Origin of the sequence: Paludibacterium sp. (genome assembly GCF_019232825.1) — a bacterium.
In the GTDB taxonomy this organism is placed as follows: domain Bacteria; phylum Pseudomonadota; class Gammaproteobacteria; order Burkholderiales; family Chromobacteriaceae; genus Paludibacterium.
Map to the genome: position 1 here is coordinate 55,892 of NZ_JAFAND010000133.1, position 43,351 is coordinate 99,242.

The 43,351-nt window shown below is 60.6% G+C and carries 40 protein-coding genes (1 of these 40 only partly in view); 28 read left to right on the plus strand and 12 right to left on the minus strand.

Annotated elements, in window-relative coordinates; genetic code table 11:
• Positions 1 to 145 carry the beginning of a THUMP domain-containing protein gene (locus JOZ06_RS17345; protein WP_366515143.1) on the minus strand. The gene continues 1,508 nt to the left of window position 1, outside the view, so only the first 145 of its 1,653 coding nucleotides appear in the window; the start codon lies at positions 143 to 145; the stop codon falls past the left edge of the window.
• Positions 146 to 260: 115 nt separating this feature from the next.
• Between JOZ06_RS17345 and mutY the strand changes: the two genes are divergently transcribed.
• From mutY to JOZ06_RS17405, 12 genes are all read left to right on the plus strand, one after another.
• On the plus strand, positions 261 to 1,313 hold the full coding sequence (mutY, locus tag JOZ06_RS17350) for an A/G-specific adenine glycosylase (protein WP_293234709.1): 1,053 nt from the start codon (positions 261 to 263) through the stop codon (positions 1,311 to 1,313).
• A gap of 6 nt (positions 1,314 to 1,319) precedes the next feature.
• Positions 1,320 to 3,524 carry a bifunctional (p)ppGpp synthetase/guanosine-3',5'-bis(diphosphate) 3'-pyrophosphohydrolase gene (locus JOZ06_RS17355; protein WP_293234711.1) on the plus strand — a complete coding sequence of 735 codons (2,205 nt, stop codon included), beginning with the start codon at positions 1,320 to 1,322 and terminating at the stop codon, positions 3,522 to 3,524.
• A gap of 132 nt (positions 3,525 to 3,656) precedes the next feature.
• Complete coding sequence (gene deoC / locus JOZ06_RS17360; protein ID WP_293234713.1) at positions 3,657 to 4,430, plus strand: deoxyribose-phosphate aldolase; 774 nt, start codon at positions 3,657 to 3,659, stop codon at positions 4,428 to 4,430.
• A 45-nt stretch (positions 4,431 to 4,475) separates the two neighbouring features.
• Positions 4,476 to 5,816, plus strand: a complete 1,341-nt coding sequence (deoA, locus tag JOZ06_RS17365) for a thymidine phosphorylase (RefSeq protein WP_293234715.1) — start codon at positions 4,476 to 4,478, stop codon at positions 5,814 to 5,816.
• A gap of 10 nt (positions 5,817 to 5,826) precedes the next feature.
• On the plus strand, positions 5,827 to 7,044 hold the full coding sequence (locus tag JOZ06_RS17370; RefSeq protein WP_293234717.1) for a phosphopentomutase: 1,218 nt from the start codon (positions 5,827 to 5,829) through the stop codon (positions 7,042 to 7,044).
• Between the two features lie 21 nt (positions 7,045 to 7,065).
• Positions 7,066 to 7,776 carry a purine-nucleoside phosphorylase gene (gene deoD / locus JOZ06_RS17375; protein ID WP_293234719.1) on the plus strand — a complete coding sequence of 237 codons (711 nt, stop codon included), beginning with the start codon at positions 7,066 to 7,068 and terminating at the stop codon, positions 7,774 to 7,776.
• A 338-nt stretch (positions 7,777 to 8,114) separates the two neighbouring features.
• Positions 8,115 to 8,549 (plus strand): 50S ribosomal protein L13, encoded by a 435-nt coding sequence (gene rplM / locus JOZ06_RS17380; RefSeq protein WP_293234721.1) that lies wholly within the window; start codon positions 8,115 to 8,117, stop codon positions 8,547 to 8,549.
• 9 nt (positions 8,550 to 8,558) lie between these two features.
• Complete coding sequence (gene rpsI, locus JOZ06_RS17385; protein ID WP_293234723.1) at positions 8,559 to 8,951, plus strand: 30S ribosomal protein S9; 393 nt, start codon at positions 8,559 to 8,561, stop codon at positions 8,949 to 8,951.
• A gap of 143 nt (positions 8,952 to 9,094) precedes the next feature.
• A complete protein-coding gene (gene argC, locus JOZ06_RS17390; RefSeq protein WP_293234725.1) occupies positions 9,095 to 10,123 on the plus strand; it encodes an N-acetyl-gamma-glutamyl-phosphate reductase in 1,029 nt (342 codons plus the stop codon).
• A 295-nt stretch (positions 10,124 to 10,418) separates the two neighbouring features.
• The gene (gene erpA / locus JOZ06_RS17395; RefSeq protein WP_293234727.1) at positions 10,419 to 10,769 is read left to right on the plus strand and encodes an iron-sulfur cluster insertion protein ErpA; all 351 of its coding nucleotides are present in this window, start codon (positions 10,419 to 10,421) and stop codon (positions 10,767 to 10,769) included.
• Positions 10,770 to 10,827: 58 nt separating this feature from the next.
• Positions 10,828 to 11,730: a CheR family methyltransferase gene (locus tag JOZ06_RS17400; RefSeq protein WP_293234729.1), complete on the plus strand. Its 903-nt coding sequence runs from the start codon at positions 10,828 to 10,830 to the stop codon at positions 11,728 to 11,730.
• Positions 11,727 to 12,983 (plus strand): D-amino acid dehydrogenase, encoded by a 1,257-nt coding sequence (locus JOZ06_RS17405; protein WP_293234730.1) that lies wholly within the window; start codon positions 11,727 to 11,729, stop codon positions 12,981 to 12,983. The genes JOZ06_RS17400 and JOZ06_RS17405 overlap by 4 nt, the downstream gene beginning before the upstream one ends.
• 33 nt (positions 12,984 to 13,016) lie before the next feature.
• Here JOZ06_RS17405 and JOZ06_RS17410 read toward each other — a convergent pair whose 3' ends face one another.
• Complete coding sequence (locus tag JOZ06_RS17410; protein WP_293234732.1) at positions 13,017 to 13,376, minus strand: dihydroneopterin aldolase; 360 nt, start codon at positions 13,374 to 13,376, stop codon at positions 13,017 to 13,019.
• 71 nt (positions 13,377 to 13,447) lie between these two features.
• On the opposite strand from JOZ06_RS17410, the gene plsY reads away from it, so the two are divergent.
• Positions 13,448 to 14,107: a glycerol-3-phosphate 1-O-acyltransferase PlsY gene (gene plsY / locus JOZ06_RS17415; protein WP_293234734.1), complete on the plus strand. Its 660-nt coding sequence runs from the start codon at positions 13,448 to 13,450 to the stop codon at positions 14,105 to 14,107.
• Between the two features lie 60 nt (positions 14,108 to 14,167).
• On the opposite strand, the gene JOZ06_RS17420 is transcribed toward plsY, so the two are convergent.
• Complete coding sequence (locus tag JOZ06_RS17420; RefSeq protein WP_293234736.1) at positions 14,168 to 15,127, minus strand: histone deacetylase family protein; 960 nt, start codon at positions 15,125 to 15,127, stop codon at positions 14,168 to 14,170.
• 279 nt (positions 15,128 to 15,406) lie between these two features.
• Here JOZ06_RS17420 and JOZ06_RS17425 point away from each other — a divergent pair, with 279 nt between their 5' ends.
• Genes JOZ06_RS17425 through JOZ06_RS17435 form a run of 3 tightly spaced genes read left to right on the plus strand, consistent with a single transcriptional unit; the run spans position 15,407 to position 19,802 of the window.
• Positions 15,407 to 16,519 (plus strand): efflux RND transporter periplasmic adaptor subunit, encoded by a 1,113-nt coding sequence (locus JOZ06_RS17425; protein WP_293234738.1) that lies wholly within the window; start codon positions 15,407 to 15,409, stop codon positions 16,517 to 16,519.
• Between the two features lie 2 nt (positions 16,520 to 16,521).
• Positions 16,522 to 18,477: a MacB family efflux pump subunit gene (locus JOZ06_RS17430; RefSeq protein ID WP_293234740.1), complete on the plus strand. Its 1,956-nt coding sequence runs from the start codon at positions 16,522 to 16,524 to the stop codon at positions 18,475 to 18,477.
• A gap of 2 nt (positions 18,478 to 18,479) precedes the next feature.
• Positions 18,480 to 19,802 (plus strand): TolC family protein, encoded by a 1,323-nt coding sequence (locus JOZ06_RS17435; protein WP_293234742.1) that lies wholly within the window; start codon positions 18,480 to 18,482, stop codon positions 19,800 to 19,802.
• 42 nt (positions 19,803 to 19,844) lie between these two features.
• Here JOZ06_RS17435 and rpoS read toward each other — a convergent pair whose 3' ends face one another.
• The 5 genes from rpoS to nadA form a co-directional block, all read right to left on the minus strand.
• On the minus strand, positions 19,845 to 20,795 hold the full coding sequence (gene rpoS, locus JOZ06_RS17440) for an RNA polymerase sigma factor RpoS (RefSeq protein ID WP_293234744.1): 951 nt from the start codon (positions 20,793 to 20,795) through the stop codon (positions 19,845 to 19,847).
• Between the two features lie 43 nt (positions 20,796 to 20,838).
• The gene (locus JOZ06_RS17445) at positions 20,839 to 21,891 is read right to left on the minus strand and encodes a peptidoglycan DD-metalloendopeptidase family protein (protein ID WP_293234746.1); all 1,053 of its coding nucleotides are present in this window, start codon (positions 21,889 to 21,891) and stop codon (positions 20,839 to 20,841) included.
• Between the two features lie 84 nt (positions 21,892 to 21,975).
• Positions 21,976 to 22,644 (minus strand): protein-L-isoaspartate(D-aspartate) O-methyltransferase, encoded by a 669-nt coding sequence (locus JOZ06_RS17450; protein ID WP_293234748.1) that lies wholly within the window; start codon positions 22,642 to 22,644, stop codon positions 21,976 to 21,978.
• Positions 22,629 to 23,372: a 5'/3'-nucleotidase SurE gene (gene surE, locus JOZ06_RS17455; protein WP_293234750.1), complete on the minus strand. Its 744-nt coding sequence runs from the start codon at positions 23,370 to 23,372 to the stop codon at positions 22,629 to 22,631. The genes JOZ06_RS17450 and surE overlap by 16 nt, the downstream gene beginning before the upstream one ends.
• Before the next feature lie 108 nt (positions 23,373 to 23,480).
• Complete coding sequence (gene nadA, locus JOZ06_RS17460; RefSeq protein WP_293234752.1) at positions 23,481 to 24,395, minus strand: quinolinate synthase NadA; 915 nt, start codon at positions 24,393 to 24,395, stop codon at positions 23,481 to 23,483.
• 207 nt (positions 24,396 to 24,602) lie between these two features.
• Here nadA and JOZ06_RS17465 point away from each other — a divergent pair, with 207 nt between their 5' ends.
• The 7 genes from JOZ06_RS17465 to xerD all read left to right on the plus strand — a co-directional run bounded on the left by JOZ06_RS17465 (position 24,603) and on the right by xerD (position 30,756).
• Positions 24,603 to 27,281: a bifunctional acetate--CoA ligase family protein/GNAT family N-acetyltransferase gene (locus JOZ06_RS17465; protein ID WP_293234754.1), complete on the plus strand. Its 2,679-nt coding sequence runs from the start codon at positions 24,603 to 24,605 to the stop codon at positions 27,279 to 27,281.
• 137 nt (positions 27,282 to 27,418) lie between these two features.
• Positions 27,419 to 27,664, plus strand: a complete 246-nt coding sequence (gene rpsP / locus JOZ06_RS17470; protein ID WP_293234756.1) for a 30S ribosomal protein S16 — start codon at positions 27,419 to 27,421, stop codon at positions 27,662 to 27,664.
• A 35-nt stretch (positions 27,665 to 27,699) separates the two neighbouring features.
• On the plus strand, positions 27,700 to 28,206 hold the full coding sequence (rimM, locus tag JOZ06_RS17475; RefSeq protein ID WP_293234758.1) for a ribosome maturation factor RimM: 507 nt from the start codon (positions 27,700 to 27,702) through the stop codon (positions 28,204 to 28,206).
• Entirely contained in the window at positions 28,206 to 28,973 is a 768-nt protein-coding gene (gene trmD / locus JOZ06_RS17480) for a tRNA (guanosine(37)-N1)-methyltransferase TrmD (protein WP_293234760.1), read from the plus strand. The genes rimM and trmD overlap by 1 nt, the downstream gene beginning before the upstream one ends.
• Position 28,974: 1 nt before the next feature.
• Positions 28,975 to 29,343: a 50S ribosomal protein L19 gene (gene rplS, locus JOZ06_RS17485; RefSeq protein WP_293234762.1), complete on the plus strand. Its 369-nt coding sequence runs from the start codon at positions 28,975 to 28,977 to the stop codon at positions 29,341 to 29,343.
• Between the two features lie 74 nt (positions 29,344 to 29,417).
• Entirely contained in the window at positions 29,418 to 29,885 is a 468-nt protein-coding gene (locus JOZ06_RS17490; protein ID WP_293234764.1) for a methylated-DNA--[protein]-cysteine S-methyltransferase, read from the plus strand.
• Positions 29,869 to 30,756 carry a site-specific tyrosine recombinase XerD gene (gene xerD, locus JOZ06_RS17495; RefSeq protein ID WP_293234766.1) on the plus strand — a complete coding sequence of 296 codons (888 nt, stop codon included), beginning with the start codon at positions 29,869 to 29,871 and terminating at the stop codon, positions 30,754 to 30,756. Before JOZ06_RS17490 ends, xerD begins: the two co-directional genes overlap by 17 nt.
• Before the next feature lie 52 nt (positions 30,757 to 30,808).
• On the opposite strand, the gene clpA is transcribed toward xerD, so the two are convergent.
• Entirely contained in the window at positions 30,809 to 33,085 is a 2,277-nt protein-coding gene (gene clpA / locus JOZ06_RS17500; RefSeq protein WP_293234768.1) for an ATP-dependent Clp protease ATP-binding subunit ClpA, read from the minus strand.
• Positions 33,085 to 33,393 (minus strand): ATP-dependent Clp protease adapter ClpS, encoded by a 309-nt coding sequence (gene clpS, locus JOZ06_RS17505; protein ID WP_293234770.1) that lies wholly within the window; start codon positions 33,391 to 33,393, stop codon positions 33,085 to 33,087. The genes clpA and clpS overlap by 1 nt, the downstream gene beginning before the upstream one ends.
• 207 nt (positions 33,394 to 33,600) lie before the next feature.
• Between clpS and JOZ06_RS17510 the strand changes: the two genes are divergently transcribed.
• From JOZ06_RS17510 to JOZ06_RS17520, 3 genes are all read left to right on the plus strand, one after another.
• Positions 33,601 to 33,804, plus strand: a complete 204-nt coding sequence (locus JOZ06_RS17510; RefSeq protein WP_293234772.1) for a cold-shock protein — start codon at positions 33,601 to 33,603, stop codon at positions 33,802 to 33,804.
• A 612-nt stretch (positions 33,805 to 34,416) separates the two neighbouring features.
• Entirely contained in the window at positions 34,417 to 35,736 is a 1,320-nt protein-coding gene (gene cadB, locus JOZ06_RS17515; protein WP_293234774.1) for a cadaverine/lysine antiporter, read from the plus strand.
• A gap of 73 nt (positions 35,737 to 35,809) precedes the next feature.
• A complete protein-coding gene (locus tag JOZ06_RS17520; protein ID WP_293234776.1) occupies positions 35,810 to 37,951 on the plus strand; it encodes a lysine decarboxylase LdcC in 2,142 nt (713 codons plus the stop codon).
• Positions 37,952 to 38,010: 59 nt separating this feature from the next.
• On the opposite strand, the gene JOZ06_RS17525 is transcribed toward JOZ06_RS17520, so the two are convergent.
• Both JOZ06_RS17525 and icd read right to left on the minus strand, forming a co-directional pair.
• Entirely contained in the window at positions 38,011 to 38,910 is a 900-nt protein-coding gene (locus JOZ06_RS17525; protein ID WP_293234778.1) for a LysR substrate-binding domain-containing protein, read from the minus strand.
• A 276-nt stretch (positions 38,911 to 39,186) separates the two neighbouring features.
• Entirely contained in the window at positions 39,187 to 40,434 is a 1,248-nt protein-coding gene (gene icd, locus JOZ06_RS17530; RefSeq protein ID WP_293234780.1) for an NADP-dependent isocitrate dehydrogenase, read from the minus strand.
• A gap of 227 nt (positions 40,435 to 40,661) precedes the next feature.
• Between icd and JOZ06_RS17535 the strand changes: the two genes are divergently transcribed.
• On the plus strand, positions 40,662 to 41,309 hold the full coding sequence (locus tag JOZ06_RS17535; protein WP_293234782.1) for a pseudouridine synthase: 648 nt from the start codon (positions 40,662 to 40,664) through the stop codon (positions 41,307 to 41,309).
• Positions 41,310 to 41,348: 39 nt separating this feature from the next.
• Positions 41,349 to 43,112 carry a bifunctional isocitrate dehydrogenase kinase/phosphatase gene (aceK, locus tag JOZ06_RS17540; protein ID WP_293234784.1) on the plus strand — a complete coding sequence of 588 codons (1,764 nt, stop codon included), beginning with the start codon at positions 41,349 to 41,351 and terminating at the stop codon, positions 43,110 to 43,112.
• The last annotated feature ends 239 nt before the right edge of the window (positions 43,113 to 43,351 follow it).

Consider the following 43,351-nt stretch of genomic DNA (forward strand, 5'->3'; position numbering starts at 1 on the left):
CCGGTTTGATCAGCCTGCTGCGCGACGTGGCGGGTGGCGTGTCGGCCGGCACGGGCGAGTCGTTGGTGTCGGTCGGCGCGCGTGCGTCGTCGCGCTTGCCGTCGCGGCGCTGGTTGGCGCGCTGGCGCGAACGGAAGGTGGCCATGGAGCGATCTCGGGGTGATTTAAAGCGGTATTTTAGCGGATTTTCGGTTGGCCTTCTTGGTCCTCCTTTTTGTTTCCGCTAATATAACCGGTTAAATTTATATTTTTGGGCATTCATGAAGCAGGGTGAATTCGCCGTTCGCCTGATCGACTGGCAGCAGCGGCATGGCCGTCATGACCTGCCTTGGCAGGTATCCGATCCGTACCGGGTATGGCTGTCGGAGATCATGTTGCAGCAGACGCAGGTGGCGTCGGTGTTGTCGTACTACGACCGGTTTCTTCAGGCGTTTCCTACGCTGGCCGCATTAGCCGCGGCGAGCCAAGCGGAGGTGCTGGCGCTATGGAGCGGCTTGGGTTATTACAGCCGCGCGCGCAATCTGCATCGGGCGGCGCAAAGGGTCATGGAGGCGCTCGGGGGCAGGTTTCCCTCGACCCGCGCCGAGATCGAGCTGTTGCCGGGCGTCGGCCGTTCGACGGCGGCGGCGATCGCGGCCTTTGCCTTCGACCGGCGCGAAGCCATTTTGGACGGCAATGTCAAACGGGTGCTGACGCGCGTGTTCGGCATCGAGGGCTTCCCTGGCGACAAACCGGTGGAGAACCGGCTGTGGTCGCTGGCGGAAAGTCTGCTGCCTGCGCGCGATATGGCGGCGTACACTCAGGGATTGATGGATTTGGGCGCCACCGTGTGTTTGCGCGCCAATCCGAAATGTGACGAATGCCCGATGGCTGCCTGCTGCGTGGCGCGTGCCGAGGGGCGTCAGGCGGAACTGCCGACGCGCAAGGCCAAGAAAGCGGTGCCGGTACGGCAGGTGATGATGTTGCTGGCGGTTTGGCAGGGCAAGGTGAGACTGGAACGCCGTCCCGATCGCGGAATCTGGGGTGGTCTGCTGTCCCTGCCGGAATGCGCTGGAACGCAGGAAGCCGAGACGTGGCTCGCGCAGCAGGGCGAGGGGGATTTACTGCCCTCCTGGCCCGAGCTCGTCCATGTTTTTACCCATTTCCGTCTGGTGATCACGCCGCAGCCGATCATGCTGTCGCGGCGGTCCGATGACGCATCGCAGGAAGCCGGTGCCTGCTGGTTGCCGATCGACGAGGCAATCCACGCGGGCGTGCCGGCGCCGGTCGGCAAGCTGCTCGCAGCGTGGCCGGCCGGGGGGAACGGAAAGTAAAGCACTATGGTATCTGTCGTCCGATCTGTTGCCGATACGCTGGCCGATGCCGCCAATCCTGAGCGGTGGCTGGCGCAGCTGTCTTCTTCCTTGACCGACGCCGACCGCGATCTCTTGGCGCGCGCCTTTGCCGAGGCGCGCCGGCTGTACGTCGATCGACGCCTGCCCTCGACGGGCGAGGACATGTTCGGTCATGCGGTGTCCGCCGCCGCGATCGTGGCCGATCTGAATCTTCTGCCGGACGCAATCGCCGCCACGTTGTTGTTCTGCGTGCCCGACATCCTGCCCGAGTGGCAAACCTGGATGGATGAGTGCTTCAATCCGACCGTGACGGTGCTGGTCGATGGCGCCAGCCGTGTGCGCCGTCTGACGGAGCTTGCGCATATCGACCATCTCGATACGCCGGAAGAACGCGCCCGTCAGGCGGAAACCATGCGCAAGATGTTGCTGGCGATGGTGGCGGATATCCGCGTGGTGTTGATCAAGCTCGCCTGGCGCACGCAAACCATGCACTACCTGGTGCATTGCGAGGAGCCGGTGCGCCGGCGCATCGCGCAGGAAACCATGGACGTGTTCGCGCCGCTGGCCAACCGTCTTGGCGTGTGGCAGATCAAGTGGGAGCTGGAAGACCTGGGCTTTCGCCATCAGGATCCGGACAACTACAAGAAGATCGCCAAGCTGCTCGACGAACGCCGGCTGGAGCGCATCGACTATATCGAACGGGTGCTGGAGACGTTGCGCCTGGAGCTTCGGCGCGCGGGCATCCATGGCGACGTGGCCGGGCGGCCGAAACATATCTACAGCATCTGGCGCAAGATGCGCAAAAAGAGCCTGGATTTCAACGAGCTCTACGATATCCGTGCCGTGCGCGTGCTGGTGGACACGGTGCAAGACTGCTATACCGTGCTGGGACTGATTCATAGCATGTGGCAGCCGATTCCCGGCGAGTTCGACGATTACATCTCCCATCCCAAGGCCAATGATTACCGTAGCCTGCATACGGCGGTCATCGGCCCCGAGGACCGCGGCATCGAGGTGCAGATCCGCACGTTCGAAATGCATGAGCATGCGGAGTTCGGCGTGGCGGCGCACTGGCGCTACAAGGAGGGCGGCAAGGGCGACGCGCAGTACGAGGAAAAGATTTCCTGGCTGCGCCAGCTGCTCGATTGGCGCGAGGAGATTTCCGATCGCTCGGGCCTGGCCGATGCGTTCAAAACGGAGTTGTTCGCCGATACGATCTATGTGTTGACGCCGGCTGGGCGCGTGTTGGCGTTGCCGACCGGCGCCACGCCGATCGACTTCGCCTACGCGGTGCACAGCAATGTCGGCGACCGCTGCCGCGGCGCGAAGGTCGACGGGCAGATCGTGCCGCTGTCCACGCCGCTCGCCAACGGCCAGCGCGTCGAAATCTTGACGGCGAAGGAGGGCGGTCCCAGCGTCAACTGGCTGCATGAAGGCTGGGTCAAGAGTCATCGCGCCATCGCCAAGATCCGTCAATATATCCGGTTGCAGAACGCCGATGTGGTGCGGGAGAGCGGCCGCCAGCTGTTCGAAAAAGAGCTGGCGCGCCATGCGCACGCCAAACCGAATTTGCTCGCGCTGGCGGAGAAGCTCGGCTTCGACAAGCTCGATGAGCTGTACGCGGCGCTCGGCCATGGGGAACTGACGCTGCGGGTCGTGGCGCAAGCGTTGGCGAGTTTTGCACCGCCGGCGCCGACGCGCGAGGTGGCTCCCGAGGATTTGGTCAAGGCGAGCAAGGGCGGGCACGACGCCGGTGGCATCCTGATCGAAGGCGTCGACAATCTGATGACGGTGCTGGCCGGCTGCTGCAAACCGGCACCGCCCGACCCGGTGATGGGTTTCGTCACCAAGGGCCGCGGCATCTCGATCCACCGCGCGGGCTGCCAAACGCTCAAGCGCCTGTCGGCGGCGGCACCGGAGCGCCTGATCGCCGCCGATTGGGGGGAACAGAAAAACAGTATTTTCCCCATCGACATCGAAGTGCTGGCGCAAGACCGCCATGGCCTGTTGCGCGATATCTCGGATGTCTTGTCGCGCGAGAAACTCAACGTGATCGGCGTGCACACTCAGACGCGCGATCTACGCGCGCGCATGCTGTTTACCGTGGAGGTGCGCCAGGTGAGCGAGATCAGTCGCGTGCTGTCGCACGTGATGGATGTGGCGGGGGTGCTTGAGGCGCGCCGGCGCTGATCTTCCGGCGGGGGCGCGCGGCGCCTCCGCCATTCAAATAGCAATTGATTTTACGTAAAGATAAAGTCCATAATTTCTTCTTCCTGCTTTACTCAAAGCAAGTACCTATTTTTCCGAAAAGAGAGGGACGAAATGTCCGATTTGGTTTTGGCCGCGCGGCGTGCCTTGTCGCTAATGGATTTGACGACCCTGAACGATGACGACACCGACGCCAAGGTCGTCGACTTGTGTCGCAAGGCGTCTGGCCCGGCCGGCCGAGTAGCGGCAGTGTGCGTGTTCCCGCGGTTTGTGCCCATCGCCAAGAAGACCTTGCGCGATCAGGGTTCGCCGGAAGTGCTGGTCGCGACGGTGACCAATTTCCCGCATGGCAACCCGGATGTCGCCACGGCGGTGGAAGAAACCCGTGAGGCGGTGTCGTTCGGCGCCGACGAAGTGGATGTGGTGTTTCCCTACCGCGCGTTGATGGACGGTAACGCCGACCTGGGCGCGCGCCTCGTGGCGGCGTGCAAGCAGGCGTGCGGCGATAAAGCGCAATTGAAGGTGATCATCGAGAGCGGCGAATTGAAAGATCCGGCGCTGATCCGGCAGGCAAGCCTCGTTGCGATCGAGGCCGGCGCCGACTTCATCAAGACCTCGACCGGCAAGGTGCCGGTCAACGCCACGCTGGAGGCGGCAGCCATCATGCTGCAGGCGATCAAGGACGGTGGCCGTCCTTGCGGTTTCAAAGCGGCCGGCGGCGTTAAAACCGCTGCCGAGGCCGCCGAGTACCTGGCGCTCGCCGAGCGCGTCATGGGCGCCGGCTGGGTGACGCCGGCGCATTTCCGTTTCGGCGCATCGAGCCTGCTGGCTAATTTGGAAGCCACGCTCGGTTTCGGCAGCGCGCCGCAAAGCAATACCGCCTATTGATGACCGGCGCCCTCGACGGGCGCTTTAAGGGTTGAGGAGCAGGGAATGTTTCTGCCGCAGGAATTCATTGTCAAAAAGCGCGATAAGAAAGCGCTGACCGTTAGCGAAATTCAGCAATTTGTTCAGGGGATCACCGACGGGTCGGTGGCCGATAGCCAAATTTCGGCTTTTGCCATGTCGGTGTTTTTCAACGATTTGGCTTTGGACGAGAACGTGGCGCTGACGATGGCGATGCGCGACTCCGGCCGCCGCATGCGTTGGGATGACCTTCATCTGCCCGGTCCGGTGCTGGACAAGCATTCGACCGGCGGCGTGGGGGACGTGGTGTCGCTGATGCTCGGGCCGATGATCGCCGCCTGTGGCGGTTTCGTGCCGATGATTTCCGGCCGTGGCCTGGGCCACACCGGCGGCACGCTCGACAAGCTCTCCGCGATTCCCGGCTACGATCCGTTCCCCGATGCCGACCGTTTCCGCCGCATCGTCAAGGAAGTGGGTGTCTCGATCATCGGACAGACCAACGACTTGGCGCCGGCCGATCGCCGTTTCTATGCCACGCGCGACGTGACCGGCACGGTTGAATCGATCGCGCTGATCACCGCCTCGATTCTGTCGAAAAAACTGGCTGCCGGCCTCGATGTGCTGGTGATGGACGTCAAGACGGGCTCGGGCGCTTTCATGCCGACCTTTGAATTGTCGAAGGCGCTGGCCGAACGCATCGTCCGCGTCGGCAATGGCGCCGGCGTCAAGACGAGCGCGCTCGTGACCGATATGAACCAGTCTCTGGCCACCTGTGCCGGCAACGCCATCGAAACCGCCGAGGCCGTGCGTTATTTGACGGGGCAGACCCGTTCGGATCGTCTGCATGAAATCACCATCGCGTTGTGCGCCGAAATGCTGCTGGCCGGCGGCTTGGCCAGCGACACGGCGGATGCCGAAGCCCGCCTGCTGCAGGCGCTCGATAGCGGCCGCGCCGCCGAGATCTTCGGCCGCATGGTGGCAACCATGGGCGGGCCGGCCGACTTCGTCGAACGCTATGCCCATTATTTCGAGCCGGCGCCGATCGTGCGCCCGGTCTTCGCCGACGCGGAGGGCTTCGTGACCGCCACCGATACGCGCGGTTTGGGCATGGCGGTATGCGCGTTGGGCGGCGGCCGTCGCTTGGCGACCGACGTGCTCGATTATCGCGTCGGCCTGACGGATCTGGTCGAGTTGGGGCAAAAAATCGATTCGAAGACGCCACTGGCGGTGGTGCATGCCGCGACCGAAGACAGTTTCGACGAGGCGCGGCGCCGCGTGATCGAGGCGGTGAGCCTCGGCGCGAGTCCTGCGGCACGGCCGCAGCAGGTATATTGCATCCTGCGCGAAGGCGATCTGGCCAGGCAGTGAGGAGGACGACATGAAACGAGCCATCATCTTGATTTTGGATTCGCTGGGCATCGGTGCCGCCGCCGACGCCGAGCGTTTTGGCGACGTCGGCAGCAACACGCTGGGGCACATCGCGCGCGACGCGGCGGCCGGCTTGCTCGACCGCGGCGGACGCAGCGGACCGCTGCGGCTGCCGAATCTGGCGCGGCTCGGTTTGGCGCATGCCTGCGAAATGTCCTGCGGCGAATATCCGGCCGGCGTCGAGCGCGTGACGCCGGTAGGGGCGTACGGTTACGCCAAGGAGCTGTCCTCGGGCAAGGACACCCCGTCCGGGCACTGGGAGATCGCCGGCGTGCCGGTGTTGTTCGAGTGGGGCTATTTCACCGACAGGGACAACTCGTTTCCGCCGGCTTTGCTCGACGCCATTGTCGCGCGCGCGCAATTGCCGGGATATCTGGGCAATTGCCATGCCTCCGGCACCGAGATTCTCGACCGCTTGGGCGAAGAGCACATGAAGACCGGCAAGCCGATTTTCTATACCTCGGCCGACTCGGTGTTTCAGATCGCCTGCCATGAAGAAACCTTCGGCCTGGAGCGGCTGTATCAGTTGTGCAAGATCACCCGCGAATTGCTTGAGCCTTACAACATCGGCCGCGTGATTGCGCGGCCGTTCGTCGGCTCGGAACGCGGCGCGTTTTCCCGCACCGGCAACCGCAAGGACCTGGCGGTGGAGCCGCCGGCGCCCACTGTGCTGAAAAAGCTGGCCGATGCCGGCGGCGCCGTGGTGTCGGTCGGCAAGATCTCCGATATCTACGCCCATGTCGGCATTACCCGCGCGGTGAAAGCCACCGGGCTCGACGCGCTGTGGGACGCCACGCTGGCGGAAGTGCGTCAAGCACAGGACCGCAGCATCGTCATGACTAATTTCGTTGATTTCGATTCCAGCTACGGCCACCGTCGCGATACCGCCGGTTATGCCGCCGCCCTGGAAGCGTTCGACCGGCGCTTGCCCGAGGTGATGGCGCTGCTCTCCGACGGCGATATCCTGATTCTGTCCGCCGATCATGGCTGCGATCCGACCTGGACCGGCACCGACCACACGCGCGAGCACATCCCCGTGCTGTGCTACGGCCCAAAGGTGCCGGCGGGTTCGCTCGGCGGTCGTGAGACGTTTGCCGACATCGGTCAATCGGTGGCGTGCCATTTCGGTCTGCCGCCGATGGACTACGGTACTTCTTTTCTTGCTTAACCCGTTCGCTTAAGGACTGTCATGCCAACTCCGCATATCAGCGCCCAGCCAGGGGATTTTGCCGACATCGTGCTGATGCCGGGCGATCCGCTGCGCGCGCAAATGATCGCTGAAACCTATCTCGAGGGTGCCCGCCAGGTGACGGCGGTGCGCAACATGTACGGCTATACCGGCAGCTATAAAGGCCGCCGGCTGTCGGTGATGGCGCACGGCATGGGTATTCCGTCGTGCAGCATCTACACGACCGAGCTGATCAAGGATTATGGCGTCAAGACCATCATCCGCGTCGGCTCCTGCGGCGCGACGACCGAAAAGCTGAAACTGCGCGACGTGGTCATCGCCATGGGCGCGTCGACCGACAGCAAGGTCAACCGTATGCGCCTGATGGATCACGATTTCGCCGCCATCGCCGATTACGACGTGTTGCGCGCCGCGGTGGACGCCGCCGAGCGGCTCAACAAATCTGTCCATGTCGGTAACGTGTTCTCGGCGGATTTATTCTATTCGGTGCAGCCGGAAATGTTGGGCCGGCTGGCGGCGATGAACGTGCAGGCGATCGAAATGGAACTGGCCGGCATTTATGGTGTTGCGGCGCAATATGGCGCGCGTGCCCTGGGCATTCTGACGGTGTCGGACGTGATCCCGACCGGTGAGGTGACGTCGTCCGAAGAGCGTCAGACGAGCTTCCACGATATGATGGAAATCGCGCTGGAAACGGCTCTGGCGCTGTAGTCTCCTCGATTGGCGCGACGCCCGGCATGCCCGGGCGTTGTTGTTTGTGGCTTTTATGCTTTGCGCATAGTGCAGTGCACAAAAAGTGCTTGCAAATTGATTTTCGCCTGCCAATAATGGATTCACATCAGGCGCTTTCCGTGCGTTTTGGTGTTGTCTCCTCCATCCTCCTTTCAAAGGTGGAACTTGGCGCGATCGCAACCTGGTTGCGCTTTTTTTTGTCCTTAAAAACGGACTTTGCCGCGTTCAGATTTCTTCTTGTCTCACAATGGTTTGACAGGGTTAACGGGCTTGTAATACAATCCGTAACTTTCAAGAATTACGATGAGAAGAGTTCCATGAAGACCTTTTCTGCCAAGCCGCATGAGGTAAAGCGCGAGTGGTTCGTGGTCGACGCCTCCGACAAGGTACTGGGTCGTCTGGCTGCCGAAATCGCGCACCTGTTGCGCGGTAAGCACAAGCCGGAATACACCCCGCACGTTGATACCGGCGATTATATCGTCGTCGTCAACGCCGACAAGCTGCGCGTTACCGGTGCCAAGGCACAGGATAAGATTTACTACCGTCATACCACCTACCCGGGCGGGATCCGTGAGCGTACCTTCACCGAACTGCAAAACCAGTTCCCGGAGCGCGTTCTGGAAAAAGCCGTCAAGGGCATGCTGCCGAAGGGGCCGCTGGGCTACGCGATGATCAAGAAGCTCAAGGTATACGCTGGTAGCGAGCACCCGCACGCGGCTCAACAGCCGAAAGTGCTGGAAATCAGTTTTTGAGGCTAAAAGATGAACGGTAAATACTACTACGGTACCGGCCGTCGCAAGAGCTCGGTTGCACGCGTGTTCATGCAAAAGGGCAACGGTCAGATCCTGGTCAACGGCAAGCCTGTTGACGAATACTTCGCCCGCGAAACCGGTCGCATGGTGATTCGTCAGCCGCTGGCGCTGACCGAGAACCTCGAATCCTTCGACATTAAGGTCAATGTCGTCGGCGGCGGCGAAACCGGCCAAGCCGGCGCCATCCGTCACGGCATCACCCGCGCGTTGATCGATTACGATGCTGCCCTGAAGGCTGCGCTGTCCAATGCCGGCTTCGTGACGCGCGATGCCCGCGAAGTAGAACGTAAGAAGGTCGGTCTGCGTAAAGCTCGCCGCGCCAAGCAGTTCTCCAAGCGTTAATCGCTTCGGCAGTCTGTCTTACCAAAAGCCGCCCTCGGGCGGCTTTTTATTTTATTTGGAATTGCGGATTTCATGTTGCACTGCGTGATGGTTGAATCGGATAATGTCGTTTTTGCGACGTTATTTTCTGTTTGGGTGACGGCATGATCAAAGTGGGCGTGGTTGGCGGGACGGGATATACCGGAGTGGAATTGCTGCGTTTGCTGGCTGGGCATCCGGCCGCGCGCGTCGTCGGCGTGACTTCGCGCAAGGAAGCCGGCATGCGCGTCGACCAACTGTTCCACAACCTGCGCGGCTACGTCGATCTGTCTTTTTCGTCACCGGACGAGGCGGGCTTGACCGAGTGTGATGTGGTATTTTTCGCCACGCCCAATGGCGTGGCGATGCACGAGGCGCGCGGGTTGCTGGATGCCGGCGTACGGGTCATCGATCTGGCCGCCGACTTTCGCTTGCGCGACGTGGCCGAGTGGGAAAAGTGGTACGGCATGACGCATGCCAGCCCCGATTTAGTGGCCGAGGCCGTGTATGGTCTGCCGGAGATGAACCGTGCGGCGATTGCCGGCGCGCGCCTGGTGGCGAACCCGGGATGTTATCCGACCGCGGTGCAACTGGGTTTCCTGCCGCTGATCGAGGCCGGACTTGTCGATGCCGGCGCGTTGATCGCCGATTGCAAGTCCGGGGTGTCGGGTGCGGGGCGCAAAGGGGAGATTGGCGGGCTGCTGGCCGAGGTTGGCGATTCGTTCAAGGCGTATGGCGTTGGCGGTCACCGCCATTTGCCGGAAATCCGCCAAGGGTTGTCGCGGATGCGGAACGCGGCGACCGGGTTGACCTTCGTGCCGCATTTGACGCCCATGATCCGTGGCATTCATGCCACGTTGTACGCGCGTCTGACGGCGGAGGTGGATTTGCAGACGCTGTTTGAGGCGCGTTACCACGACGAAGCCTTCGTCGACGTCATGCCGGCGGGCAGTACGCCGGAAACCCGGTCGGTGCGGGGCGCGAATCTGTGCCGCGTGGCGGTGCACCGCCCGCAAGGCGGGGATACGGTGGTGGTGCTGTCGGTGATCGATAATCTGGTCAAGGGGGCGGCCGGCCAGGCGGTGCAGAACATGAATCTGATGTTCGGCCTGGCGGAGTCGACAGGGCTCACCGGCGTGCCGTTGTTGCCCTAGTACTACAGCAGCAGAGCGCTCGAAAGAGCAGGGCCTGGCGCCATAAGTGTCTGTGGCGCACTGCCTGCGGCGAGTGCGCCCTACGCGAGCGCGCATCCGGGGGCGTAGGGCGCAATCGCCGCGCAATGCGCGGCATTGCGCCAACGCCTGCACGAGGCGAGACCAGGAGCTACCGCTGTAGTATTAGAGGTTGGTGACGGATGAACCCGAGGCTTGATTTTCTCGCCATGCGTTACCATATCCTACTAAACTAGTAGGAAAGCCGTTTTTCGGCTCCACGCTTTAGAGGCCTATCATGACTGAAACGACTGAAATGCTGTCCCCGATCCTGTTTACCGACAGTGCCTGCAGCAAGGTGCGCGAGCTGATCGCCGAAGAAGGCAATCCGGAACTCAAGTTGCGCGTGTTCGTCACCGGCGGCGGCTGCTCCGGTTTCCAATACGGGTTCACCTTCGATGAGCTGGTGAACGAGGACGACACCCAGATCGCGCGTGAGGGCGTGACCTTCTTGGTCGACCCGATGAGCTATCAATATTTGGTCGGCGCGGAAATCGACTACCAGGAAAGCCTGGAAGGCTCGCAATTCGTCATCAAGAATCCGAACGCCACCACGACCTGCGGCTGCGGATCTTCGTTCTCGGTGTAAGTTTTTTTGCGATAAGATAAAAGCCTGGGGTTTTCCCAGGCTTTTTATTTGGATGGACATGGACAAGCTGCCGCCACTGACTTTGCCCAAGGTTGAATTCAACCGCGAATTTCAGTTTACCGATGCCGATTTCGAGCGGATCCGCAAATTGATCTACAAAGAAGCCGGTATTTCTTTGAATGCCACCAAGAAGGACATGGTGTACGGGCGGCTAGTGCGACGTATCCGCGAGTTGAAGCTGCCGGGGTTCGCCCAGTATGTCGATTTGCTGGAGTCCGTGCAGGGCCGGCGGGAGTTCGAGCAATTCGTTAATGCGCTGACGACCAATCTGACTTTTTTCTTTCGCGAGGAGCATCATTTCCCGCTGTTGGCCGAACATTTGAAGAAGCGCGCCGCTGCCGGCGCGACGGAAATCAATATTTGGTGCGCGGCGTCTTCCACCGGCGAGGAGCCTTACTCGCTCGCCATGACGGCGATGGAGACGCTACACGGCACGGGGCCGAAAGTGGCCATCGTGGCGACCGACCTGGATACCCTGGTGCTGGAGACCGGCCGCAAGGGGATTTATCCGGCCGACAAGGTGGCGCGGCTGCCCGCCGGACACGCCAGCAAATACTTCGACAAGCTGGCTGATGGCTCCTATCAGGCCAAGGCGCAGTTGCGCAATATGATCACGTTTTCCCGCTTGAATTTGATCGAAGCGCAATGGTCGGTGCATAAGCAATTTGACGCGATCTTTTGCCGCAATGTGATGATCTATTTCGATCGCGACACGCAATTCACCATTCTCAAGCGCTTCGCTCCGCTGCTGCGGCCAGATGGTTTGTTGTTCGTCGGCCATTCCGAGAATTTTTATTTCGCGGCGGAGTATTTCCGCCTGCGCGGCAAGACGGTGTACGAACATGCGCCCAAGGGCGGCAATCAGCCCAAGGCCGGTGAATTGGCGAAAGGGCGCGGATGAAGGTCGCCGTGCTTGGGGCGGGGGTGGTTGGTGTCAGTACGGCCTGGTTTTTGGCCTGTGACGGCCATGAAGTCGAGGTGATCGACCGCGCCAGCGGGCCGGCGCGCGAGACCAGTTTCGCCAATGGCGGACAAATTTCCGTCAGCCAGTCCGAGCCGTGGGCGCATCCGGGCGCGCCGCTGCAAATTTTGCGCTGGCTTGGCAAGGAAGACTCGCCGCTCTTGTTCCGCTTGCGCTTGGACCCGGCGCAATGGCGCTGGATCGCGGGATTCCTGCGAGAGTGCCTGCCTGGGCGTTTCGAGCGCAATATGCGTCAGATGCTCGCGATCGGCAAATATAGCCGCGATACCTTCGCCGAACTGCGCCAGACGCTCGGCTTGCGCTACGACAACCTGGAGCGGGGCATTGTGACGCTGATCGCGACGCAAAAGGGGCTCGACGAAGCCGCGGACACCTGCCGCGTGATGGCGGGCTATGGCGTGGCCAAGCGCGTGGTTTCGCGCGAAGAGTTGTTGGCCATCGAACCGGCGCTGGCGCCGATCGCGCCACGTCTCGCCGGCGCGACCTTTTGTCCCGATGACGAGTCGGGCGACGTGCATCAGTTCACCGCGCGGCTGGCCGAGCATGCCGCGGCGCGCGGCGTGCGTTTCCGGTTCAATACGCGCGTCAATGCGCTGGAGGCGGTCGGGGGGAGCATCAGCGGCGTGTCGGTTACCGACGCCGACGGACACTACCAAACCGTCCGCGCCGATGCCTATGTGCTGGCATTGGGCAGCTTTTCGCCGCTCGTGGCGGCCACCGCGGGTTTGGCGTTGCCGGTGTACCCCACCAAGGGCTATTCCGCCACGGTGCCGGTGCGCGATACGCGGCTCGCGCCGCAAGTCAGCGTGACCGATGAGGATTACAAAATTGTGCTGACCCGTCTGGGCGACACGCTGCGCATTGCCGGCACCGCCGAATTGGCCGGTTATTCATCGCATTTGAACGCGGCGCGCTGTCAGGCGCTGATTCGGCGCGCACGGACGCTGTTGGCCGACGCGAGCGCCGACTGGGACGCTGCGCGCTTCTGGAGCGGCCTGCGCCCGAGCACGCCGGGCAACGTGCCGCTCATCGGCCGCACGCGCTTCCCCAACCTGTATCTGAACACCGGGCATGGCACGTTGGGTTTCACCGAAGGACCCGGCTCCGGCCGCGCGCTGGCGGCATTGATCGCCGGGCACGCGCTGCCGTTCGATTTCGGGTTCTGCGCGTAGCGCCCCCTTTGGACCCTTGGGGCCCTCGGGGCCTCAGCGCGGACGGTGGCCGCGTTCGATCATGACGCCGACCCGCTTGACCCCGGGCAGTATGCCCAGTTTGCTGACCGATACCTTGACCCATGGCGAGCCGAAATCATCGCGGATGACTTTGGCGATATATTCGGCCAACGCTTCGATCAGGAGAAAGTGGCGTTCGGCCAGTGCGGCACGCAGACGCTCGACCACCACGCCATAATGGATGGTGTCGCGAATGTCGTCGCTATGGCAGGGTGCCTCGCTGGGAATGCCGATCTCCATGTCGATTTCGATGGTTTGCGGCGTGGTTTTTTCCCACTCATAGATGCCGATAATGGTTTCGGCGCGCATTTCGCGCAAAAAAATGATGTCCATCCGATTGCGGCTGTTGGGGAATGCCGCCTGATACCGTAGAATCTGAGACTTTGCATTTTAGTGGATATAACATGTCTACGACAGTCCATGCTCTGATGTCCCGGCAGGATCTCGCCTTCACCGTCGCCGCCTACCTGTTGGGCTCGCTGTCTTTCGCCGTCATCGTCAGCAAACTGATGAGCATCGAGGACCCGCGCAGCTACGGATCGAAGAACCCTGGCGCCACCAATGTGCTGCGTAGCGGCAACAAGGCCGCCGCCGCGCTGACGCTCTTGGGCGATGGCGTCAAGGGGTTGGTCGCCGTGCTGGTGGTCAAGGCGCTCGGCGCGCAATTCGGTGTGGACGATGCCGGGGTCGCTTGGGTGGCGTTGGCGGTGGTGGTGGGCCATATGTGGCCGCTATTCTTCAACTTCAAAGGGGGCAAGGGTGTGGCCACCGCCATGGGCGCGATGTTCGGGCTCCATCCGCTGTTGGGACTCGCCGTGGTGCTGACTTGGCTTCTGGTGGCTTTCATTTGGCGCTATTCGTCGCTGGCCGCCATGCTGTCGCTCGGCCTGTCGCCCCTGTTCGCCGCCTTTTTGCTGCCGCGCGGCACGCCGCAGCTCGGCATCACCTTGGTCATCGGCTTGCTGGTGTTCTACCGTCACCGCGATAACCTGATCAAGCTGCTGACACGCCAGGAAAAGAAGATCGGCGAAAAGCCGAGACCCTCGGCGGACCCGCATCAGTAAGTATTGCCTCGCAAAAAAATGGCCCGCGTATCACGCGGGCCATTTTTTTGCGAGGGGCGGCTAGCCGTCCGACAGCACGCGGATATGCGCGGTGACGCTGCGGCCAAGCGCCGAAAGGTCATAGCCGCCTTCCAGTACCGACACGATGCGTCCCTGGCAGTACAAATCGGCGATCTGCACCATGTGGCGCGTGACCCATTCGTAGTCGGCCTCCACCAGTCCCAACGAGCCCATATCGTCCTCGCGATGCGCGTCGAAACCCGCCGAGATGAAGATCATCTCCGGCTGAAAGGCATGCAATTGCGGTAGCCAGACGTTTTCCACCGCCTCGCGGAATTCGGCGCCGCCACTGCCTGCGCGCAGCGGCACGTTGTGCATGTTCTCGCCGAGCGGGTGGTCGCCGCAGTAGGGATAGAACGGATGTTGGAAGATCGACACCATCATGACGCGGGGGTCGTCATGGAAGATCTCTTCCGTGCCGTTACCGTGGTGAACGTCGAAGTCGATCACGGCAACGCGGCTGAGCTTGTAGTGCGAGAGCGCGTGCGCCACACCGACGGCGATGTTGTTGAAAAAGCAGAAGCCCATCGATTTGGCGCTTTCCGCGTGATGACCGGGCGGGCGAATGGCGCAGAAAGCGTTGGGCACCTTGTCCTCGCACACGAGTTCGACGGCCTTGACCACGGCGCCGGCGGCCCGCCTGGCCGCCAGGAGCGTGCCGGGCGACATGGCGGTGTCCGGGTCGACGCGAAACGTGCCGACCGTGGGCACGCTGGCTTCAATGTATTCGACGTAACGCGGGGGATGCACGCGGGCCAGCTGTTGCTCGGTGACTTCCGGCGCTTCCACTTCCTGCAAGGAATCGAAGATCTGGGATGCCATCAGTTGATCGCGGATGGCGGTTAGACGCTCCGGGCATTCGGGATGTCCGGCCCCCATATTGTGCTGCAAACAATCCGAATGCGTGACGTAGGCCGTGAGGCCGGTACGGTGCCAGTGGGTTTTCAGCCAGGTGAACACGCCTTCTCCTCGGGGCGTTGCTGAGTTTTTATGTGTGCTGCCTATCCTCAGCGAAGCCAGCTATTTTCGTTATGTTATGCATAATGCTTGAAGTTTTTATCCAAATCAACTTGTTGAGATAAATGGTATTTTCGCCACGCCACGGGTTTCTAAAAGGCGCGTACGCCACGAACTTCCTTTTCTGAATATAGTCCCATTCGCTTTAAAAATGCTGCGGTCAGTATGCGAATTCCCCTGTTTTCATGGCTTTGTCGTGTGGTGCGGCACCGGCCCAAGGCGATGTTGGCGCTCATCGGTATCGGTTCGTGCGTGGGCGCGTTGCTGTTTTACTGGGTGACAAACGGCAAGGACACGCCGGTGTTGACCGTGACGGTGGCGCGAGGCGATCTGGAGCAGGCGGTGTTGGCCAGCGGCGTGCTCAAACCCATCCGGCAGGTGGACGTCGGCGCGCAGGCCAGCGGTCAGTTGCAGCGCTTGCATGTGCAGTTGGGGCAGCGTGTAGCCAAAGGGCAACTCTTGGCCGAGATAGATCCTTCCTTGGCGCAAGGGAAGTTGCAAATGGCGCAAGCCGATCTCGATGCCAGCTTGGCCGAGCGGCGCGGCAAGCTGGCGACGCTCGCAAGCGCCGATCAGGAAGTTTCGCGCCAGGCGCGTTTGCTTGCCGCGGACGCAACCTCGGAAAAGGGGTGGCTGGATGCGCATCATAAGCGGGATGAATTGCGCGCGTCGTTAGCCATGCTGGATGCGCAAATCGTCAAGCAGCGCTACCAGATCGGCCAGGCGCGCGTCGAATTGGGCTATACCCGCATCGTCGCGCCGATGGCCGGCGAAGTCCTGACGCGGGATACCAAGGAGGGCCAGACGGTCATCGCCGTACAGGAGGTGCCCAAGATTCTGTCGCTGGGCGATTTGTCGCGCATGGAGGTCCAGGCCCAGGTGTCCGAAGCCGACGTGTTGCGCGTCCAACCTGGGCAGCGTGCCTATTTCAGTCTGCTGGGCGCGCCGGATGCGCGCTATTTCGGCACCGTCAGTTCGATTCGGCCCACGCCGGAGAAAATCAACAATGCGATGTTCTATACCGTGCTGTTCGACGTCGATAATCCCGAGCGTTTGCTGCGTGTCGATATGACCGTGCAGGTCGGCGTGATCCAGGCGGAGGTGAAAAATGGTCTGTTGCTGCCCATGTCGGCCCTGGGCGAGCAGACCGCCGATGGCCGTCATCGCGTCAAGGTGCTGCCCGGGGAGGGTGAGCCGGTGGAACGATTGGTACGCATCGGCCTCAAGGGGCGAACCCAAGCGCAAGTGCTCGATGGCCTCAAGGAGGGTGAGCGGGTGGTGTCCACCGAGGTGAGAGAGGACGAGGGCGGCGTTCAGTTCTCGGTCGGGGGGTAGCCATGAGAGAGGCTTTGTTGGCGCTGGATACCGTCAGCCGACGCTTCCTATCGGGCGCGGGGGCGGTCGATGTGCTGCAAGCGGTGACGCTGCGCATCCACGCCGGAGAAATGGTGGCGATTGTCGGCGCTTCAGGATCCGGCAAATCGACGTTGATGAATCTTCTCGGCTGTCTGGATCGGCCCACGTCCGGGCAATATCGCGTCGATGGCGTCGACGTGTCGACCCTGTCGCCGGATGCGCTGGCACGCCTGCGGCGGGAGCATTTCGGTTTCGTATTCCAGCGCTACCATCTGTTGCCCCATCTCGACGCGGTGGACAACGTGGCGATGCCCGCGGTATACGCCGGCGTCGCGCGCGAGGCGCGCCGTGTGCGGGCGCGCGCGCTGTTGGTGCGCCTGGGGTTGCGCGCGCAGCTGACGCAGCGGCCCAGCCAGCTGTCGGGCGGACAGCAGCAGCGGGTCAGCATCGCGCGTGCATTGATGAACGGCGGCGCGGTAATTCTGGCGGACGAGCCGACCGGCGCGCTCGACCATCATAGCGGGCAGGAGGTGATGACCATCCTGCATGAGCTGAATCAGGCCGGCCATACGGTGATCATCGTTACGCACGATCGTCAATTGGCGGCCCAGGCGGGGCGTGTGGTCGAATTGCGGGACGGCAAGGTCGTCAGCGATGGCGCGGCGCCGAGCGTCATACCGCAAGCCGTGGCCGTCGACACGATTGCCGCAGTCGACAGCGGGGCGGGGCAGGATTCGCTACGCTGGGGACAAGTGGTGGATGCGTTCAAAATGGCGTTGTTCGCGCTGGGTGCCAATCGTTTGCGCAGCGCGCTGACCATGCTTGGCATCGTTATCGGTATTGCGTCGGTCGTCTCCATTGTCGCGCTGGGCAACGGCGCGCGCGAAGCGATGCTCAAGGAAATCCGCACCATCGGCACCAATGCCATCTTTGTGTATCGTGGCCGCGACTGGGGCGACGACAAGGCCGACAGCATCAGAACGTTGTTGCCGGCGGATCTGGCGGCGCTATCCGCCGAACCCTACGTCGACAGCGTGACACCCGAGACGTCCAGCACGGTCCGCCTGCGGTGGGGTAATACCGATGTCGATGCCTGGGCGATGGGCGGCGGGGAGGATGTCTTCCGGGTCATGAACCGCACGTTGGTGCTCGGGCGCGGGTTCAACGCCGATGATTTGCGCCGACAGTCGCAAGTGGTGGTCATCGATCACAACGCGTGGCGCAAGCTATTCGGTCTGCGCGCGGATGTGCTGGGACAGGTGGTGCTGATCGGTTCCATGCCGGCGGAGGTGATCGGCGTCGTGGGTAAAAGCAGCGATCGCTGGAGCAGCAAGCAGATTCAGGTGTGGCTGCCCTACAGCACCGTCGCGAGTAGGGTGTTCGGGCGCCTGTACTTCGACAGCCTGACGGTGCGCATACGCGATGGGGTCTCCATGGATCTGGCCGAGCGGCAGGTCGCTCGCCTTCTGACGCAGCTTCATGGCGAGAAGGACTTTTTTACGCAAAATATGGATGCGGTATTTAAATCGATCAACAACGTCACCCGCATGCTGTCGTTGTTCTTGGTGCTGGTGGCGACCATTTCTCTGATCGTCGGCGGTGTTGGCGTAATGAACATCATGCTGGTTTCAGTTTCCGAGCGCACACGTGAGATCGGTATCCGGATGGCGGTGGGCGCGCGCCAGCGCGATGTCATGCTGCAGTTCTTGATCGAGGCGATATTGGTGTGTCTGGCCGGCGGTGCTGTCGGTATTTTGCTGGCGCTTGGCATCGGCGGTGTGGTTTCTTTGATGACGGAGAGTTTCGAGATGCTGTTCTCCGCAGGGGCGGTGTTGTTGGCGGTGGGGTGCGCCGCCGGCATCGGGGTGACGTTCGGTTTTTGGCCCGCGCGCAACGCAGCCCGGCTCGATCCCGTGGTCGCGCTGGCGCGGGAGTGAGCATGCAACGGTTGAAACGCGCGCTCCTCTTGCCGGTCATGTTGCTGTCCGCTTGCGCGGTTGCACCCTATACGCGCCCGATCACCGAGTGCCCGGACGGCGTGACGCTGCAGGCCGACGGCTGGTGGCGCCAGTTTGGCGATCCCGCGCTCGAAGCGGTAGTGACGGAGTCGTTGCGCTGTAATGTTGACCTTGCCAAGCAGGCCATCGCCGTGGAACGCGCCCGATTGACGCTTGAGCAGGGCGATCTCGTGCCGGCTGGCGTTGTTAGCGATTCGGTGGAGAAACCGCTTGGCGGCGGCGGCGCCATCCGGCTGGGCAAGGCTGCTCTCTCCATTGCCTATGAGGTGGACTTGTGGGGACGGGTTCGATTTGGGCGCTTGGCCGACTATTGGTGGACACAGGCCAGTGAATTTGAGCGGCAGGCTGCGGCGTTGTCGCTGTCCGCCGCTGCCGCCGGCGGTTATTGGCAAGTCGCGGCACTGACGCAGCAACGGATGCTGGCGCGCGATAACGTGCTCACCTTGCAGCAGTTGCTGCAGCGGGTTGATGCCGCGGTACAAAGCGGGGATATGGCGCCAAACGCGTTATGGCAATTGCAGCGGCGGATGCTGGCGGAACAGCAGCATGTGAGTGAGCTGGCGCGACAGCAGGATAGGGCGCGACGAGATCTGGCTCAGTTGCTTGACCGTCCCTCGCTGCCGGATGCCGATACCGTGCCAATGCCTGCCGGCGCCTTGCCGGACATTCAAGCCGACTTGCCTGCCGCATTATTGGCCCGGCGTCCGGATGTGGCCGCCAGCGAGGCGCGCCTGAAACAGCTTTGGGCCAAAGTGGGGCAGGCGCAAACGGAATTTATGCCCAAATTGACGCTGACGGGAGCGCTGGGAGGGGCGAGTGTCGATTTGGCGCGGGTGCTGAGCCAACCTGCCGCCACGCTGGCCGGCTCTCTGACGTTGCCCTTTGTCGATTGGCGGACGTTGGACCTCAAGCGTCAACAAGCGATGCTGGCGTATCGGGAGGCGGAGCAGGATTATCGGCGAAGCGTCCACCAGGCCTTGCGCGAGGTCGATGAGGTATTGAGGCTGCGGCAAAAATTGCTGGCAGAGTATGCCGGTTTGCAACAGCAATGGACGTTGGCGGGTAAAAGCGAGCGTGAGGCGGAGGCGCGCTATCGTGCTGGTGCGACAGGGCGGCAAGATTGGTACGAGGCGCAACTGACGCGGCGCCGATTGGAAATGCAACTGTCGGCTAACCGCCTGTCGCAATTGCAGAATTTGGCGGTGGCGTATAAAGCCTTTGGCGGTGCGCCGGTCGCGCGCTGAAAAGGGGGGCGTCGACATCGGCGCTCGCCCCCCTCTCAGCCGTTAGAGCAAAAAGTCCTTCGAAATGCCCTTGCGGCGTAGGATGCGTCGCAACTGTTCCAGACCTTCAATTTGGATCTGCCGGACGCGTTCCCGCGTGAGGTTCAGCGCGGCGGCCAGCTCTTCCAGCGTGCAGATTTCGTGGCTATTCAGCCCATAGCGCCGTTCGATCACCATGCGCTGTTTTTCATTGAGCTGCGCCATCCATTCCTGCACGAACCGTTCGAGCTGGTTGTTGTGCAACTGCATTTCCGGCTCGTCGTGCTGTTCGTCGGGGATCGATTCGCCGATGGACAGCATGGGGTCGATATCGAGCGGTGCATCGAGCGAGGCCATGCGCTCGTTCAAGTTCATCACCCGGCGGACCTCGCTGACCGGACGGTCGACCAGATGAGCGATTTCCTCCAAGGTCGGTTCGCGGCCGACTTGGCTTTCCAAGTGGCGCGCGGCGCGCAGATAAACGTTGAGCTCTTTGATGACGTGCACCGGCAGGCGGATGGTGCGCGATTGATTCATGATGGCGCGCTCGATGCTTTGGCGGATCCACCAGGTGGCATAGGTGGAGAAGCGGAATCCGCGTTCAGGATCGAACTTCTCCAGCGCGTGCATCAGGCCGATATTGCCTTCCTCGATGAGATCGAGCAGGGCCAGGCCTCGGTTGATATAGTGCTTGGCGATGTTCACAACCAGGCGTAGGTTGTGCTCGACCATTTTTTGCCGGGCTTCGAACTCGCCTTGTACCACGCGGCGAGCCAGCTCCAGCTCTTCCTTGGGTGTCAGAAGGGCATTATTGCCGATATCGTTCAGATAGATCTGTGTGACATCGGCCGTTTCGTCATGGGCAAGTGGTGCGTCAGTGCTTTCTTCGCTTTCGGTTGGTTCGGCGACAGTCTCTTCGGCACCCGCATCATCTACGGTTTCCTCATCTTCGAGGATATCGAGTTCATTGTTCATGCTTCCCCCGCCTAATTGTCGCCCCGGCTGGGAACGCTCCCGTTCAGGGCTTGCTGTTCAGGAACTGCATTGGATCCACAGGCTTGCCGAATTTACGGATCTCGAAATGCAGCTTGACTTGATCCGCATCCGTATTTCCCATTTCGGCAATCTTCTGCCCTTTCTTTACGGATTGCCCCTCTTTGACCAGTAGTTGGCTATTGTGGGCGTATGCCGACAGAAATGTCTTGTTATGTTTGATGATAATGAGTTTGCCGTAACCTCTCAGCCCACTACCGCTGTATACGACTTTACCATCGGCTGCGGCCAGGACGGGTTGTCCCATGCGGCCACCGATATCCACCCCCTTGTTGGTGTCGGAAAAACCGCGCAGCACCTTGCCATTGACCGGCCAAGTCCAGACCACGCTGTCCTCGCCGGCCGATGCCGGCGCTGAACTGCTTTCTTTGGCCACCGTAGCGGCTGGGGCCGATGCGACTACCGGTGCGCTGGTGGCCGGCTTGACGGCTTTGTCCACCAGGTGACCGCTGCCTTCGCTTTCTGCCCCTATGGCATGTGCCGCGGAATCAGAATATGCCAACTTTAGGGCTTTTGGATAGATCTTCTGCGCAGTTTGCGCAGAAGGCCCGTTCGTTGCTGTGGCGACAGTGCCTACCGACGGCAATGTTGCTGCCTGATCGCCAGAGGGCGGCGTTAGCCGCAGGACCTGGCCGACCTTGATATTAAAGTCCGGCAGGTTGTTCCAAGCGGCAACCTGCTGATATTTCAAGCCATGCGCCAACGAAATCCGGAACAGGTTTTCGCCTGGCGCCACGACATGGGTCTTGCCGTCATTGCTGCTGACGGTGGCCGTCTTTACCGGCGACGGGCTGCCGCTAATGGGCGCATCGGCCTTGTAAGGCGCGGTTTGCGCGCTGCCGCTTTCCACCGGCGCGGCCGGTGTAGCGGCAGGGGCCGGGCGAACGGCACGCTGCTGTAGCGGCGTGCTGCCAGATTCGACCGGCGCAGGTTGCTGAACGAAACTGCTGCAGCCGCACAGCCCCAACACAGCCAACGCGCTGATCAGTCGGGTGCGGCAAGATGGCAAGATCATCATTCGAACTTTTTATATGCTAACTGAGATAAATTGTAAATTGTCCAACAATACCTTTGTGGTATTTATGCTGTTCGCTTGCGGGCGCTAATCCCGTCCGGGCAGGAGCGGGACGAACTTCACCGCGTCCAGTTTGGTTTTTTGCACGCCCTGACGGCCTTTCTCGATATGCCACAGGTGTTGTTCGGTATCGCCCAGCGGCATGATGAGACGGCCCCCCTCGGCGAGTTGTCCGAGCAAGGCTTCGGGCACGGCCTTGGCGGCGGCAGTCATGATGATGCCGTCAAAGGGCGCTGCCTCGGGCAGTCCGAAGTGGCCATCGCCATGAACTAGCCGAGCATGGACGAGTTTGGCCGCGCGTAAATTCTTTCTGGCTTTGTCCAGTAGCGCGCCGATACGTTCAATTGAATAGACTGTGGCACCCATCTTGAGTAACACGGCAGTCTGGTAGCCACAGCCCGTGCCAATTTCCAGTACTTTTCCGATCGGCCGGTCTGCGAACAATAATTCGGTCATGCGCGCCACGGTCAGTGGCTGGGAAATGGTTTGCCCCATGCCGATGGGCAGGGCGACGTCGTCGTAGGCGCGGGTAGCCAGGGCCTGATCGACGAAGAGGTGGCGCTGAACCTCGTACATCGCCGCCAGGACGCGTTCGTCGCGAATGCCGGCTTGCCGGAGCCGGTCGACCATGCGCATGCGCGTCCGATCGGACAACATGCCGTAGTCCTGGCGTGACGATGTCAGCTGCAGAGCCATGTCTTGATCCCATCCTGTTGGTCGTATGCCGTCAGATCGATCATCAACGGGGTGACCGATATGCGGTTGTTGGCGATGGCGTGAAAATCGGTGCCTTCGCCGGCGTCTTGCACGCTGCCGGGTGGGCCGACCCAGTATACGGTTTCTCCGCGCGGCGTGGCGGTCTTGATAACGGGTTCGGCCATATGTCGACGGCCAAGCCGGGTGACGCAGATGCCGTCGATGTTATCGACCGGAATATCCGGGACATTAACGTTGAGCAACACCGGCATGTTGAAGGGTTTTTGCAGACAGCGTTCCACCAACCGCTCCACCGCGTGGCAGGCGGTCGGCAGGTTGTCGGCGGTGCTTGCCGCCAGCGAGAAGGCCAGTGCGGGAATGCCGAGCAGAAAAGCTTCGGTCGCGGCGGCCACCGTGCCGGAATAGAGCGTGTCATCGCCCATGTTCGGGCCATGATTGATTCCCGAGATGACCATGTCGGGCCGGAAATCCAACAATCCTGTGACCGCCAAATGCACGCAGTCTGTCGGTGTGCCGTTGACGAAGAAAAAGCCGTTGGGCGCTTTGCGCACCGACAGCGGACGGTCGAGCGTCAGCGAATTGCTGGCGCCGGAGCGGTTGCGTTCCGGCGCGACGACGACGACATCGCCGAAGCGTCCCAGGGTGGCCGCCAGCGCGCTGATACCTGGGGCGAGATAGCCGTCGTCGTTGCTGATCAGAAACTTCATGCCGTTTTCCCTAGATTTATCCGTCAATTGTATCGCTCGGGGGGGCTGTAAGAAAACTGTCGGACGTTGTCGAGCGAAGAAAAAACCCGCCAAGGGCGGGTTCGTGGGTCAGGCCAGGTAACGCTGGCTAAACGCCAGCATGCGCTCAATCGGCACCCTCGCCGCCGCCATTTGTTCCTCCGTCAGATAATCGATTTCCAGGCCGATACCGTCTTGGGCGCGCTGGACGGCCTCCACGGTGTTGAGCTTCATATACGGGCAGGAGTTGCACTGACAGCCGGCGTAGATCGGTGCTTGACGCAGGTCCAGATCCGGTCGCGCCTGACGCATGTTGTAGAGGATGCCGTCTTCGGTGGCGACGAAAATCACGTCCTTGGCCTCGCCTTGATAGCCTTTGACCCAGTTGAGCATGCCTGAGGTCGAGCCGACGTACTCGGCGCGCTGCAATACCGGCAGGGGGCTTTCCGGATGGGCGATCAGATGGGCTGCATCGACGGCGCCGATCGCCTCGTTCAGGGCGGTTTCATTGAACTTGTCGTGGACTTCGCATACCGCTGACCACAACGGCATATCGTAGCCGTATTGGAAGTTCAAATAGGCCCCCATGTTGCGATCCGGCGAAAAAATGACCTTTTTGCCCTGACGGTAGAGGTCGGCGATGACGTCGTCCACGTTGCGGCTGGTGACGATCCAGTCCGACAGTGCCTTATGCGCCGCACTGGAGTTGATATACGCCACATGCACATGATCCGGGTAGCTGTGGCGCCATTTTGCCAATGCCGTCACATCCGTCTGGGTGACGAGCGAACAGGTGGAGCCCGCATCGGGGAGCACCACCCGCGCTTTGGGATTGAGAATCTTGGCGGTTTCGGCCATGAAGCGGACGCCGGCGAACACGATGATGTCGGCCTGAGCCTCTTGGGCGTAAAGCGAGAGCTCCAGACTGTCTCCGACTTTGTCGGCCATCTGCTGAACTTCGGGCTGGGTGTAGTAGTGGGCAAGGGTGACGACGCGTTTCGTCATGATACTTTCATCTCTTCCTGACAACTTGGGCAGGCATCGGCCAATAGCGTAGGTTATCAAGGATGTCCCTGAAATGCCACTTTGCGGTTAAGTTGTCCGACGGCACGCAATGGGATCAGCAACAGATGATATTCTTATGGAATGATCCTGCCACGGGGTATCGGCAGGCCCGGCAACGGTTTGAATGTGATCTTGGAACGACCGCCGATGAAACCGCACTATCTGACCTCCCTGTTTTCTCCGCGCAACGTGGCCGTGGTCGGCGCGAGCGATACGCCAGGCTCGATCGGCCAGGCCGTGTTCGCCAACCTGCTGGCTGGTAATTTTCAGGGCAAGTTGTTTCCGGTCAATCTGAATCATAAGGTGGTGGGGGGCGTTCAGGCCCAGCAATCGGTGCGTCAGATCGAGGCGCCTTTGGATTTGGCGGTGGTGACCACGGCGCTACGCACCTTGCCTGCCATTCTGCGTGATTGCGGCAAGAAAGGGGTCAAGGCGGTGCTGTTGGCGAAGGAGTTTGCCGACACCGAGCAGATGGAGCGCGAAATTCTGCACGAGGCGGTCAGTATTGCCCGTCATTACGGCATCCGCGTGCTGGGTCCGAACGTGCTGGGCCTGATGCGGCCGGTGGCTGGGTTCAATGCCAGCAATTACACGAGCAAGGTGCGTCCGGGCAATCTGGCGCTGGTGTCGCAGTCGAGCGCGCTGTGCACCGCGATGCTTGACTGGGCCGACAGCAAGGGTATCGGTTTTTCCAGCGTGGTGTCGGTCGGCGACGCGGTGGACGTCGATTTTGGCGAAATTCTCGATTATTTGGTCGCCGATAACTTTACCCAAAGTATTTTGTTGCACGTGCACCACATTCATGACGCTCGCCGTTTTATGAGCGCGCTGCGGGCGGCTGCCCGTACCAAGCCGGTAGTGGTGATCAAATCCGGCCGTTATGAGAACGATGTCAGCGGGTTGACGCATTCCAGCAACCTCGTCGGCAGCGCCGACGTGTTCGAGGCGGCGCTATCCCGCGCCGGCGTGCTGCGGGTCGATACCATCGCCCAGCTGTTTACCGCCGCCAAGGTGCTGGCGGCCAATTTTCGAGTGCAGGGAAACCGCCTGGCGATCGTCACCAACGGTATCGGTCCTGGCGTCCTGGCCGCCGACAGCGTGGCGACCTATGGCGTGGAGCTGGCGCAGTTGACGGCCCCGACGCTGTCCCTGCTCAATCAGGTGCTGCCGCGCAATTGGTCCGGGGGGAATCCGCTCGACATTATCGGCGACGCGAGCCCCATGCGTTTTCGCACCGCGGTGAAGGCGTGTCTGGACGATGCCGCTGTCGATGGCGTGCTGGTGATTTTTACGCCGCAGGCCGGTACGGATCAATTAACCACGGCGCAACTGATGATCGGCCTGCAGCGCGAGTCGACCAAGCCGATTTTCCTGTCCTGGCTCGGCGAGGCCAAGGTGGCGGAAAGCCGCGAGCTGTTCAGCAAGGCGAAATGCGCGCACTTTCGTGCGCCGGAGTACGCCATCGAGGTTTTCCGCAACCTGGCCAACTATCACCAAAACCAGAAGCTGCTGCTACAGACGCCGGGGCCGTTGGAAGGCAAGCGCGAGGCGCCGGATGTGACCACCGCGCGCGCGGTGATCAATCTGGCACTGTCTGACGGCCGCAGCGTGCTGTCCGAGTTCGAGTCGAAGCAAGTGCTGGCGGCGTTTCACATTCCGGTCAATCAGGTGCTGCTGGCGCGCACCGAGGACGAGGCCGTCGGCTGTGCCGCCGAGATCGGCTATCCCGTGGTGTTGAAGATTGATTCGCCCGACATTTTCTATAAATCCGATGTGGGTGGCGTGGAGTTGAACATCAACAACGAAGCGACGTTGCGCGCCGCCTTCGCGGGCATATTGGAACGCACGCACGCATTGCGGCCGGATGCGCGCATCGACGGCATTTCGGTGCAGCCGATGCGCCGGCGCCGCTTTGCGCGCGAAACCATGGTCGGCGTGATGCATGACGCGCAGTTCGGCCCGGTGATTACCTTCGGTGCGGGCGGCATTGCCGTGGAGGTGATGAACGACCGGGCGTTGGCGCTGCCGCCGCTCAACGACTACCTCGTTAACCGCATGATCGACAAAACGCGCATCGGCAGGCTGTTGGGCGCCTTCAAAAACATGCCGCCGGTGGATCGCGACCAGTTGGCGCAGGCGCTGTTGCGCCTATCCGAGCTGGTGTGCGAGCTGCCGCAAGTGCGCGAGCTCGACATCAACCCGTTGGTGGCCGACGACCTAGGGGTGATTGCGCTGGATGCGCGCATCGTGGTTTCCGCGGTGCGGGAGGATCGCAAGCGTTATAGCCATATGTCGATCATGCCGTACCCGACGCGCCAGATTCGCCATGCCGCGCTGCCTGACGGCACGCCGGTGACCATTCGCCCCGTTCGGCCGGAAGATGCCGACATGCAACAGGCATTCGTGCGCAATCTGTCGGAAGAGAGCCGCTACAACCGTTACATGTCGAGCATCAAGCAGCTGTCGCAAACGATGCTGGTGCGCTTTACGCAACTCGATTATGACCGCGAAATGGCGTTGGCCGTGGTGCGCGATGACGGCGCAGGCGGGGAGGAGCAACTGGCGGTGGCGCGCTTCATTACCGATCCGGACAACGAAGGTTGCGAATTCGCGCTGGAGGTGGCGGATCATTGGCAAGGCCATGGCATCGGCGCGATGTTGATGGACGCACTGTTTGCCGCCGCGCGGGAGCAGGGCCTGAAAATGATGCGCGGCGAGGTGTTGGCCAGCAATAAGGGAATGCTCAGACTGATGCGCAAGCTGGGTTTTGCCATCGAATCGCATCCGGAGGATCGCTCGCTGAACAATGTGACGCGGGCGCTGTAGAGGGGGGCGGCGGGGTTTTTTGGCCTTCGAAGCCGCCTTTTATTGGCCTTGACGGAATAAGCGCTTGCCAGATAAGGGAAAACTGACCTAGAATCATGGGCTTTTCTATAGATCCGTTTTCTTAAGGACAATCGACAATGGTAGTCATTCGTTTGGCTCGTGGCGGCTCCAAGAACCGTCCGTTCTACAATATCGTTGTGACCGATTCCCGTAATCGTCGCGACGGTCGCTTCATCGAGCGTCTGGGCTTCTACAACCCGGTTGCCAACGAGAAGGAAGAACGCGCGCGTTTCACCATGGACCGCGTTAACTACTGGATCGGCGTTGGCGCGCAAGTGTCCGATTGCGTGGCCCGTCTGTTGAAGGAACAGGCAGCCGCCTGATCGATCTCCTCGTCCCGAATACGGAAGCAGGGCGCATGCGCGACAACGAACTGGTCATCATGGGTTTTGTGCGCGGCGCCTTCGGCGTGCGTGGCGCCATCAAGGTGCATGCCGATACCGAATTCGTCGACAGCCTGTTCGACTACCCGGTGTGGTGGTTGGGCAGGGAAGGCGACTGGAAGCCGTATCAGTTCGTCCAAGGGCAAGTTCAGCCCAAGGCGTTGGTCGCGCAGTTGGAAGGCGTGTCGGACCGCGACGTGGCGGAAGCCATGCGCGGCATGCAGATCGCCGTGCCGCGCGCGGAGCTTCCGGATACCGAGGAAGATGAGTTTTACTGGAGCGACCTGATCGGGCTCTCGGTGGAGAACCTGCAGGGTGAGGCGTTCGGCAGTGTGGCGGAATTGATGGAAACCGGCGCCAATGACGTGCTGGTGGTGGACGACGGCCCGACACGCCGTCTGATTCCATTTGTGGATGCGGTGATCACGCATGTCGATCTCGATGCCAAGCGCATCGTGGTCGATTGGGGCGCCGACTACTGATGCTGATCGACGCCATCACGCTGTTTCCTGAAATGTTCGACGCGGTTTGCGCCAGCGGCATCACCAGCCGCGCGCTGCAGCAGCGCATCTGGGCGTTCCAGGCGTGGAATCCGAGGGATTTCACCGAAGACAACTACCGCCGTGTGGACGATCGTCCTTACGGCGGCGGTCCGGGTATGGTGATGTTGCCCGAGCCGTTGGAAAAAACGATCGAAGCCGCGCGTGCGCGGCAAAAGGCGCTTGGGGTCGACGGTCATGTCGTCTACCTGTCGCCGCAGGGGCGTCGGCTGGACCATGAAAAAGTGGTCGAATTGGCCGCGCGACCCGGGGTGATTTTGCTGTGCGGGCGCTATGAAGGGATTGACGAGCGGTTGATCTCGCGTCAGGTCGATGAGGAATTGTCGATCGGCGATTATGTGCTCTCCGGCGGAGAGCTGCCGGCGATGGTGCTGATCGATTCGCTGGTGCGCTTGTTGCCAGGGGCGCTCAACGACGCGCAGTCGGCGGATGAGGATTCCTTCGCCACCGGCCTGTTGGATTGCCCGCACTATACCCGGCCGGAAGAATACCAGGGCATGCGCGTACCGGACGTTTTATTGTCCGGCAATCATGCTCTGATTGCCGCTTGGCGGCTTAAGCAGGCGCTTGGCAGAACGTGGCTTCGCCGCCCCGATCTGCTGGCGGCCCGCAAATTATCAAAACAGGAGTCTCGGCTGCTGGCTGAGTATCAGCAGGAACAAGCCTCCGCAAAAACTCAGGAGTTGTAACATGGATCTGATCCAAATTCTGGAGCAAGAAGAAATCGCCCGCCAGGGCAAGACCATCCCGGCCTTTGCGCCCGGCGACACCGTCGTCGTGCAAGTGAAGGTAAAGGAAGGCAACCGTGAACGTCTGCAGGCTTACGAAGGCGTTGTGATCGCCAAGAAGAACCGTGGCCTGAACAGCTCGTTCATCGTGCGCAAGATCTCCGCCGGCGAAGGCGTTGAGCGTACCTTCCAAACCTACTCGCCGCTGGTTGCTTCCATCGAAGTGAAGCGCCGTGGTGACGTGCGTCGCGCCAAGCTGTACTTCCTGCGTGGTCGTACCGGCAAGTCCGCACGTATCAAGGAAAAGCTGTCGTTCAAGAAAGAAGCGTAACCACTCGCTTTTTCGCTATGATGAAGCGCAAGGCTCTGCCTTGCGCTTTTTTTCTGCCCGAGGGGAGAGGTGTCATGCACCAGCCTGTCGTCATTTCCGCGCCGTTTGGCTGTCTGGGTATCGAAACGTCGGGTGCGGCGCTGGAATCGATTCATTTCCTGCCCGCCGGCACGCCGTTGTCGCCGCCCAAGCCGGGGAGCCTGGCTGCGGAAGCGGCGCACCAGCTGGACGCGTGGCTGATCGATCCCCGCTTCGAGTTTACGTTGCCCTTGCACATCAAGGGCAGCGATTTTCAGCGCCGGGTTTGGCTACGTATCGCCGGCATTCCCATGGGGCAGACACTGACTTATGGCGATATGGCCCGAGAACTCGGGTCGGTCGCGCGCGCCGTCGGCGGCGCTTGCGGGCGCAACCCTTTGCCGATCATCGTTCCCTGTCATCGCGTCGTGGCGGCGGCGGGGCTTGGCGGCTTCAACCGGTCGACCGGACGCCAAACGCTCAGCATCAAGGAGTGGCTACTCGCGCATGAACGACGTCGCTGATGTCATCGACCCCTTTCTTGATCACCTCTGGCTGAACGACGGTCTGTCACGCAACACGCTGGCGGCGTATCGACGCGACCTGAACAAACTGGCCGACCGGTTGCATCAAGTCGGCGGCTCGTTGGCCGCGGCCGACGGCAGCATGCTGGAGTCGGCGCTACTGTTGTGCGCGGATCGCGAAAAGCCGGCCACGAGGGCGCGGTTGCTGAGCGCCGCCAAGCGCTTCTACCAGTATCAGTTGCAATGCGGTCTGCGGCAGGACGACCCGGTTGCTAGAATGGCCACTCCCAAGCTCGGATTGCGGTTGCCGAAGACCTTGTCCGAAGCGCACGTCGAAGCATTGTTGGCGGCGCCGGATATTGGCACCTTGCAAGGATTGCGCGACCGTTGCCTGTTTGAGGTGTTGTACGCCACGGGTTTACGCGTATCCGAGCTCGTCGGGCTGACGCTGCAGCAGATCGATCTGACGAGTGGGGTGCTCAAGACGGTGGGGAAGGGCAACAAAGAGCGCCTGGTGCCGTTGGGCGAGATCGCCGTCGATTGGCTGCAGCGTTACTTGAGCCAGGTGCGGCCGCATCTGTTGACTGGCGTGCAGAGCGACGCGGTGTTTATTACGCGTCTCAAGGGGCCGATGACGCGGCAGATGGCCTGGTATCTGATCACCCGCTATGCCGCGCGGCAGGGCTTGCCCAAGCTCAGCCCGCACACGTTGCGCCACGCGTTCGCCACCCATTTGGTGAATCATGGCGCCGATCTTCGCGTGGTGCAGCTGCTGCTGGGGCATGCCGACATCTCCACGACGCAGATCTATACGCACGTTGCGCGCGAGCGCTTGCAGCAACTCCACGCCCAGCATCATCCCCGCGGCTGAAAAAAAACCGGGCGGCATCATCGCCGACCGGTTCTGTGGGAAACGCCGCTGGTCAGAGCGCTTCTTCAGCCAGTTTTTCTTCCTTGAATTGCAACTCCACTTTGCCTTCCGCGTTGACCGTCACCGTCACCTCGCCGCCGTCCGCCAACCGCCCGAACAGCAACTCGTCGGCCAGCGCCTTGCGGATGGTGTCCTGAATGAGGCGCGCCATCGGGCGGGCGCCCATTTGCGGGTCGAAGCCATTTTTGGCCAAATGGCTGCGCAGCTCGTCGGTGAAGTGAATGTCGACGTGCTTGTCGGCGAGTTGATGCTCGAGCTGCATCAAGAACTTGTCCACCACCTGCAGGATGATCTGTTCGTCCAACGTCGAGAACGAGATGATGGCGTCCAGACGATTGCGGAATTCGGGGCTGAACAGGCGTTTGATATCGGCCATTTCGTCGCCGATCGCGCGCTCGTTGGTGAAGCCCATGCTCGGCTTGGACAACGACTCGGCCCCCGCGTTGGTGGTCATGATCAGGATCACGTTGCGGAAATCCGCCTTGCGCCCGTTGTTATCGGTGAGCGTGCCATGATCCATGACCTGCAGCAGCACGTTGTAGATATCGGGGTGCGCTTTCTCGATTTCGTCGAGCAGCAGAACCGAATACGGGTGCTTGGTGATGCCCTCGGTCAACTGACCTCCCTGTTCGAAGCCGACATATCCAGGCGGCGCGCCGATCAAGCGGGACACGGCATGGCGTTCCATGTATTCGGACATGTCGAAACGCACGAGCTCGACGCCTAGTGCGTACGCGAGCTGCCGCGCCACCTCGGTTTTGCCTACCCCGGTCGGGCCGGAGAACAGGAACGAGCCGATCGGCTTTTGCGGATTGCCAAGACCCGAGCGCGACATTTTGATGGCCGTGGCCAACGCGTCGATGGCCTTGTCCTGGCCGAACACCACGTTCTTCAGATCGCGATCGAGGTTGCGTAGCACGTTCTTATCGCTGCTGGAGACGGTTTTGGCCGGAATGCGCGCAATCTTGGCGACAATTTCCTCGATCTCAGACTTGTTGATGACTTTTTTCTGGCGCGATTTCGGCAAAATCTTTTGTGCCGCGCCCGCTTCGTCGATGACGTCGATCGCCTTGTCCGGCAAGTGGCGGTCATTGATGTAGCGCGCCGATAGCTCGGCGGCGGTCGCCAGCGCGCCGACCGTGTAGCGAACGCCGTGGTGCGATTCGAAGCGCGACTTCAACCCCTTGAGGATTTCCACGGTCTGTTCCACGGTCGGCTCGACAATGTCGATCTTTTGGAAGCGACGGGACAGGGCATTGTCCTTTTCGAAGATGCCGCGGAATTCGTTGTACGTCGTGGCGCCGATGCAGCGCAGGTTGCCATTGGACAACGCCGGCTTGAGCAGGTTGGAGGCATCCAGCGTGCCGCCCGAGGCCGCGCCCGCGCCGATCAGCGTATGGATCTCGTCGATGAACAGAATGGCGTGCGGGTCGTCGGTCAATTGCTTGATCACCGCCTTCAGACGTTGTTCGAAGTCGCCGCGATACTTGGTGCCGGCCAACAGCGCGCCCATGTCGAGCGCATAGACCGTCGCGCCCTCCAGCACTTCAGGCACTTCCTTGTTGACGATGCGGCGCGCAAGTCCCTCGGCAATGGCGGTTTTGCCGACGCCCGCCTCTCCCACCAGCAGCGGGTTGTTCTTGCGGCGGCGGCACAACGTTTGCACCGTGCGCTCCAACTCCTGTTCGCGCCCGATCAGGGGGTCGATTTTACCGTCACGCGCCAGGGTGTTGAGGTTGAGCGTGTAGTTCTCCAGCGCGCCGCCACTCGGCGCGCTTTGCTCTTCGCCATCCGCCTCGGAGCCCTCGCGCGATTCCGACGGCTGCTGCGGCGAGCGCTGCTTGGTGATGCCGTGCGAAATGTAATTCACGACGTCCAGGCGCGAAATGCCCTGCTGATGCAGGTAGTAGACGGCATGGGAGTCCTTCTCGCCGAAAATGGCGACGAGGATGTTGGCGCCGGTGACCTCTTTTTTGCCCGAGGACTGCACATGCAGAATGGCGCGCTGGATCACGCGTTGGAAGCCCAGTGTCGGCTGGGTTTCCACCTCGGTCTCTCCCGGTACGGTCGGGGTGTGTTCGTCGATGAAATCAGTCAGCTGTTTCTTCAGTTGGTCGAGATTGGCTCCGCACGCCCGCAGCACGTCGGCGGCGGAGGGATTGTCAATCATGGCCAGCAGCAGGTGTTCTACGCTGATGAATTCATGCCGTTTGCGTCTGGCATCCATAAATGCCATATGCAGGCTCACTTCAAGCTCTTGGGCAATCATCAGTTTTCCTCCATCACGCATTGGAGCGGATGCTGATGCACTCGGGAAAAGTGCAACACCTGCTCAACCTTTGTTGCAGCCACATCTTTGGTATAAATGCCACACACGCCATGGCCTTGCGTATGCACCTGAAGCATGATTCTCGTTGCCTGCTCCCGGTCCTTGTGAAAGAACTGTTGCAGGATCTGCACCACAAAATCCATCGGTGTGTAATCGTCATTCAATAACAACACCTTATACATAGGTGGCGGGGTCGTGCGCACTGTTGATGCCTGGTTCTCGGCATCTTCCTTGTACTGCGTTGACATGTGGGCTTTCGGCAAAAACGCTGCTTACTACAATTTTGGTTCCAGTCGGAATTTTTTCAAGTGCATTCAAATCGATTACTTATGACTTGACGCTGTTGCAATGGTTGCGTAGAAATGCACACAGGTGCTTGGCTTAATTGGATTGCATGAGAATACGTTAAGCTTTTGTTGTTCGGCCTCACCAGCCTGTTTATGCAAGGACGTGAAATGGCAACTGGTATCGTCAAATGGTTCAACGACGCTAAGGGCTTCGGCTTCATCACCCCGGACGAAGGCGGTGAGGATCTGTTCGCTCACTTTTCGGCCATCAACATGCAAGGCTTCAAGTCCCTGAAGGAAGGGCAACGTGTGAGCTTTGACATCGTGAATGGTCCGAAGGGCAAGCAAGCGTCTAACATCCAGTCTGTTTAACCTCTTAGTACAGGTTTAGGGAGGGTCGAGCCAAATCGACCACTGGATTTCGATAAACCCGCCTATGGCGGGTTTTTTCTTTTTTCCGTCTCTTATTTTTCCTACGCGCAATACAGTTTTGCGACGTCCATTTCCTTTCCTGCGTCCACGGGGCAGTGTGTGACCATATCATGTCGATGGCATGGCGTGCTGGCGTCTTGTTTGATCGGCAAAGACCATTATTTGCCCATGGTCATCAACGGCCATTGTCTTTAAATCCATGTAAAACAAAGTGTTGCCGGTTGTTTGCGCTTGGGCATTGCATGGCGTCTTTTTTCATTCTGCGCGGTGCTAATGAAGGCAAACTGAAGCTCCCTTGAGGCTGGTGGGGTAAGTTCCTCTTAATTAGAGATTCATTATTAATTTATTTTCTGTTTTTCTGACTCGTCCTACACTTGCCTCGTGCTCAAGGAAGCACCTCTCGAATGAAAACAATATGCCGGTTGGCCCTCTGTGGATGGCCGCCGCCTGAGCAGCTTGATCTCGTTCATGAGAAAACACAGAAAAGGCGCAGGCCGGACAGCGCGTTCATGCCGGCACTGACAAGCCTAAACCCTGAGGTACTTGAAGACTATGACTACAACACCCAAGAAAATCGGTTTGCTCGCCTGTATCGGCGTCGTTGCCGGCAACATGATGGGCAGCGGTATTGCCCTGTTGCCTGCCAACCTGGCCAAGATCGGCTCTGTGTCGATCTGGAGCTGGGTCATCTGCATGTTCGGCGCCATGTGCCTGGCCTACGTCTACGCGCGATTGGGCACCGTCAATCCGCAGCAAGGCGGTCCGATTGCCTACGCGGGCGAAGTGTCGCCGGCTTTTGGTTTCCAGACCGGCGTGCTGTACTACCACGCCAACTGGATCGGCAACCTGGCCATCGCCATCACCGGCGTCGCCTATATGTCGACCTTCTTCCCGATTTTGAACCAACCTTGGCCGGCGACCATCGCGTCGGTGGCGATCGTTTGGATCTTTACTTTCGTCAACCTGATGGGCGGTACCTGGGTCAGCCGTTTGACCTCGCTGGGCCTGGTGCTGATCCTGATCCCGGTTGTGTTGACCGCGACGGTCGGCTGGGGCTGGTTTGACGTTCACACCTACATGGCGAACTGGAATACCTCCGGCAAGAGCGACAGCTCCGCCACGGTGAGCGCCGTGATCCTGTGCCTGTGGGCGTTCGTTGGCGTTGAGTCCGCTTCCGTATCGACCGGCCTGGTCGACAACCCGAAGCGCACCGTACCGCTCGCCACCATGCTGGGTACCGGTCTGGCCGGCCTGGTGTACATCTCCTCGACCCAGGTGATTGGCGGCATGTTCCCGGCCAAGGACATGGCGGCTTCCGGCGCGCCGTTCGCGTTGGCCACGAGCCATATGTTCGGCAATTGGGCGACCCCGCTGGTTTCCGCGTTCGCCGCGTTTGCCTGCTTCACCTCGCTGGGTTCGTGGATGATGCTGGTGGGCGAAGCCGGCCGCCGCGCCGCCGCCGATGGCAACTTCCCGGCTATCTACGGCAAGACCGACAAGAATGGCGTAGCCCGCGTCGGTCTGCTGCTGGCCTCGGTCAAGATGACCGCCCTGTTGGTTCTACTGAACGTGTTCGTCGGCACCGCCAATGCATCGGGTCTGTTCAACCAGCTGACCGCGATCGCCGTGCTGTTGACGCTGCTGCCGTACTTCTACAGCTGCGTGAACCTGATTCGTTTTGAAGGCGTGACCGGCAAGAGCGTAATCAGCCTGATCGCCTGCGTCGTGGGCGGCGCATTCTGCCTGGTCGGTTTGGCTGGCGCGGATGCCACCCCGCTGATGGGTACGTTTATCGTCTCGCTGATCATCCTGATGTTCTATGCACGCAAGATGGGTCAGCGGCAAGCTGCCGGCGCAAGCGCGAGCGCTTAACCGGTAGCCAGAATCCGTCCCCGGCAGGAGGGCTCCAGCCGGGGGCTGTAAACCCCAAGAAAGGGACTCATGTATGAAAACCATTCTGATTCTGACCAGTAATGATGCACCGCAGTTCAAAGTCGAGCCGATTCAGGAATTGCACGCCGTCATGGCTGAGGCCGGCTATGAAGTGGTGTATCCGGACAGCAAGTGCGACGCGCTCAAGCTGATCGAGCAAAACCCGCGCATCGCCGCCGTGCTGTTCGACTGGGACGATTTCGGCCTGGCGCTGTGCAGTGAAATCAGCAATCTGAATGAGAAGCTGCCGCTGTTCGGCTTTGCCAACCAGAACACCGTTCTGGACGTCTCGCTGACCGAGCTGCGTCTGAATCTGAATTTCTTCGAATACCACCTGGATCAGTCCGACGATATTTTCGTGACGATCGAGCAGGGCATCGCCGCCTATGTCGACGATATCGTCCCGCCGTTCACCAAGGCGCTGTTCAAGTACGTCGAAGCCAACAAGTACACGTTCTGTACCCCGGGGCACCTGGGCGGCTCCGCCTTCCTGAAGAGTCCGGTTGGCAGCGTGTTCTACGATTTCTACGGCCCGAACGTGTTCAAGGCCGACGTATCGGTTTCCATGCCGGAACTGGGTTCCCTGCTGGACCACTCCGGCCCGCATCAGGAAGCCGAGGAGTATATCGCCAAGGTCTTCAACGCGACCAATAGCTACATCGTTACCAATGGCACCTCGACCGCCAACAAGATCGTCGGCATGTTTGCCGCGCCGGCGGGCAGCACGATCCTGGTCGACCGCAACTGCCACAAGTCGCTTACCCATCTGATGATGATGAGCAACGTGACGCCGATTTACTTCCGCCCGACGCGTAACGCCTATGGCATCCTCGGCGGCATTCCGAAGAGCGAGTTCACCCGCGAAGTGATCGAAGAGAAGATCGCCGGAACCCCGAACGCCACGTGGCCGACCTACGCGGTGGTCACCAACAGCACGTACGACGGTCTGCTGTACAACACCGAGTGGATCAAGAAGACCCTCGACGTCAAGCACATGCATTTCGACAGCGCCTGGGTGCCCTACACCAACTTCCACCCGATGTACAAGGGTAAGTACGGCATGAGCGGCGATACCGTGCCGGGCAAGGTCGTCTACGAAACCCAGTCGACCCATAAGCTCTTGGCCGCCTTCTCGCAAGCCTCGATGATTCACATCAAGGGCGAAGTGGACCATGAAACGTTCAACGAATCGTTCATGATGCACACGTCGACCTCGCCGCAATACGGCATCGTCGCGTCGACCGAAGTCGCCGCCGCGATGATGAAGGGCAACACCGGTCGCCGCCTGATCGAAAACTCGGTCGAACGCGCGTTGAACTTCCGCAAGGAAGTGAAGAAGCTGCGCAACGAAAGCAAGGGTTGGTTCTTCGACGTATGGCAACCGGACGAGATCGACGGTCCGGATTGCTGGCCGCTCAAGCCGACCGACGGTTGGCATGGCTTCAAGAACATCGATGCCGACCATATGTACCTCGACCCGATCAAGGTCACCGTCCTGACCCCGGGCATGAGCAAGCAAGGCACGCTGGAAGACACCGGCATCCCGGCCACCATCGTGTCCAAGTATCTGGATGATCACGGCATCGTGGTGGAAAAGACCGGTCCGTACAACCTGCTGTTCCTGTTCTCGATCGGTATCGACAAGTCCAAGTCGCTGAAGCTGTTGCGCACGCTGACCGAATTCAAGCGCGGCTATGACCTGAACCTGAAGGTCAAGGTCATGTTGCCGAGCTTGTACGAGGAAAACCCGGCGTTCTACGAGGAAATGCGCATCCAGGATCTGGCGCAAGGCATCCACAAGCTGATGCGCAAGTTCAACCTGCCGGAAATGATGTACCACGCCTTCGAAGTGCTGCCGCAACAGGAAATGACGCCGCATCAGGCTTTCCAACGCGTGCTGCAGAACGAAACCGAAGAAGTGTACGTCGAGGAGCTGGTAGGCCAGGTGAACGCCAACATGATCCTGCCGTATCCGCCGGGGGTGCCGCTCGTCCTGCCGGGCGAAGTGATCACCGAGGACAGCGTGGCGGTGCTCGACTTCCTGCTGATGCTGATCGAAGTGGGCAAGCACTACCCGGGCTTCGACACCGATATCCATGGTGCCTACAAGCAAGAAGACGGCCGCTACAAGGTCAAGGTCATCAAGCGTCGCTAAGGCGCGTGAAAAAAATCTCCCGCTGCGGCGGGAGATTTTTTTTGTCCAGTAGCCAGCCCCTAGGCGGCGTCCTGTTTATTTTTGTATTCCTCCAGATAGTCCAGCAACCCCTGCAGTTCCGTGCCGACATATTTCTCGCTGTAGGTGGCGATGCAGAATTCGCGGTGAAAGCGCTCGCGCATCGGCAGCGCGCGCACCAAACCCTGAGCGACGGCTTGCGTGACGGCGGCGTGGGAGACAAAGGCGAGTCCGATGCCGTTGATCACGCTGTTGATGATGCCCTCGGTGGCGTTGATCTCCATGGCGATGCGCGGATGCTTGAGCCGGCGCCCGATATGGAAGTCGAATTGCTCGCGGCTGCCGGAGCCTGGCTCGCGCGCGATCCACAGCTGCTTATCCAGATCGGCGATGTCCAGCTGCCCATCCGCGCCGAGCGTCGAATCCGCCGGCGCGATGACGATCATCTCGTCCGATAGCCAGGGCCGCTTGATCAACGTCACATCCTGCACGTCCTTTTCCATGATGGCGACATCGAGCTCCGTGGTTTGCAGTCTGGCGCACAGGTCGCCGGTGCTGCCGATGAAGAGCGTCGGATAGCCGGCGCCGTGGTCCAGATGGAATTGGCGCAGAATGCCCGGCAGCAGATAGTTACCGATGGTTTTGGTGGCGCCGATCTTGATGTTTTTGTAGTTTTCGAACTCGCCGCTGAAAAAGTTTTCCAGTTGATTGATGCGCTGAATCAGCTCGTCGATATAGGGCAGGATCTGCTTGCCCTCCGAGTTGAGAATCAGTCGATTGCTAACGCGGTGAAACAGCTTGCGGCCAAACTGGCGTTCCAGTTCCTGCAGCGTTTGCGAGACGGCGGGACGGGTCAGGAACAATTTTTCCGAAGCATTGGCGATGGAACCTTCCTGTGCGACGGCCAGCAAGGCGCGCAATTGTCTAATCGTGATGTTCATAGCATTCCGGCGGTATGAAAGCGTTCTGTTTCAACATACGTGAAACGGGCGAAGATACCAGTCGCGATCCTGTCATGGACCGGCCACTTCGGGAGGACGCGCTATGCCGGGGGTAGTTGTCTGGCTGGCGGCGGGGAAACATGCGTCCGATATGGGTTTTTGCCGAATTATAACATTTTCATGTAGATAATGCTGTTGGTGCATGACGTTTGCGAGACGGCGGGACGTAAAAAAGCCCGCGCCAAGAGGCGCGGGCTTGGACAAGCGGTTTGCATGTTACATGCGCGCGATCATCGCCTCGCCGAATGCCGAGCAGCTGACTTCGGTGGCGCCGTCCATCAAGCGGGCGAAATCGTAGGTCACCTGCTTGTCGGCAATGGCGCGTTCCATGCCCTTGATCACGAGATCGGCGGCTTCCACCCAGCCTAGGTGGCGCAGCATCATTTCGGCCGACAAAATCAGCGAACCCGGGTTGACCTTATCCTGGCCGGCGTATTTCGGCGCCGTGCCGTGGGTGGCTTCGAACACCGCGTACTGATCGGAGATGTTTGCGCCCGGGGCGATGCCAATGCCGCCCACTTGCGCGGCCAGCGCGTCGGAGATGTAGTCGCCGTTGAGGTTCAGCGTCGCGATGACGTCATATTCCGCCGGGCGCAGCAGGATTTGCTGCAGGAAGGCGTCGGCGATCGCGTCTTTGACGATGATCTCGCGGCCGGTTTTCGGATTTTTGAACTTGCACCACGGTCCGCCGTCCACCGGTTCCGCACCGAATTCGCTCTTTGCCAGCGCGTAGGCCCAGTCGCGGAAGCCCCCTTCGGTGAACTTCATGATGTTGCCCTTGTGCACGAAGGTCACGCTCTTGCGGTCGTTGTCGATGGCGTAGCGGATGGCGGCGCGCACCAGGCGCTCGGTGCCTTGGCGCGATACCGGCTTGATGCCGATGCCGGAGGTTTCCGGGAAGCGGATCTTCTTCACGCCCATTTCCTGTTGCAGGAACGCGATCAGCTTTTTGGCGCTATCGGACTCGGCTTGCCATTCGATACCGGCATAAATGTCCTCGGTGTTTTCACGGAAGATCACCATGTCGGTGAGCTCAGGCTGCTTGAGCGGGCTCGGCACGCCCTTGAAGTAGCGAACCGGGCGCACGCATTGGTACAGATCCAGTTCTTGGCGCAGCGCGACGTTCAATGAGCGGATGCCGCCGCCGACCGGCGTGGTCATCGGACCCTTGATCGATACTGCGTATTCTTTGAGTGCGGCGAAGGTTTCGGCCGGCAGCCATTCATCCGGGCCGTACAGTCGGGTCGACTTTTCGCCGGCATAGACCTCCATCCAGTGAATCTTACGCTTGCCGCCGTAGGCCTTTTCGACCGCGGCATCGATAACCTTGATCATGACCGGCGTGATGTCGACGCCGATGCCATCGCCTTCGATGAACGGAATGATCGGATTATTCGGAATCGATTGCCCCGGGACGATTTTTTGCCCGCCGGCGGGCACTTTGATGAGGGATTGGACGCTCATGCCTTCTCCATTGTTTGTGGGTGCTGATGGCTACCAGGAAATGCGTCCCCGCCTGTTGGGCCGGGCGTTCGAGGTGTCCGAAGTAGCGCGCGGATCGCTTGCGGGTTCGTGAGGAAACGGCCGCAAAACCGCGCCGGAGAAGCCGGATTTCAGACCATAGCTTATTGTTGTACCGTCTCTCCTTATCCTTGATATTATCGTGTAATTCATTCGCATCCGCCAGACCCATGCCTGAACTGATCCTGCTGAACAAGCCCTACGGCGTCATCTGCCAGTTTTCTCAACATGAACTGCATCGCACGCTCAAGGATTACGTTCAAGAGCCGGGATTCTACCCGGCCGGCCGGCTGGATACCGACAGTGAAGGCCTGCTGCTGCTGACCAATGACGGGACATTGCAGCACCGCATCAGCGACCCGCGCTGGAAGCTGCCCAAAACCTATTGGGTGCAGGTCGAGGGCACGCCGAGCGACGCGCAGTTGACGCAATTGCAAAGTGGCGTCGACTTAGGCGACTTCGTCACGCGCCCGGCCGAGTGCGCGCGGCTGGATCCCCCGGCGATCTGGCCACGGATGCCACCGATCCGAGTGCGCAAAAGCGTGCCTGACAGTTGGATTTCGTTGACCATCAGCGAGGGTAAGAATCGTCAAGTGCGGCGCATGACCGCCAAGGTCGGTCTGCCGACGCTAAGGCTCGTACGCGTCGCCATCGGCCCTTGGCGTCTGGATGGTCTGGCACCGGGCGAGATGCGCCGGTTGCAGATCAGTCTTGAAGATTTGCCGCGGGTAAAGCATGCTGTTGGCATTAACAAACCGGCCGGCGCAACACGACGTCCGGCCCGACACGGCAGGGGTGGGGGCGAACGCCGCGGGTGACTGGCACCCGTCGCGCCGCGTGCCGCCCGGGGGTGAACGATGCAAATTCCCGAGTCTTACAATCCGGTGGCGCGCGACATTGCGCAGGCAATGATCGACGGCTTCGACAAGCACTATCGCTTGTTTCGCGAATGCTCGCAAAGCGCCAAAACGCGTTTCGACGAGGCGGACTGGCAAGGCATCCAGAAGACGATCCGCGACCGGATCCAGTTCTACGATCAGCGTGTGCGCGAAACGGTGGCGTTGTTGCACCGTGATTTCCACGCCGAGCTGCTCGACAACGAAATCTGGCAACAGGCCAAGCTGTATTTCATCGGCCTCTTGTGTAACCATAAACGGCCGGAGTTGGCGGAAACCTTCTTCAACTCGGTGTTCACCCGTATTTTGCACCGGGACTACTTCAACAACGATTTCATTTTCCTGCGTCCGGCGATCTCCACCGAGTACATCGAGGCGACGCCGCCGGCGTACCGCAGCTATTATCCGGCGAGCCAAGGTCTACAGCCGACGTTGCGGCAGGTCGTTGCCGATTTCGGCTGGACGAGGCCGTTCGCCAATCTGCGCCGCGATCTGACCCGGGTGCTGCGCGCGGTCAACCAGTATCTGGAAGGCCGCGTGCCGCGACGCGAGGCCAATCTGCAGATTCAGGTGCTGTCCTCGGCGTTTTATCGCAACAAGACCGCCTATCTGTTCGGCAAGGTCATCAACGGCTATGCGTCCTACCCGTTCGCGGTGCCCGTGCTGCACGACGCTGCCGGCAAGCTGTACCTCGACACGATCCTGCTTGAACCCTGGCGCATCGGCGTGCTGTTTTCCTTCAGCCACGCCCATTTCCTGGTCGATATGGACGTGCCGTCGGCCTACGTGCAGTTCTTGCGCAGCATGTTGCCGACCAAAAGCAAGGCGGAGCTCTACACGATGATCGGCTTGCAGAAGCAGGGCAAGAATATCTTCTATCGCGACTTCATCCAGCATTTGCAGCATTCCAACGATCTGTTCACCATTGCCCCCGGCATCCGCGGCTTGGTGATGCTGGTGTTTACCCTGCCTTCCTTCCCTTATGTGTTCAAGCTGATCAAAGACGTCTTCGGCGCCACCAAGGAGCTCGACCGCAATACGGTGCGGGCCAAGTACTGGCTGGTGAAGCGGCACGACCGCGTCGGGCGCATGGCCGACACGTTGGAGTTTTCCAACGTGGCCTTTCCTAAAAAGCGCTTTACCGAGGAGCTATTGGCGGAATTGCGCAGTCTGGCGCCGTCGATGATCGAGGAAAGCGAACACACGATCATCATTCACCATCTCTACATCGAGCGGCGCATGAAGCCGCTCAACCTCTATCTGCAGACCGCGACGGCGGAGGAGCGCGAGCTGGCGATCATCGAATACGGCAACGCCATCAAGGAGCTGGCGACCGCCAATATTTTTCCAGGGGACATGCTGTTCAAGAATTTTGGCGTTACTAGATATGGCAGAGTGATTTTCTACGACTACGACGAAATCGAGTACATGACCGACTGCCAGTTCCGTCAGATCCCGCCGGCGCCGACGCCGGAGATGGAAATGTCCGGCGAGGTCTGGTACCCGGTCGCGCGCAACGACGTCTTCCCGGAGGAGTTCAGCACCTTCCTGCTGGCCGACCCGGCGGTACGCCAGATCTTTCTGCGCCATCACCGCGAGCTGCTCGATCCGGTTTTCTGGCAGGAGAAGCAACGCCGGGTGCGCGAAGGCAACATCGAGGACTTCTATCCCTATCCGGAGTCGATGCGCTTCGTCAACCGCTATCCGTCACGTGGAGAGAACTAAGGACCCTCTGAACAAGTTATTTGCCCCTGTATTCGGGGCGGCGCCTGGCGGTCGGTCTGCTTTGTTGCGCGGCTGGTGGTTGGAATGATCATCCACTGCGCTCCGCGCCGCGCATCCCATCCCGCCAGGGGTCGCCGCAGCGGTAAATAACGGGTTCAGAGGGTCCCTAGATGCCTACTTGATGCCTTCCTCCGCCTGCTCGCCCCATACCGCCTGCATGTCGGCAGGGCGCACCACGC

Excerpts from the sequence above, each read along its gene's own strand:
- rpoS (WP_293234744.1), bottom strand. The coding sequence starts at position 20,795 with ATGAACAATGAACTCGATATCCTCGAAGATGAGGAAACCGTAGATGAT.
- JOZ06_RS17410 (WP_293234732.1), bottom strand. The coding sequence starts at position 13,376 with ATGGACATCATTTTTTTGCGCGAAATGCGCGCCGAAACCATTATCGGC.
- mutY (WP_293234709.1), top strand. The coding sequence starts at position 261 with ATGAAGCAGGGTGAATTCGCCGTTCGCCTGATCGACTGGCAGCAGCGG.
- deoC (WP_293234713.1), top strand. The coding sequence starts at position 3,657 with ATGTCCGATTTGGTTTTGGCCGCGCGGCGTGCCTTGTCGCTAATGGAT.
- JOZ06_RS17490 (WP_293234764.1), top strand. The coding sequence starts at position 29,418 with ATGCACCAGCCTGTCGTCATTTCCGCGCCGTTTGGCTGTCTGGGTATC.
- JOZ06_RS17525 (WP_293234778.1), bottom strand. The coding sequence starts at position 38,910 with ATGAACATCACGATTAGACAATTGCGCGCCTTGCTGGCCGTCGCACAG.
- plsY (WP_293234734.1), top strand. The coding sequence starts at position 13,448 with ATGTCTACGACAGTCCATGCTCTGATGTCCCGGCAGGATCTCGCCTTC.
- JOZ06_RS17535 (WP_293234782.1), top strand. The coding sequence starts at position 40,662 with ATGCCTGAACTGATCCTGCTGAACAAGCCCTACGGCGTCATCTGCCAG.
- argC (WP_293234725.1), top strand. The coding sequence starts at position 9,095 with ATGATCAAAGTGGGCGTGGTTGGCGGGACGGGATATACCGGAGTGGAA.
- aceK (WP_293234784.1), top strand. The coding sequence starts at position 41,349 with ATGCAAATTCCCGAGTCTTACAATCCGGTGGCGCGCGACATTGCGCAG.
- surE (WP_293234750.1), bottom strand. The coding sequence starts at position 23,372 with ATGAAGTTTCTGATCAGCAACGACGACGGCTATCTCGCCCCAGGTATC.
- JOZ06_RS17430 (WP_293234740.1), top strand. The coding sequence starts at position 16,522 with ATGAGAGAGGCTTTGTTGGCGCTGGATACCGTCAGCCGACGCTTCCTA.
- erpA (WP_293234727.1), top strand. The coding sequence starts at position 10,419 with ATGACTGAAACGACTGAAATGCTGTCCCCGATCCTGTTTACCGACAGT.
- JOZ06_RS17405 (WP_293234730.1), top strand. The coding sequence starts at position 11,727 with ATGAAGGTCGCCGTGCTTGGGGCGGGGGTGGTTGGTGTCAGTACGGCC.
- clpA (WP_293234768.1), bottom strand. The coding sequence starts at position 33,085 with ATGATTGCCCAAGAGCTTGAAGTGAGCCTGCATATGGCATTTATGGAT.
- JOZ06_RS17445 (WP_293234746.1), bottom strand. The coding sequence starts at position 21,891 with ATGATGATCTTGCCATCTTGCCGCACCCGACTGATCAGCGCGTTGGCT.
- icd (WP_293234780.1), bottom strand. The coding sequence starts at position 40,434 with ATGAGCGTCCAATCCCTCATCAAAGTGCCCGCCGGCGGGCAAAAAATC.
- deoD (WP_293234719.1), top strand. The coding sequence starts at position 7,066 with ATGCCAACTCCGCATATCAGCGCCCAGCCAGGGGATTTTGCCGACATC.
- nadA (WP_293234752.1), bottom strand. The coding sequence starts at position 24,395 with ATGACGAAACGCGTCGTCACCCTTGCCCACTACTACACCCAGCCCGAA.
- JOZ06_RS17355 (WP_293234711.1), top strand. The coding sequence starts at position 1,320 with ATGGTATCTGTCGTCCGATCTGTTGCCGATACGCTGGCCGATGCCGCC.
- JOZ06_RS17400 (WP_293234729.1), top strand. The coding sequence starts at position 10,828 with ATGGACAAGCTGCCGCCACTGACTTTGCCCAAGGTTGAATTCAACCGC.
- rimM (WP_293234758.1), top strand. The coding sequence starts at position 27,700 with ATGCGCGACAACGAACTGGTCATCATGGGTTTTGTGCGCGGCGCCTTC.
- rpsI (WP_293234723.1), top strand. The coding sequence starts at position 8,559 with ATGAACGGTAAATACTACTACGGTACCGGCCGTCGCAAGAGCTCGGTT.
- JOZ06_RS17425 (WP_293234738.1), top strand. The coding sequence starts at position 15,407 with ATGTTGGCGCTCATCGGTATCGGTTCGTGCGTGGGCGCGTTGCTGTTT.
- JOZ06_RS17450 (WP_293234748.1), bottom strand. The coding sequence starts at position 22,644 with ATGGCTCTGCAGCTGACATCGTCACGCCAGGACTACGGCATGTTGTCC.
- JOZ06_RS17465 (WP_293234754.1), top strand. The coding sequence starts at position 24,603 with ATGAAACCGCACTATCTGACCTCCCTGTTTTCTCCGCGCAACGTGGCC.
- JOZ06_RS17510 (WP_293234772.1), top strand. The coding sequence starts at position 33,601 with ATGGCAACTGGTATCGTCAAATGGTTCAACGACGCTAAGGGCTTCGGC.
- JOZ06_RS17520 (WP_293234776.1), top strand. The coding sequence starts at position 35,810 with ATGAAAACCATTCTGATTCTGACCAGTAATGATGCACCGCAGTTCAAA.
- deoA (WP_293234715.1), top strand. The coding sequence starts at position 4,476 with ATGTTTCTGCCGCAGGAATTCATTGTCAAAAAGCGCGATAAGAAAGCG.
- rplS (WP_293234762.1), top strand. The coding sequence starts at position 28,975 with ATGGATCTGATCCAAATTCTGGAGCAAGAAGAAATCGCCCGCCAGGGC.
- xerD (WP_293234766.1), top strand. The coding sequence starts at position 29,869 with ATGAACGACGTCGCTGATGTCATCGACCCCTTTCTTGATCACCTCTGG.
- cadB (WP_293234774.1), top strand. The coding sequence starts at position 34,417 with ATGACTACAACACCCAAGAAAATCGGTTTGCTCGCCTGTATCGGCGTC.
- rplM (WP_293234721.1), top strand. The coding sequence starts at position 8,115 with ATGAAGACCTTTTCTGCCAAGCCGCATGAGGTAAAGCGCGAGTGGTTC.
- clpS (WP_293234770.1), bottom strand. The coding sequence starts at position 33,393 with ATGTCAACGCAGTACAAGGAAGATGCCGAGAACCAGGCATCAACAGTG.
- rpsP (WP_293234756.1), top strand. The coding sequence starts at position 27,419 with ATGGTAGTCATTCGTTTGGCTCGTGGCGGCTCCAAGAACCGTCCGTTC.
- trmD (WP_293234760.1), top strand. The coding sequence starts at position 28,206 with ATGCTGATCGACGCCATCACGCTGTTTCCTGAAATGTTCGACGCGGTT.
- JOZ06_RS17435 (WP_293234742.1), top strand. The coding sequence starts at position 18,480 with ATGCAACGGTTGAAACGCGCGCTCCTCTTGCCGGTCATGTTGCTGTCC.
- JOZ06_RS17370 (WP_293234717.1), top strand. The coding sequence starts at position 5,827 with ATGAAACGAGCCATCATCTTGATTTTGGATTCGCTGGGCATCGGTGCC.